The organism is Streptomyces syringium (genome assembly GCF_017876625.1).
Lineage (GTDB): Bacteria > Actinomycetota > Actinomycetes > Streptomycetales > Streptomycetaceae > Streptomyces > Streptomyces syringius.
The window spans coordinates 6,937,474-6,995,144 of the sequence record NZ_JAGIOH010000001.1 but is presented as its reverse complement, the minus strand read 5'-3'; the positions used below and the strand labels follow the sequence as shown (position 1 = coordinate 6,995,144).

Sequence of the window (57,671 nt, the reverse complement as noted above, 5' to 3'; positions counted from 1 at the left end):
GTTCTGGCATTCCAGCCACTACTGGGCCGTCCGGACGGTGACTAGCGTCGGTGAACAACGCCCCCTGGGGCACCACTCGCACAGAACTCCCCGCAGAACTCCCCACCGAAGGGACTCGCCCCGATGCTGTGTCAGATCGTGCTGTTCGACGGCTTCGACCCGCTGGACGTCATCGCCCCCTACGAGGTGCTGTTCGCCGGCGGGATGGCCGTGCCGGGAGCGCTGACGGTCGAGCTGGTCTCGGCCGAGGGGGCGCGCGAAGTGCCCAGCGGCACGGGGCCGCTGACCCTGCGAGCCGTCGCCGCACTCGATCCGCGGCGCGCGGACCTGGTCCTCGTGCCGGGAGCGGCGGGCCGCCTCGGCACCCTTTCCGACCCCGGCGCCCCGGTGGACGAGGATTCCATCCCCGCCCGGCTCGGCCGTGCGCTGCGGACCGGACTGCCGGCTCTGCTGAAGGAGGCCCTCGACCGTGAGGGGCTGACCGTGGCGACGGTCTGCGGCGGCTCGGGGCTCCTCGCCATGGCCGGACTGATCGCCGGCCGGCATGCGACCACGCACCACCTGGGCGTCGGCCTGTTGGACGCCGGTGGAGTGGTCGCGATCGACGCCCGCGTCGTCGACGACGGCGACCTGGTGACCGGCGCGGGCGTCACCTCCGGCCTGGACCTCGCCCTGTATCTGCTGGAACGCGAACTGGGCCCCCGCGTCGCCCACGCCGTCGAGAAGCTCTTCGCCCACGAACGCCGGGGCACCGTCTGGCACGCCACCGGCCCGGTGCCCGCCGGGTTCTGAAACGCCGTGCGGGCCCGGGGAGGTTCTTCCCTCCACGGGCCCGCACAGGTGCGTGTGTCCCCTGTCGCTACTGGGGCTTGAAGGACCAGATCTGGTAGTTGCCCTGCAGATTGCCGCCCGCGCCGGCCGGGGTGGAGCCGATGCGGCCGCTCTTGTTGTGGTTGGTCTTCGTGTAGTACTGCACCCGGTGCCCGGTCCCGTTCCATACGGAGCGGACGTTCTGCCCCCGCCGGATGAAGGAACAGTCGTCGGCGGTGTTCGCCTTGTTGTCCTGGGACCACTGGCAGCGGGTTCCCCCGCCGTTCCAGTCGCTGTAGATGCAGAAGTGTCCGGGGGCGCAGTTGAAGGCCGCCAGGCGGATGGGGGCTGTGGGGGCCGTGGGGAGCGTGGAGGACGCGCTCGCGGTGGGTACGGCGCCGAAGGCGGCGACGACCAGGGCGACAGCGGCGGTGGCGAGCGAAGGAATGCGACGCATGACAGGGCTCCATTTCCTCGTCGGCTGAGACAGGTGGCGGGCGGGCAGGAAAAGCCACCAATCAGCCCAACGAGGCACCCAAGGCCAGGAAACGGGCTGAGCGACGGGCGGGGCGCCAGCGCGCGCGTGGGTCAGGACGCCGGCGCTCAGGGGACCGCCCCGCTCCTGCGCTCATTCCTCCGGCTCGGCCGCCACGATGCCCAGGAGTCCGGGAAACCGCTGCTCGATGTCGGCCCGGCGCAGGCTGGCCATGCGGCTGTTGCCCCGGTCGACCTGCCGGATCAGCCCGGCCTCGCGCAGTGCGCGGAAGTGGTGGGTGACGGTCGCCTTGGAGACCGGCAGCCCGAAGGAACTGCACGTCCGCGCTGCACCGTCGGGCTCGGCCGCCAGCTCGCGCACCACGCGGCGGCGCAGCGGATCCGCCAGCGCGGAGAGCACCGGGCCGAGCTCGATCTCCTCGACGCTCGGGTGACCTTCACCGTCGGGCATGCGGGACCCCCTCCTTGAGGTACGGATTGCATCGTACCTACGAGTCCGATAACGTCCGGCAGGTACGAGATCCATTGTACCTACCAGGGGGGAACCCTTCATGACTCAGCCCTTCACACTCGTCGGCACCGCGCGCCCCAAGCCGGAGCGCGCCGAGGAGTTGAAGCAGCTTCTGCTCTCGTTCGTCGAGCCGACCCGGCAGGAATCCGGCTGCCTGGAGTACCACTTCCACGAGGATCGCGACGAGCCCGGCGTCTTCGTCTTCTACGAGGCCTGGCGCTCCCGGGCCGACCTCGACGCCCACCTGGCGCTCCCCCGCATGCACGCCTTCTGGGAGCGGCGCATGGACTACCTGGAGACCGACCTCGACATCCGCTTCCTCACCATGCACAGCCCCTACCAGCGATGACGAGCGCGATGACGATCAGCGGCGCACCCTGGGCATGCCGAGCCCGATCCAGGAGATGATCTCCCGCTGGATCTCGTTGTTGCCGCCGCCGAACGTGAAGATGACGGCACTGCGGTAGCCGCGCTCCAGCTCCCCGTGGAGCACCGCGCCCGCCGAGCCCTCCTTCAGGGGGCCGGCCGCGCCGAGGATCTCCATCAGCCAGGCGTAGGCGTCCCGGCGGGCCTCGGATCCGTAGACCTTCACGGCCGAGGCGTCCTGCGGGGTGAGCGTGGCCCGTTGCAGGGCGTCCACCATGCGCCAGTTGAGCAGCTTCATGGCGTCGAGCCTGAGGTGCGTACGAGCGAGCCGGCCGCGGACCCAGCCGAGGTCGATGACGCGCCGGCCGTCGGCGAGCTTGGTGTCGGCGGCCCAGCGCTGGACCTGGCGCAGGGCGCTGATGGCGGTGGCGCCATGAGCGGCGAGGGTGACGCGCTCATGGTTGAGCTGGGTGGTGATCAGCCGCCAGCCCTGGTCCTCCTCGCCAACGCGGCGGCCGGCGGGCACCCGGACGTTGTCGTAATGGCTCGCGGTGGTGTCGTGCGAGGCGAGGGTGCGGATGAGGGTGCAGGAGTAGCCGGGGTCGGTGGTCGGCACGAGGAGGATGGTGATGCCCTTGTGCGGCGGCACCCCGTCCTCGACGGGCCGGGTGCGCACGGCCAGCCAGACCCAGTCGGCGGTGTCGCCGTTGGTGGTCCAGATCTTCTGCCCGTTCACCGTGTAGTGGCCGGTGGTCTCGTCGCCCTCGCGCACCGCGCGGGTCTTGAGGGAGGCGAGGTCGGTCCCGGCGTCGGGCTCGCTGTAGCCGATGGCGAAGTCCAGCTCACCGGAGAGGATCTTCGGGAGGAAGTACGCCTTCTGCTCGTCGGTGCCGAACTGCATGATCGTGGGGCCGACGGTGTTCAGGGCCATGAGCGGCAGCGGCACGCCCGCCTGCGCGGCCTCGTCGAAGAAGATGAACTGTTCCATCGGCGTCATGCCGCTGCCGCCGTACTCCTTCGGCCAGCCGGCCCCGAGGCGGCCGTCCGCGCCGAGGCGGCGGATCGTCCGGCGGTAGAAGCGCTTCTGCTCGGCGGGGTCGAAGTGCCGGGCGTAGGCGTTGTCGGGCACCAGCGCGGCGAAGTACTCCCGCAGTTCCGTGCGCAACCGCCGCTGTTCGGGGGTGTACTGGAGATCCACGGCCCCTCCAAGGTCCCGCTGGTCCCGGTGGCTGTTCCCTGGCACCGCGCGGGCGCCCCGCGACGACGGCGCACACAGTAGAACGCGTTACAGAAATACGGAAGGGGTGGCGGGACGCGAGCGGCCCCGGGGGCCGGTGGGCCCCCGGGGCCGGCCCGGGTGGGAATCAGAGGGAGCGGATGAGGAAGGCGGGGCTCAGCGCGCCGCGTGCTTGCGGTGGCGGCCGCCGCCGGACGGCGCGCCGGGCGCCCCGGCCCGCGTCTGCCCGGGCACATACGCGATGCCCTGGGCCGTGGCGGCCTCCCGCGCGAGGGCTTCCCGCTCCTGGGTCAGCCCGTAGCGCTCCATCAGCGGCACGCGGTGCAGCTGCGGCAGCAGCCAGGCGTGCCACACGCCCGTCACGAAGGTGATCGCGGAAGCGGCGATCAGCACCGAGCCGAAGGTGTCGGTCGGATAGTGGGCGCCGACGTACATCCGGGAGAAGGCGATGAGCAGCACCGCGAACGTACCGAGGACGAGGACGGTGCGCCGGTGCCGGGTCTCGCGCAGCAGGAAGTACGCGGCGATCACGGCCGAGACCGTGAAGGCGGTGTGACCGCTGGGGAAGCTGTTGGAGCCGATCTCCGGGTCCAGCATGAACTGCCGCGGCGGCCGGGGCCGGGCGACGAGGGCCTTCGCGATCTGCGTGCTGTTCCAGCCGACCGCCACCACGAGGAAGGTGGCGACCGCCTTCGTCGGCTTGCGCCGCACGAACAGCAGCCAGCCGCTCCAGACCGCGAGGATCAGCAGGCCCGCGACCGGCGAGGCGAGGGCGCTGACGCCCTCCATCGTGTGGTTCAGCCAGCCCGTGCGGGTGTTGGTCTGGATCGTGCGGTCCAGCTGCAGGTCGTGCGGCTGGATCAGCTTCGTGTGCGCGGCGACGAGGCCCAGCGCGATCGCGGTCGCGAACAGCAGGATGGAGTTGCGCAACCAGTGGCGCACGTAGGGCATGGGCAGGGCGTCCTTTGGATCTCTGTCGGTGGGTGCAGGCGGGGCGGTACCGAAGCGGCAGGGCACGCGGAGGTGACGACCACACGTCGCGCGGATGTCATCGGCACGGCTGTATGACAAAAGCTACACGCGATCACCGCGTGCCCGACCGGCGCGCCCGGCCCACGACGGGCCCCGCGCCGACACTCTGGGGTCGGCGCCGCGAAGCCGTGGCAAGGTTGTGACGTTTTGCCCCGCTGCGCGGTGCGGGATTTCAGCAGAACGACGGACCCGTCACCACCGGTTACGCGGTGTGGCACGCCTCGATCAGGGCGCGCAGCCCGGCGCGGGGCGGATCGGGCCGCACGGCGAGGTACGTGCGCATGGCCGGGGCGGGGTCGCGCAGCGGGCGGAAGACGACGCCGGGGACCGGGAGCTGGTCGGCGTGCGGGGCGTAGAACACCGTCCAGGACGGCTTGCCGAAGCCGATGCCGGCCAGGGTGTCCTGGGCGGTCGTGAACTCCGCGCCGAACCGCGGCTCGAATCCGGCCGCCCGGCAGGACCGTGTCACCAGGTCGTACAGCGCGGGATTGCGGGACCGCGAGGACAGCCGCAGGGGCAGGGCGGCGAGATCGGCCATGTCGATCACGCCGCGCACCGCGAGGTCGTGGCGGGCGGGCAGGGCGACCATGAGCGGGTCGTGCCACAGCGGCAGCATCTCCAGCTCCGGCTCCGTCCGCTCGCCGCGCAGCAGTGTCGCGTCCAGCTCGCCGGACCGCACCCGCTTCAGACGGTCGTCGGTGGTGCCGGTGACCAGCTCCAGCTGGGCGCCGGGGGCGAGCCGGGCGAACGCGGCGAGGACGGTGTCCAGCCGCACGCCCAGCCCGGAGCTCGAGCCGAGCCGCAGCGTTCCGGCCCGCTCCGCGCGCAGCTCGTCGATCGCCGCCAGGGCCCGCGACCGCGCGGCCAGTACCTCGCGGGCGTGCGGCAGCAGCCGTCGGCCCGCCTCGGTGAGCCGCACGGTCCGGGTGGTGCGGTCGAACAGCGGGACGTCCAGCTCCCGCTCCAGCCGGCGCACCTGCTGGCTGACCGCCGACTGCACGATGTGCAGCCGCTCGGCGGCCCGTCCGAAGTGCAGCTCCTCGGCCACGGTCAGGAAGTAGCGCAGCTGCCGGATCTCCATGCCCACCCCGTTGCCCGGCCGGCGCGGCAGCGGCCGCGATTGATCACTTGTCGTGATGAGTGTATGCGCGGTTCCCCCCTTGGTCGCCGGTCGTGATCGCGATGAGGTGGGGGCACGCCGGCGGACCACACACCGGCGCACGGCACACCAGCGACCGAAGGAGTCGGCATGACGTACGTGGATGTGAACGGCACCACGCTCCACTACGAGGACGAGGGCACCGGGCGGCCCCTGCTGTTGCTGCACGGCTGGGCGACCAGCGGCCGGGTGTGGGGCGCCCAGTTGCCCGACCTCGTCCGGGACCACCGGGTCGTCACCGTCGACTGGCGCGGCTGCGGCCGGTCGGCCCGGCCCGCCCGGGGCAACACCATCGACGGGGTGGTCGCCGATCTCGTCGCGCTCGTCGGCGCGCTGCGCCTGGACCGTCCGGTCGTCGTCGGCTCGTCGATCGCCGGCGTCTTCGCGACCGAGCTGGGCGCGCGCCACCCGGAGCTGGTCGCGGGCGTGGTCCCGGTGGACGGGCCCGCCTACTGGCCTTCGACGATGCCCGGTCTGCTCGGCGGTCCGGTCGAGGGGCTGCGTCGCGACCGGGCCGGCACGGTCGCCGGGTGGGTGCCCGAGTGGTACGCCCCGGGCACCCACCCGGCGCTGATCGACTGGACGGTCCGCCAGGTCCTCGACTCGGGCGTCTACGTCGACGACCAGCTCCCGGCCTTCGCCTCCTACGACCCGCGGCCGCTGCTGCCGGGTCTGAGGGTGCCGGTCCACTACATCCACGGCGAGCTCGACCCCCAGATCCCGCTGGACGTGGCGCGGACCTGCGCCGCGCTCACGCCGGGCGCCGGGGTGAGCGTGATCGCCGGGGCGGGCCACCTTCCGCACCAGGAACGGCCGGCCGAGTTCACCGCGGCGCTGCGGGCCGCGCTCGCCCAGATGCCGCCGGCTCCCGCCGTCGGCTGACGGCCACCACACGCATCACACACACCACAGCACAGGGGGATGGATCATGCCGAGAACAAGCGAGGGGCAGCGCCAGGCGGGGCCGCCGCCAGGTCCGGTGCCGGGGCCTGCTGCCGGCCGCCGGCGCCCGGTCGGAGCGCCGGTGGATCCGGCGCCACCACGGCGGGCGCGTCCGCCGTGGTGGCGCCGGGTAGTCGGCCGCGTCTGCTTCCGGGCCAAAGTCGAGCCCGCGGTCGGGGCCGCGCTCCGGGTGGTCGCCCGGACGTCCGGGGGCGGCCGGGGGTCAACCGGTCACGCATCGGACACCTTCACTCACGATGCATAACCATGGTCACCGTGACAGCGCGGCCTCACCGTGCTTGAGTTGAAGGTGAGGGCCGCGAGTGTCGCAGAGTTCGCCATGTGTCGCACCCTGCCGGGTCTCGGTGCCTCCCAGCTCGTGACCAGCACGAACGGGCCCCGGGCGGGCACGGCGGCGCCTCCACCAGGAGGGAGCCGTCATGGCTGCCACAGTCAACCGCGGCGAGATCGAAGCCGACATCAAGCAGACCCTGGGCCTCGTCCCGCACTTCTTCTCGACCATCCCGACCGAGCTGCTCGCACCCGAGTGGGAGATCTTCAAGAAGATGGAGCTCGGCGAGACGCTCATACCCAACAAGTACAAGGAACTGATCGGCGTCGGTCTGCACGCCGAGACCAAGTGCCGCTACTGCAGCCTGTTCCACACCGAGGCCGCCAAGCTCTTCGGCGCCACGGACGAGGAGATCCAGGAGGCCGTGCACTACGCGAAGGCGAGCCTGGGCTGGAGCGCGTACATCAACGGCATGCAGGAGGACTACGACGACTTCGCCGCCGAGCTGGCGCAGGTCGTCGACTACGTGCGGTCCCAGGGCTGACCGATGGAACTGGAGAGAGTCCGCCCGACGGTGCTCCGGGGGACTTTCCACGCGTACGAACTGGCGGCCCTGGCCGCGGCCGCCCGTTACGTCACGGAGTCCGAACCCCCGGAGCTGCCCGCCGAAGCCCTCGCCCAGCTGCGTCAGGTGCTGGAGGAGTACGACCGGCAGGTCCGCGACCTGTCGGCACCGTGACCGCCCGGGACGCCCATGGCTGCGTGACGAGCCGGCGCTCAGGGCCCGGCATCACCGCCCGGCGCCGCCCCGCCGGCCACCAGGCACTGCGCCTGGGCCATGGGCGTCGCGTCCTCGAAGAGCCTGTTGAGCAGTGCGCCCTCGAGCTCCACGGACGCGACCTCGTCGATGCCGTATTCCGCCAGCAGTCTGCCGATGGATTGCAGCGCGAGAAGCGAGTAGCCGCCGAGTTCGAAGAAATCGCTGTGATGAATGTCGATCGATTCGACTTCCACTTCCAGCACCTCGGCCCAGATCCTGCGAACCGCCTCCGCCACCGCTTCGACGGCGAGTGGCTTTCCCGATGGTGCTACGTGGGTCGGCACAGTAGAAGTCGCGGTATTTTGGAACACTGAATCGTCCGCCACAGATCCCCCAAATGGAATGTGCGCGCTTGACTGATTTCCTTTTCGCTTACCAGTAAGCGATGAAACCACATCAGGATCATTGCCGCAACCATCTTCTACGGAAACCCGATTTCGCGACGAGATCCCAACTCCCCTACTGCTGCCCACCGTTGATGTGTATTACTCTTCTGGTAGGGCGCTTGCCGGAACGATCCGAGCCGCGAACCCGGCCGGCCGACGACGGGCCTCTCACCGGAGAGACAGGCCCCGCGCGATATCGCCTCGCCCCTTTTCCCGTGCGTCCGTGTTCCGCACTCACCCATAAACCCGGGCCGTACCGCGTGCGCGTCACCCGCCCACGGCCCGAACCGACCCTGGAGGAGGGCCCGATGGGAAACGCCAGGCCGACCGTCACGATGACCGTCGACGGGCACGCAGTCGAAGGGGAGCCGACAGGGCTGCCCGTGGAGGACCCGGCGCTCGCCCGGCCCTTCGCACACGCTCCACGGTGCACTCCCGGCCTGCTCGCACGGGCCGTGCGTTCGTGCAACACCGCCTTCCCCGCCTGGGCCGACCTGCCGGGGAGCACCCGGCAGGAATACCTGCTCGCCTGCGGGGACGTCCTGTCCCCGTACACCGAGGAGCTGGCCCTGCTGCTCACCCGGGAGCAGGGCAAGCCGCTGCGGGACGCCCGGGCCGAGGTGCGGCGGGCCGTGGACTGGTTCCGCCACACCGCCGAACTGGTCCTCCCGGTGGAGTCCTTCACCGATGACCAGGGCTCCCACGTCACCCTGTCGCGCGCACCGCACGGCGTCGTGGCGGCCGTCTCCCCCTCCAACTTTCCCGTCATCCTCAGTGTCTGCAAAGTCGCTCCCGCGCTGCTGGCGGGCAACACGGTGGTGCTCAAGCCCTCTCCCGAGACACCGTTGACCGTCCTGCGGATGGGTGAGCTGCTCCGGGAGGTGCTGCCGGCCGGAGTGCTGAACGTCATCTCCGGGGACGGCTCCCTCGGCGCGGCCCTCACGGCGAGCCCGGGCGTCGGGATGATCTCCTTCACCGGCTCCCCGGCCACCGGCCGGGCCATCGCCCGGCAGGCCGCCGAGACCTTCACCCCCGTCGTCCTCGAACTCGGCGGCAACGACCCGGCGATCGTGCTGCCCGGCACCGACATCGCCGCTGTGGCCGGGCCCCTCTTCCACGCCGCGCTGGTGAACAACGGCCAGTTCTGCGCCGCCGTCAAACGCGTCTATGTGCCACGCGGGCTCCGGGAACAGCTGCTGGACGCACTGGGCGGGCTGGCCTCCTCGGCGGTCGTGGGGCCCGGGCTCACGGCGGGCACGGAGCTGGGGCCACTGGTCTCCCGTGCGCAGCGGGACTCCGTTGCGTCCATGGTGGAGGAGGCGGTGGCCGCGGGTGCCCGGGTGACCGCGCGCGGCAAGTGCCCCGAAGGAGAAGGGCACTTCTATCCCCCGACCGTGGTCACCGATCTGCCCGAGGGCAGCCGTCTGGAGGTGGAGGAGCAGTTCGGCCCGGTGATCCCGGTGATCGCCTACGACGAGGTGGCGCAGGCCGTGGAGCGCGCCAACGCGACGCCCTACGGCCTCGGGGCCTCCGTATGGGGGGCCGGTGAGGAACTCACCACCACGGCCGACGCCCTGCGATGCGGCACCGTCTGGCTCAACACCCACGGTGAACTGCGCCACGACGCTCCCTTCGGTGGGGTCGGCTGCTCGGGAACGGGGGTCGAGTACGGCTACTGGGGGCTGCTGGAGTACACGAGGATCACGGTCCGCAACGTCTCTCCCCGTACGGCGTAGGGCCTCCCCGTTCGCCGGACGGGCCGGTCGGCCCGTCCGGCGGTCGAGGACACCGCCGCGCAGCGGAGGTGCACCTTCACAGGAGCATGTCGGGGTCCTTCGCCAGAGATTCCAGCAAGGCCGCAAACGCGTCGGTGAGGCGCCGCGCGGTCGTGTCGTCGTAGCGCGCGAGGTCGTACTCGAAGAGGCCGTCGTAGCCGCCGTCGCCGTCTTCCTCCAGCATCACGGTGGCGTCGAACTTGGCGGACCGGGTGTCGGTCTTCCAGGGCGTCACGGTCAGCCCGGGGAGGTCGGGGCTGCGGACCGTCGTACTGCCGTAGGAGAACATCAGCTGGAAGACGGGGCTGTGGTGACGGCTGCGGGGCGGGCGGATTTCCTCGACGACGCGGTCGAAGGGGACGTCCTGATGGGCCATGGCCTCCTGGACCGTTTCCTTCACGCGGGGCAGGAACCGGCGGAACGTCGTCCCCTCGGGAAGCTCGGTGCGCAGGGCGAGGGTGCGGGTGAACAGGCCGATCAGATCGGCGGTCTCCGGGCGGTCACGGCCCGACAGGAGGGTGCCGACCACCATGTCGCGGGCGCCGCCGGCCCGGTGGACGAACGCCAGGAACCCGGCGAGCAGCACCATGAACGGGGTGACGCGTTCGGCGGCGGCCAGCTCCCGCAGTCTCGCCGCCACGTGCGGGCCGACGGAGAAGGGACGGACGATCGCGCCTTTGGGGCTGCCGCCGTCAGCGGCGTCGCGGGCCGGGGGCAGTCTGGTGACGGGCGGAGCGCCCGCCAAGGTGGCTTTCCAATAGTCGAGTTGCCGGTCCATGACGGGGCCCGTGTGCTGTCGGCTCTGGCTGATGGCGTGGTCCGCGTACTGCACCGGCAGGGGCGGCAGCGCCGCCGGTACTCCCGTACCGGCGACCTCCCGGTAGTGGTGCGCGAGCTCGCGGAACAGCACGTCCATCGACCAGCCGTCGAAGACGATGTGGTGGAAGACGAGTACCAGGACGTGGTCGTCGGGCCCTGAGCGCAGCAAGGTGGCCCGGAACAGCGGGCCGCGTGTGAGGTCGAAGGGGGCACCGGCCCGTTCGGCGACCGCGCGGCGCAGTGCGCTCTCGGGGTGGCCGGAGAGGTCGGTGCTGTCGAGGGTGAGCGCGTCGGCGGTGGCGGGCGGGGCGACGATCTGTACGGGGTGCCCGTCCTCATTGCCGATGGTGGTGCGGAGCGTGGCGTGCCGCCGTACGATCCGCCGCAGCGCCTCCAGCAGGGCCGCCGGGTCGAGCTCGCCTTCCAGCCGCAGGACCACCGGGTCGTTGTAGGCGGTGCCGGACGGTGCCATCTTGTGCAGGATCCACATACGGCGCTGGGAGGACGTCACCGGGGCACGTGTGGGCTCCGGTGCCTGCCGTGCGTCCTCGGCGGAGGCGCTCCGCTCCGCCGAGATCAGTGCCGCGAGTGCGCCGACGGTCGGTGCCTCGAAGACCGTCCGCTGGCGTACGTCGACGGCGAGCGCCTCGCGCAGGTGGGCCGCGAGCCGGGTGGCCGTCAAGGAGTCGCCGCCGAGGGCGAAGAAGTCGTCCTCGACGCCGACGTGGGGGACGCCGAGTGTCAACGCCCAGATCCCGGCGAGTGCGGCTTCCAGCGGGGTGCGCGGCGCGGTGCCGCCCGGGGCGGCGGGCTCCGCGTCGAGCGGCAGGTGCCGCAGGGCTCGGCGGTCCACCTTGCCGTTCGGGTTCAGCGGGAGGCCTGGGACGGGGACGACTCGGGAGGGGACGAGCGCGGGTGCGAGACGGGTGGCGAGGTACGCGCGCAGGCCCGCGTCGTCCTGCCCCGCCTCCCAGACCACGCAGGCGCAGAGCTGATCGGTCCCGGCGGCGGTCCTCCGGGCCAGGACCGCGCACTCGGTCACCCCCGGATAGCCTCTGATGACCGACTCGACCTCGCCCGGCTCGATACGTATGCCGCGGATCTTGATCTGGTGGTCGGTCCGGCCGAGGAAGGCGAGGTTGCCGTCGGCCAGGCGGCGTACGAGGTCGCCGGTGCGGTACATCCGGCTGCCCGGCCGGTCGCCGTAGGGGTCGGCGAGGAACCGCTCGGCCGTCATCCCGGGGCGCCCGAGATAGCCGCGGGAGACGCTGTCACCGGCGATGTAGAGCTCGCCGGGCCGCCCGTCCGGCACCGGGCGCAACCGCTCGTCGAGCACGTGCACCCGCACACCGCCCAGCGGCGTCCCGACGGGAACGCGCTGCCACGTGCTCACGTCGGCGGCCGGCCCGGTGGTCTCGTACAGCAACTGGGAGACGGTGCCCTCGGTGGCGCCGTACTCCTGCACCAGGCGGACGCCGGTGGGCAGCCAGGCCGCGACCTTGTCGACGGCGACCGCCTCGCTGCCGACGACCAGCAGCCGCAGCGAGGCGGGAGGCCGTGGCAGCCCGTCGCGTTCCAGCTCGCGCGACCACTCGTACCAGTAGGCGGGGGTGAGCTGCAGGACGGTGACGCCCTGCGTCTCGGTCACGGCCCGCAGGCGGGCGCTGTCGGCGAGCGAGTCCTCGGGGTCGAGCACCAGGCAGGCCCCGGTGACCCATGTGGAGAGGATCTCCTCGGCGGCCACCGAGAAGCCGATGGAGGCGAACTGCAGCACACGGTCGCCCGGCCCCAGTCCGAGCCGTCGGCCGACCTCCAGGGCGAGGTTGGCCAGGGGGCCGTGGGTGAGGCCGACGCCCTTGGGCCTGCCGGTCGAGCCGGACGTGTACGCCACCCAGGCCAGGTTCGCGGGGTGAAGCGGGCGGCTTTCCGCAGGCCTCGGCCCGCTCTCCGGCTCGTCCCACGGTCCGTCCGCCGGTGGGTCGTCCGGATGCACGACGGTGCCGGAGTAGTCCGCGACAGGCCCCCCGGGGGCCGGGTGGCGACGGGTCAGCAGGACCGGGGCGGCGACGTCGTCGAGGATGAAGGCGAGCCGGTCGCGGGGGTAGCCGGGGTCGAGCGGGACACAGACGCCGCCTGCCTTGAGGACGGCGAGGACCGCCACCGCCAGTTCGACGGAGCGGGCCAGGTGGATGCCCACCCGGACCTCCGGGCCCACCCCGTGGCGGCGCAGCCGGCGGGCGAGCCGGTCGGCCCGCCGGTCGAGCTCCGCGTAGCCGAGGCGCTGGTCACCGCAGAGCACCGCGTCGGCGTGCGGGGTACGGCGTGCCTGGTCCTCGACGAGCAGGTGCACCCCGGGGGTGGCGAACCGGTCCCCCCCGACGGCCGGCGACGGCGCTGTGGTGGGGGCGCTCATGGGATCAGCACCACCTTGCTCGCCTCCCCGGCGTCGAACAGCCGGAACCCCTCGGCCGCTTCGGACAGCGGAAGCCGGTGCGAGATGACGAAGGTGGGGTCGATCCGACCGCCGCGCACCAGCTTCATCAAGGGTTCCCGTGCGCTGATGGGGTCGCCGACGGCGAACCGCAGGGTGATCTCCTTGGCGAAGGCCAGGCGCGTCGGCATGGGCATCGCCTCGGAGGCGTGGGAGCCCACGGCGCACACGACGCCCCTGGGCCGTACGATCTCCAGCGCGCTCAGCAGGGCGGCATCGGTGCCGACCGCTTCCAGGACGACGTCCGCGCCACGCCCGTCCGTCAGGTCCCGGACCCGTGCGGGGAGGTCCGTGCCGGTGGGGACCGGGTGGGCGCCGTGGTGGGCGGCCAGTGCCCGCCGGCTCTCCAGCGGGTCGACGGCCAGCACCGCGGCGGCGCCGAGGACGCGGGCGGCCTGCATGGCCAGCAGGCCCACGGGGCCGCAGCCCACCACGGCGACGGTATCCCCGGGGCGCACCTCGCCGCCCACCGCGCCGGCGTAGCCGGTGGCGAGGACGTCCCCGATGAGCAGGGCCTGTTCGTCGCCGACGGCGTCCGGGACGGGGAACAGCACCACGTCCGCGAACGGCACGCGCACGTACTCGGCGTGGCCGCCCGCGAACGCCGTCGTGCCAACCACGGTGTCGTAGCCGAAGAGGCCCACCCGGTCGCACTGGTAGTGCCACCCGCGACGGCACGCCCCGCAGTCCCCGCACGCGATGATGTCCGAGGCGACGACCCGGTCACCGGGGACGAAACCGCGCACCCCGGGCCCGACGGTCTCGACCACGCCGGTGAACTCGTGTCCGGTGACCGTGCCCGGCGTGAACGACGCGATCTCGCCCCGGTAGGGGTGCAGATCGGTTCCGCAGATGGCGCTCCTGACCACCCGGACGATCGCGTCCCCGGGGTCCTCGACGCGGGGCGTGGCGGCATCGTCGGTGAGCTTCACCTGGTACGCCCCGTGCCACTGCAAAGCCTTCATGCGTCCTCCTTCTCCTGGTTCCCCTGCATCCCCTGCATCCCCTGCATCTGAGGGGACGGCAGTTCCTGGGCCGCGGCCAGGAGTGCCCGGTGCAGGTCGTCGAGCAGGCGTGCGGCGGCCGTGTCGTCGTACTGGGCGCGGCGGTGGGTCAGCAGGGCCCGCAGGGCTCCGTCCTCTTCGTAGAAGCCGAGGTCGATGTCGTATCCGGAGAAGGGGTCGTGGTGGTCGATCGGCGTGACGTCGAGGCCTTCGAGCGCGGGCGGCACCTCGGGGGTGGACTGGAAGGAGACGCACACATTGGTCACGGACCGGAAGCCCGGCCGTTTCAGGCCGAGCTCCGCCATCAGCCGCTCGTAGGGAACGTCCCGGTGCGCGTACACCCCGATCATGGTGCGCCGTACGTCGTGCAGCAGCGGCCGGAAACCGGTCGTCTCGGGTACGCGGGTGCGCAGCGGAAGGACGTTGACGAAGAACCCGACGGCCCGCTCGAACTCGACGCGGCTGCGGAATCCGCCGCGGGTGGCTACCAGGATGTCGTCACCCGGCACATAGCGGCGCAGTACCTGCTTGAAGGCAGTGAGCAGGAGCATGTACAGCGTGACGTGCTCGCGTCGGCTGATCTCCCGCAGCCGGTCGTAGAGGGGTTGCGGGAAGGTCAGCCAGCGGGTCACCGGGGGCTCTTGGGCCCGGCCGGCCGTCGGCCGGGCGAGGGACAGTTCGGGAAGCGGGGTCACACCGGCCAAGGCCTTTCGCCAGTAGGCGAGTTGCCTGGGGTACACGGGGCCTTCGAGCCAGTCCCGCTGCCATCGCACGAAGTCGGCGTAGTGGGTCGCGACGGGTGGCAGGGGTGAGGGCAGGCCGCGGACGTGCGCGGCGTAGAGCCGCTCCAGCTCGCGGAAGAGCACGGACCACCACGACCAGGCGTCCGACACCATGTGGTGGGTGGTGATGCGGATGATGTGCTCGCGCGGGGCGAGCCGGATCAGCGCGGCCCGGATCACCGGCCCCCGGGCCAGGTCGAAGGGCTGCCCGAGGTCCGCGTCGAGGAACCGGGCGGCTTCCGCCTCGCGCTCCTTCGGCGCGAGGGCCGTCAGGTCGGTCAGCGGCAGGGGTACGGCGGCGTCCCGGTCCACGCGCTGGACGGGCTGCCCGTCCACCACGGGGAACCGGGTGCGCAGTGCCTCATGCCTGCGGACGAGTTCCTCGATGCTCCGGTGCAGGGCCGCCTGGTCCAGCTCGCCGGCAAGGCGGAAGGTCATCGGGACGGCGTACAGCGTCGTACCCGCGAGCCTTTCCAGGAACCACATGCTCTGCTGCGCGTAGGACAGCGGCAGGCCTTCCCGCCGGTGCCCTCCCGGGTGGTCCGTCGCCCCGGCTTCGTCCCCCACCGGCCCTTCCCCCCTCTCACGTGTCACGTTTTACTTGACACCGCTCACGAACAGCCAGCTCCGGGGCACTTCGGTCAGCCCCAGCTCCTGGAAGGTCGTGCGCAGGGCGGCCTTCAGTGCCTCGGAGCCGAGGGCCATGTCCGTGAGGCCGGTGGCGCCTTCGATGAAGACCGAGTAGCCGCACAGCGCGTCCCAGTCCTCCAGCGTCCACGCGTACGTCTCCTCCTCGGACTTCACCGCGGAGAATCCGGCCCGCTCGAAGAGTTCCTCGTGCTGCTGGGGCGTCAGTGTCTCCATGGCGACCGGCTTGTCGCGCTCGAGGACCAGATCGCTGCCGCGGCTCTTCAGCCAGGCGCGCGTGGCCTGCAGCCAGCGGGCATAGAAGGGGCGGGTGTCGGGCAGCACGGCACCTTCGTAGAACAAGGTGTTGAGGGCACACCGGCCACCGGGTTTCAGCATCCGATAGCACCCGCCGACCACCGAACCCCGTTCGCTTTCCGGGATTTGGTGCATCACATTGCTGAGCACCGCGACATCCACCGGGTCGACCAGGGACTCGACGTCCTGGGCGCGGCCGGTGAGAAAGCGGACCTTGGGGTCGCGGAGCCTTTTCCTGGCGATGGCGAGTTCGTGCTCCGACGGATCGACGCCCACGATGGAGCCCACGTGCGCGAAGCGTTCGAGGAGTAACCGGGTGGCGAGCCCGGAGCCGCAGCCGACGTCCACGACGACGCTTCCGGGAGCGGCCTCGCAGATGTCGACGAGGCGCTGGGTCACCTCCCCGTACAGGCCGCGGCGCGACATTTCATCGAATTCGTATCCATGGATGAAAGCCATTGTTTCCTCGTCTTCCTCTTACGGGGTGAACATTCCTGCGGGGCGACCAGATCGGGTCAGCCGGCCAGTCGTGCCGCCGTGCCGCCCATGACGGCCCGGAATTCGTCCGGGGTCAGCGGATCGCTGCCGTCCGGCCAGGGTTCGGTGTCCTTGGCCAGCCGCGCCATGCGGTCCATGGAGTCGGTCATGGTCGCGAAGGGGAAGTCGGTCCCCCACAGCACGCGGTCCAGTACGCCGCGTTCGCGGGCGTGGGCCAGTGCGCCGGCCACGGCCGCGGGCGGCCGGTACGAGCCGAAGATCGACAGGTCGGCGTACAGATTCGGGTGGCGGGCCAGCAGCTCGACGCACGGGGCGGTCCACGGGGTGCCGAGGTGGGCCAGGATGATCTTCAGGTCCGGGAAGTCCCGCGCCACCGGCTCCAGCAGCAGCGGGGAGAAAAAGCGGCCGTCCGCGTTCTTGGCGGGGGTGTAGCCGGTGTGGACCAGCACCGGGATGCCGAGTTCGCCCGCGGTCTCGTACACGTCGTACCAGCGCCGGTCGGCGGGTGACATCCGCAGATAGCAGGGGGCGGTCTTCAAACCGCGCAGCCCCAGTTCCGTGATGGCGTGCCGCAGTCGGGCGGCGGCGCTGGGGGTGCCCGCGTCGACGGAGGCGAAGCCGGTGAACCGGTCGGGGTGACGGGCACACAGCTCGGCGACGAACTCGTTCGGCACCGAGAAGCCCTCGACGCGTCGCACGTCGAAGGCGAGCAGGAACGCCCGGTCGACGCCGGCCGTGTCCATCTCGGTGATCAGTTTCGTCTCCGGTACGGAGAGTGCCTCGGGCGGCATTCCGGTCGTGGCCATCATCTGGTCGGCGAAGGCGGCGGTGAAGTGCCGGTAGTACTCCCCGGCGTGCACATGGGAATCGATGATCAACTAAGGGCCTTTTTCACCGGTGCCGGGTGCGCGGCGGTCCGGGGCACCTGTGGAGGGGGCCCGGCACGCCAGAACGTGAGATGGACGCCTTTCGCCTGCAGGACGAGGTGTTCGGTGGTCTCCGGGCCGGTGGCCGTGGCCGCCCGCCGTACGGTCGTCCGCGCTTCGGCGGGGGCGTGGTTGATCACGACGCCGCACCGTTCGTCCCCGCGGCCCAGCACGGTGGTCTCCACCAGCGGATCGTCGGCGGAGAGCTCGGGCCGTATCCCCGCCGCCTCGGCGACGGCGGCGTACAGCCGGTGCCAGGGTGCCTCCTGGAGGCGGTAGGGCGCATTGAGCCGGTCCTCCAGCGGGGCGTTGAGGTAGTAGGCGGTGCCGTGACCGTAGGAGTTGCGGGTCAGGGCGGGTGCACCGTTGGGGAAGGCGGCGAGCACCTCGGCACCGGCCGTGTCGATCACCGGGATCTGCCCGGGCGGCCAGTCGACGGGGAACCGGTGGCCGGCCCAGGTGAAGGCCTCCTGCTCGGCGGCGCGCAAGGTGAAGTCCTTCGTCCGCACCCCGAACAACTCCTCGCCGCCGGCGCCGTGCAGCAGATCGCCGGTGGAGTAGAGGACGGTCCCGCCGGACGCCGCGTACCGCTCCAGGCGGCGCTGGTCGTGCAGCGAGAGATGACGGACCGAGGGGCAGACGACCATCGCGTAGCGCTCCAGCTCCGCCCGGCCGGTGAACTCATACGTCAGGTGTGCTTGTTGGAGCAGGAGATGGGCGTAGAAGGCGGCGGGTGCGTCGGAGCCCGGGGCCGACAGGTAGCCGCCGTCGTCACCGTCGCCCTCGGGCAGGAAGACCCCGACCGCGGCGGGCACGGGAGCGAAGCCCGCGAGTTCGGTGGTGACGCGGCGGGCGAAGATCCGGTACTCGGTCATGGCGGGCTTCTCGCGGCCGTCCGCGTCCAGCAGCCCCACGAAGCGTTCGCCCGGGCGCAGGGCGTACGGCTTGCGCCCGGTGGTGAAGTCCTGCCAGCACCATACGGCGGTGCCGGCCGCGCCCGCGGCGAAGGCACTGTGGGCGGCCGCCCGCAGATACCCCGCCGCGGTGGCCTCGTCGCAGCCGTAGCTGCCCATCTCGTCGACGTAGACAGGGGTGTGGGCCCGGCCGCGCCGCACCAGATAGGACAGGAAGGAGGTGGCCTTCGGCGCGGAGACGGACTCGATGTGGAACGGGGTCCACACCGGGAATCCGTGCAGTCCGACGAGGTCGAGCGGCTGGGCGTGCTCGGGGCGGAAGGCGTGGTCGCCGACCACGGCGGACGCCTCGTTGGCCTGGAGGACCAGCGCGCCGGGGTCCGCCGCGCGGACGGCCCCGGCGAGCAGCCCCCACCACGCGCGGGCCCCGTCGGCGTCGAGCTCGGCCGAGGCGGCCCGGTCCACGTGGATGATCTCGTCGCCGAGGTCGTAGGCCAGGACGTTGGGCGCGTCCCGCAGGGCACCGGCGATGTGGTGGACGAAGTCCCGCTGCCGTTCGACCATGTCCGGGTCGTGCCACAGGTCGCGGCCGGCGCGCCAGGGCGGGTCGAAGCGCTGTCCGTTCATCCAGATGGTCAGCAGCGAGGGAAGGCAGAGCAGGCCGTACCGTCCCGCGATCTCCACCAGCTCGCGCAGCCGGGCCGTCATCACCGGGTCGTACACGCCTTCCTCGGGCTCGAAGTCGGCCCAGAAGACGAAGAACCGCACGGTGTTGAATCCGAGGTCCGCCATGCGGCCGAAGTCGGCGTCGAGGGTTTTGGCGTCCCACTCCCGCCAGTAGTCGCACCCGGCCCGCGAGGGGTGGTAGTCGCAGCCCACGCTGAAGAAGGGCCGTCCGTCGCGGTGCAGAGCGCCGCCGACGAGGGTGACCCGCCCCGGCTTCAGGGTGCCGGCTGCCATGCCGCCCTCACCGCCTCGACGACGAGTTGGACCTCCCGGTCACCGATGCCCGCGTAGAGCGGCAGCGACAGCTGGCGCCCCGTGACGTTCTCGGTGACGGGCAGACTGCCGGGACCCAGTCCGCAGCGTTCGCGGTAGGCCGTGAACAGATGGGTGGGCGGATAGTGCACGCCGCTCTGGATCCCCGCGGCCTTCAGCCGGTCCTGCACCACGTCGCGGTCGAGCCCTTCGGGCAGCACCACGGGGAACAGGTGGTGCGCGCTCTCCTCCACCGGCCGGTCGGCGAACGGCAGGGTGATGCCGGGCAGGTCGGCGAGCCGCTCCCGGTACTGCCGCACCGCTTCCTGGCGGCGTTTCCCCTTGGCCGCGAGGGCGTCGAGCTGGACGCGGCCGAGCGCACAGGCGATCTCGGTCGGCCGGTAGTTGAGCCCCAAGGTGTCGACGTCGTAGGTGGAGGGCCCGCCGCGGTGCCGGTCCTGGGCGCTCACGGTGAGGGCGTGCGAGCGCAGCCGCCTGATCCTCGCGCGGACGTCGGGGTCGCGGGCGACGACCATGCCGCCCTCCCCCACGGCGAGGTTCTTCGTGGCGAAGAAGCTGTAGCAGCCGATGTCGCCGACGGTGCCCAGGACGCCCTGGGCGGTGGTGGTGGCCGGGGCGTGGGCCGCGTCCTCGATCAGGACGAGTCCATGGGCGCGGGCCAGCTCGCTCAGGGCCGCCAGGTCCGCCGCGTAGCCGCCGTAGTGCATCGCGACGACGGCACGCGTGCGCGACGTGATGCGGGCGGCCACGTCCGCCGGGTCGAGGCAGAGGTCGTGTGCGCCGCCCACTTCGGCGAACACCGGGGTCGCCCCGGACAGGGCGACCACCGCGGCCGCGGAGACGAAGTTCAGCGACGGCAGGACGACCTCGTCACCGGGGCCGAGCCCCAGGGCGAGCACCGCCAGATGCAGGGCGGCGGTGCCGTTGGCGACCGCGACGGCGTCGTCGACGCCGAGGGCGGCGGCGTAGCGGGCTTCGAAGTCCTGGGTCACGGGCCCGGCGGACAGCCAGCCCGAGCGGAGCACGTCGGCCACCGCCTCCCGCTCGGCCGCCCCGATCTCCGGACGGTACAGGGAGACCTTCCAGTCGCTCATCCGCCCACCATCTCCTCCGCCGGGCCGGTGCCGGCCCACAGTTCGCTCTGTTCCTTCGGGCTGAGGTAGCGGGAGCGGTCCGCGCGGAACGCCGCGGTGGCGCGCTCCAGTTGCTCGGGTGTGCCGATGTCGCACCATTCGCCGTCGAAGACGTAGCCCTCGACGCGTTCGCCCTGCTCGCGTGCGGCGGCCAGGAGGGCGGGCATGTCGCGCCGCCCGCCGGGTGACAGGAGAGTGAGCAGGGACGGCTCCAGTACGTAGATGCCGCCGCTGACCAGGAAGCTCATCCGGGGTTTCTCCCGGAAGTCGGTCACCTGCTGCTCTTCGTCGACCTCCACCACCCCGTGCGCGATGTCGATGTTCTGCTGGGCGAGGGCGATGGTCGCGACCGCCTGGGACTTCTTGTGGCGTGAGAAGAGGTCGGCGAAGTCGATGTCGGTGAGCAGGTCCGCGTTCATCACGAGGGTGGAGTCCTCGAACGGCGGCAGCAGGGTGAGCGGGCCGGCGGTGCCCAGGGGCTCCTCCTCCAGGGAGAAGTCCAGGTCGAGGCCGGCCCACCGGTTCCCGCCGAAGCTGGCCTTGATCATGTGTGCGCGGTATCCGAGCGACAGGGTGACGTGGGTGAAGCCCGCGCTCCTGAGCTGCAGAAGGATGATGTGCAGGATGGGTATCCCGTCCACCGGCATCAACGGCTTCGGGACGGTGTGGGTGGCGGGCCGCAGTCGGCGTCCCTCGCCTCCCGCCAGTATGACTGCCCTCATCGGACCCCCTCCGTCTGCCGGGCGGCCGTCAGTGTGGTGTAGACCGTGTGCACCCGGTCGGCGACCGCCTCCCAGGTGAGTTCGCGGCGTACCCGGTCGTAGCCGCTGCGTCCCATCGCCGCCCGTTCGGCGGGATCGTCCAGGAGGCGGTTCACCGCCTCGGCCACGGGGCGCGCGGCCGGGCTCACGAGCAAACCGTCGCGGCCGTGGGCGACGACCTCCTCGCTGCCCATGAACGCGGAGCCGATGACCGGCTTGCGGCAGGACCAGGCCTCCACATAGACGAGCGGGAACAGATCGGCGGTGGACGGCAGACACACCAGATCGCAGGCCGCGAGGGCGCTGTGCTTGGTGTCCTCGTCCGCCATGTCCAGCTCGATGATGCGGGGATCGGCGTGTGCCGCGAACCGGCTCACGCAGTCGTCGTCCCAGCGGGGCCCGAGGAAGACGAAGCGGGTGTCCGGGTGGCGTGCCCAGACGTGCCGGGCCGCCTCCAGGACGACGGTGTAGCCCTTGGAGCGCATCTTCCTGCCCAGGAAGAGCACCATGGGCCCGGTGATGCCGTGGTCACGGCGGAAGCCGTCGGGGTCGGCGACGCCGGGCAGGTGCGGGCCCTGCCCGATGAGGTGCAGAACGGAGTCGTCGACCCCCTCGCCGCGCAGCATGGCGCGTTCGGCCTGGGAGAGCACGAAGACGGCGTCCGCCTGCCGGCAGCAGTCGAGCACCGTCTCCCGGTCCGGCCACACCTCGGGGGCGGAGGCGGGGGTGATGGTGAAGGGGACGTCCCAGGCGCGGGCGAGCTCCAGGCCCGCCCGCATGTCCGCCGGGTGGAACGCGTCGAAGGCGTGGAGGATGTCCGCCGCGCGGGGAGGGTCGTCGGCGGGGTCGGGGATCGCCTCGACGCCGAGCCCCGCGGCCGCCATGAAGCGGGCGGAGTCCTCGTCCACCGCCCCGGAGTACACGCCCACCTCCAGCCCGCGCCGGCTCATGCATTCGGCGAGGTACTGCGCCATCAGTTCGGCCCCCGCGCGGGCCGGGAAGTAGCCGCGGTGCACATAGCGGACACGCATGGCGCTCACCGCCCCTCGCGGGCCGCGATGTCCCGCGCGTACCACTCGTACGTACGCCGCAGTCCCTCACTCAGGTCCACCTTCGGGGCGTAGCCGGTGAGTTCGCGCAGCCGGGTGAGGTCGGGGAGCCGCCGGCCCGGGGACAGCGGCGGGGCGGGGTGGAGGTCGAGGGCCGGCCGGCGGCCCACCGTCTCGAAGACCTTGGTCGCGAGGTCCTCGATGAGGACCTCCTCCAGGTCGTTGCCGATGTTGACGAGCAGCGTCTCCTTGGTGGGGAGGGCGGTCAGCGCGGTGATCGCGTCGACCGCGTCGTCGACGTAGCAGAAGGCGCGGCTCTGGTCGGCGCCGTAGACCGGGAAGGGGTCCGCCCCGCCGAGCAGTCGCTCGATGAACTGCGGGATGACGTGTTCGTATCCCATGCGGGGGCCGTAGATGTTGTGGAAACGCACCATGCGCAGCGGGAAGCCGTACGTCCGGGCGTAGTTGCGGCAGAGCAGCTCGCCGGCGATCTTGCTGAAGCCGTAGCTGGAGCGGGCCACCGTGGGATCGGAGACCACCAGCGGGACGTCCTCGGTGGTGGGTACCTCCGCGACTCCGGCCTCGACGCTGCCGGCGTACGCCTCGCTGGAGGAGGCGAAGCAGAGCGTGGCCCCGGTCAGGGTGGTGAACCAGTCGAGGAGGTGGACGGTGGCGAGGAGATTGGTGCGCAGGACGCGCTGCGGTTCCTCGTTGGAGTGCACGACGCCGACGACGGCGGCCAGGTGGTAGACCTCGGTGAAGTCGTCGGCGAGCAGACCGTCGGGGACGGGGGTGGTCAGGTCGTGTTCCACGAGGGTGACCCGGCCGAGCAGCGCGGCGAGCCGTTCGTCGGAGCGGCCCCTGCTGAAGTCGTCCAGGAGGGTGACGTCGCAGGTGGCGGCGAGCTTGCCGGCCAGGTGCAGGCCGATGAAGCCCGCACCGCCGGTGATCAGGATCTTCTTACGCACTGCCGAGCCTCATTACCTTCGTCGTGGGCGGGAGGACCCGCCAGGTGTCGTACACCAGCGCCGGTGCGCACATCCGTGGGATCAGGTCGTCGGCGTCCAGCTCCGCGTAGCGGGCGTGGTCGTTGAGGAGGATCGCGGCATGGGCGTCGGTGAATCCCTCGGTGACCGTCACCGGGCGCACGCCCAGGGCCTCGATCCGGTCCGGCGGGACGACGAAGTCATGACCGACGATCTCTTTGACGCGGCCGTGCAGGAAGGCCAGCAGCGGCTCGTAGGGGGCGCCGCGCAGGTCGTCCGTCTCGGGGCGGCCCTTGTACGCGAAGCCGGAGATCAGGATCCTGGCCTCGCCCGGGTCCAGTCCCGCGTCGCGCAGTGCGGCGAGGACGCGTTCGCCGACCCTGCGCGGCATGGACTCGTTCAGGGTGCGGGCGGCCGTGACCAGCTGGGGTGTGTGGCCGTGGGGGGCGAGTGAGTACCGCAGCAGGTAGGGGTCCTTCGTCAGGCAACTGCCGCCGACGAAGCCGGGCTTGTTGATGTCGGGCCTCGGGTAGTCGAGGTTGGCGGAGCTGATGATCTCCAGCGCGTCCAGGCCGAGCTTCTCCGCGATCAGCCCGATCTCGTTGCCGAATCCGTAGATGAGGTCGGTGTGGCAGTTGCAGGTCAGCTTGATCAGCTCGGCGGCCTCCAGGGAGGAGACCGGCACGACCTGCTCGGTGACGGTGGCGAAGAGTCCCGCGGCGAGTTTCACGGCCTCGTCGGTCAGGCCGCCGACGATCTGCGGGAGGGACAGCAGCTCCGCGAGGGCCTGCCCCTGGATGGTCCGCTCGGGGCAGAAGGCCAGCAGGGGGTCGGCGGTGCGGCGGCGCAGTACGGGCAGCACCAGGCCGCGCGAGGTGCCCACCGGTACCGTGCTGCGGACGATCACCAGGGTGTTCTCGTCCATGCGGTCCGCTATCGAGGCGGTCGCCGCCGCCAGATGGCTGAGGTCGGGGGTGGTCCCGCCGGCCTCGATCGGCGTTCCGACGCAGATGATGACGACGGGTGGCAGTCGCAGCCCGCCGATGTCCGAGGTGACCGCGAACGATCCCCTCGCGGAGCCGTCCTTGATCTGCTTCTCGACTCCCGGCTCCGACAGTTGCAGCTTCCCGCGGGCGAGGTCGCCCGCCACCGCCGGATTGGCCTCGTAGCCCAGTACCTGCTTGCCGGTGGACAGGAGCGCCGCGGTCAGTGTGACCCCGACGTATCCCAGCCCGACGACGCAGACGTCGAAGTCCTTGTACGACGTGCGCGGTTCCATGTGAACGTACCCCCTGGATGCGACTCGGTAAGGTGCGGATCGCCGACGGGTCAGCCGACGACCCAGTGGGTCTTTTCGGGCCTGCCGCCCAACTGCCGCTTCTGGTCGTCGAGTCCCTTCACTTCGGAACCGCCCGCGTCGACTTCACGGATGCCTTGGTCCCACATTTTTTTGAAGACGTTCAGCCAGACGTACTGGGGGATCGCGGTGAATCCCGTCGGGTCCTTGAATATCCCGGTCAGCCGCTCCGGGAAGCGCATCGACATGGTGCAGTACAGCGATGCCCGGTGCGGTGCGGTGCGCTCTCCGGCGAAGAACATCACGGGGACCTCTTCGCCGTCCTCGATGGACAGGCTGCCGAGGTAGGCGAAGTAGTCGCGCTCGTTCTCGCCGCCGGGGCGCTGGGTGATGAGCGCCCGGTAGTCCTCGGGTGTGGAGCCGACCACCGTGCCCTGCTCGCTGCGGGCCTCGAAATACCCTTCGACGATGCCCCGGGCCTTGCTCTGCTCGCTCTCGCCGTAGCCGTACGGAACGATGCGGAAGTCCAGGTGGTCGTTGCGGCGCAGGAAGTTCTCGAACCTGCGGAAGGCCAGCCTGTTCTTGCTCTTGTACTTCCCCGTCTCCGCACCCACCAGGTTCTTCACCTCGAGGCCGCCGTCGGCCCCTTCCGTGAAGAGTTCGTCGAGGCGGTAGACGCGGTTGGGATACGTTTCGTCCTCTTCGGGGGCCACCGGGTGCCAGGGGTCCTTCGTCACCGGGGCGAACCCCGCCGCGAGGAAGGCGACGTGGTCCTCCGGTGACAGATGGCGCACATAGATCGACGTCCGGGTGAGGCCGGCTTCGCGGACGGCGGCGATGAAGGACTTCACCACGGCGATCCTGTCGGGTCCCTTCGGCGCGACGATGTGGAGATGCTTCTCGGGGTGCTCCTCCTTGCTGAAGTAGCCGACGCCGAAAAGGTTTTCCCCGTCGTGGAAGACCAGGCCGTTCGGATGCTGGGTGCTGGTGCCTCGGATGTTGTATCCGTTCGTGTAGAGCATCAATCCGAGATGCCCCATCGCGAACGACCCGTCCTTGAAGGTACCGATGGTGTCGAAGGATTCCTCTACGGGGCGGAGCTTGTCTCCGAAGAGGCTCTGCAGGCGCTCTTCGAACTCGTCGCGATCGGTTGCCGGCAGGCGCACGAATTCACCTCTGCTTGGAAGATTTCACGCGACTCGACCTCGCTCGGCGGCGTCAGGCCGGTGCCGGGTCGGCGGGACGGACGGGACCGGTGGAACTGTCGGAAAGCGTCCGGGTGATGCCGTCCAGCACGTGCCAGAAGAGCTTTTCGCCGAGCTCGGCGTCGGCACCCGTGGTGGAGGAGAGCACCCCTTGGTTGGACATCCGGTCCACGTCGACGGGGTGGCGGTAGATCCCCGGTGGCGGCGGGGTGTCATGGGTGGGCCTGGCCGCGCGGACCACGTCCGGGCGCAGATACATCATCAGGCTCGTCTCGGTCAGCCCCGCGTGCTCGGCGTGCCATCCGGGGAATTCCGGCACGTGCTTGCCGAGCCATTCGTCCTCCACCAGGCTCCACCAGCTGAAGGCCACGATCTCGGTGTGCGGGAAGGTCCTGGCCGGCTCGCATCCGTCGATGGCCTCGAAGAGCAGGCCCTCGTTCTCGTAGTGGCCGTTGATGACGACCAGCCGGGCGGGCTCGAGCCGTGCGAGGGCCCGCAGGCAGTGCGTGAGGTAGTCGACGAAGGTACCGCCGCCGATGTGGACGGTGCCGGGGAAGTGCAGTCCGCCGCCGCTCTGGGGCAGCGACCTGGCGGAGAACGGCTGGCCGGGGAGGAGCAGACCGCCGACCTCCGCGACCACCTGCCGCGCCAGCGCGTCGGGGATGTCGAAGTCCACCGACAGCGGCAGGTGCGGGCCGTGCTGTTCCAGCCCTCCCACCGGCCAGACCAGGGTGGCGCCGGACACCGCGCCCGGCACCTCCGGGCTGGTCAGGTCGCCGTACGCGGCCACGTTCGTGGTGCGCTGCCGCATGCCCGTCATCCCCTCACCTCTTTGATGCTCCGTCCGACCAGATCCGTGACCGTGCCGCCGTGGGCGCGCAGCCAGTCGTCGAAGCCCTCGCGGATGCCCACCAGCGAGCCGAGCATGTTCGTGTGCAGGGCGGTGTAGACCTGCACGGCGTCGGCGCCCACGCTCAGGTACTCCGCCACGTCGGTGGCGTCCCGGACGCCGCCGCCGCCCATCACGGGCACGTCGGTCCCCCGTCGGCGCAGTGCGAAGATCTCGGCGAGGACCAGGGGTTTGATGCCGGGCCCCGAGTAGCCGAAGACGCCTCCGAGGCGCACCTCACCGGTGTCGGGGTCGACGGCGAGCCCGGCGATGGTGTCGCTCAGGGTGATCGCGTCCGCGCCGCAGGCCACGGCCGCCTCCAGGCGCTCGCCCAGTCGCTCCCCCGCCGCCAGCTTGACGCTGAACGGCACGGGGGTGGCTCGCCGTACGGCGGTCGTATACGCGGCGACCCGCTCGGGGGTGTCCTCCAGGCCGCCCTCTTCGTTGAGACAGGAGATGCCCAGTTCGAGCGCCGGGCTGCCGGCGGCGGTCACGCGCTCGGCGAGCCCGGCGAGTTCCGTCGGGGAGTCCGCGTGCACGGAGGCGATCACCGGCAGTCGGTCGTCGGCGAAGCGGCGCAGCATCGCGCACCAGTCCCCGACGGCTCGGCGGGAGTACGTCGTGCTGTTGAGCATGCCGGTGGGGAGCCGCAGCAGCCGTTCGTCCCCCGAGGGTGCCGGGTTCGGGTGGATGGTCTTGGTGACGACGGCGCCTGCTCCGGCGGCGAGCAGTCTGCGGATGTTGCGTTCCTGGTCGGTGAGCAGGCCCGAGCCGACGACGACGGGTGAGGAGAGGGGCAGGCCGAGGATCTCGGTGGCCCCCGGGTGGTGGGTGCGGTCCGTCACTCCGACATCACGACCTCGCGGCCGACCTTGGAGAGCAGCAACAGCAGCCCGGCGGGGTCCTCGCGCGCTTCGGTCAGGTCGAAGACGCTCACGTCGGCCACCGAGGGCAGTCCGCGCAGCAGGTGGCTGGCGTTGGCGGCCATGGGGGTGGGGGTCACGACGACGATGGGCTTGCCCAGTGCGGAGGCCCAGCCGAGTTCGATGTGGGTGCCGTCGGTGCGCATCAGATCGCCGTCGGTGCCGACGGGCAGGACGGGGACGAACACGTCGCAGCGGCGCATCCAGCCGAAGTCCCGCACGCTGACCTGGTCCGGTGAGAACAGCGGGGTGTCCACCCCGAACTTCTCGGCGACGTGGGCGGAGAACACCGTGCCGTTCACCGCCGTCACCGTTTCGATGACGTCGTGTATCGCATGCCGTAACGGCTCGTGGAAGCCGTCCTGGTGGATCGCGTGCTGGATGGGTCCGCCGACGAAGACGCTGACTCCCGACAGGTCGACAAGGCCCGTGCCGTCGACGCCGTTGGCAGTGGTGTCACTCATGACTTCTCCTGATCTCCTTCGCGGAGCGCGAGGTGGGAGGGTGGTCCTTCGGTGCGTGAGGGCACCCGGCGGTCGTGCTCGGTCCCGGTCGCGCGGGGGCGGTGGCGACGGGGGGCGGCGGAGGCCGAGGACGACGTCACGGAAGAAGGTGGCCGCATGAAGGCGGCGGCTGCTCAAGGACACCGGCAGTCCGGCCCTGTCCGGCTCAGTCCCCCGTCCGGTGACACGGTGCCGTACCACCTGATCTGTTTTTCGGTCCTGTTACCTGCTGGATATGACGTGGGAACAGTCTCCCCGGGTGGTGGGGGAACGGGCACCCCCACTTTGGGGTATGGCCATCCGGCTAGGCCGAACGCCCGGTCATGCGCGTCTGCTGGGGTGCGTCCACGACGTGTTCCACGAGCAGCCGCTCGATGTCGCGGAGGAAGGTGTGGACCTCGGGCGGCGGAAACGCCCTGGTGTCGGCGTTGAGCACCAGCCGCAGCCAGCCGGGCTCCTCGTCGTCGGCGACGAGGAAGAAGTCCTCTCCTTCCGTGAAGGGGTGCCGGGTGACGACGGTGTCGGGCAGGGCGGCGCGCACCGCGTGGGCCGGCGCCGGGCGCCCGCCGCCGCGTGTCTCGTGTGCGGCCCGGATGTCGTTGAAGCAGCAGGACAGACTGATGCCGGTGCCGCGTTCCCGCTCGGCGGCGCGGAGGAGTTCCTCGGCGTGGTCGGGGTCGTACAGGCCGTTGGCGTAGGCGGTCGTGCAGGCGGCGAAGGCGCGCCGGGCGAGGGCGGGCACGCTGTCGCCCGTCAGGTCGATCGTCACCGGTACCTCTTGGTGCAAGTTGGCCACCGCGCAACGGAGTTCGGGGGTGAAGCGGTTGGCGGCCAGCAGCCGGAGGGTGCAGACGGGAAGTCCCGCGCGGCGGCCGAGCAGCGTCGCGACGGCGGTGAGCAGGACCGCGGAGGTGCTCACCCGCCACCGCTCGGCCAGTACCGGCAGGGCGAGGAAGGCGGCGCGGGAATCCATGACGGCGCTGTAGCGGTCCGGCACGCCGGGCTCGGCGGCACGGGCGGCACGGGCGGCACGGGCGGCGAGGGCGGGAAACATCGTGGCGGGCGCGGTGGCCAGTTGGTCCCGCCAGTACGCCCGGGAGCGGGCCAGCAGGGCCTGCCCGCGTGGGGACCGTTCGTACTCTGCCTGCTCGACCGGTTGGCGGAAGGCGGCGGGGGACGGCGCGGGCCGGCCGGTGGTCCGGGCGGCGAGCAGCCGGGTGAGTTCGGCGGCCAGATGGCGCAGGGACATGAGGTCGGCGGCGAGGTGCGAGACATGGAAGGCGGCGAGCACCGGTGCCCCGTCGGCGACGACGACCATGGCCCGGAGGAGCGGGGCCGTGGTGAGGTCGAAGGCGGTCTGCCGCATCCTCCGCCGCCAGGCGCGCAGCACGTCCCGGGGGTCCTCGCCGGGCTCGGTCGCGGCGATCTCGGTTTCGAAGGTTCCGGAGCGCAGCACCCGCTGTGTCAGTGTTCCTTCGGGGCCGGGGCCGAAAGCGGTGCGCAACGCCTCGTAGCGGCCCACGAGTTCACTCAGAACGGTGAGCACGTCCGGTACGGCGGCATGGGGTGGCAGGCCGGCCCAGTGGCTCACGTCGTAGAAGGAGGCGTCGGGTAATTGACGTTGGATCAGGTTCCACATGTGCCGTTGCGCACAGGTCGCGGGGGCGGTGACGGAACGCCGCCCGTAGAAGGGAGTTCGGCTCCGGACGATTTCTGCCACGGCTCGCTGCCTTTCCTTGCCCGGTGGATGAGGCGCTGCGATGCGCTGCGGGCAGGGAAATCCGGTGCGGCAGTCGTCGACGGGCCTCGGACGGATTCAACGTAGCGAAAGGGTTCCGGGAGCGTCACCCCGCACCTGTGGACCTAGCCCTTCGGGTAGCCCGACAGGGCGCCCACCCGGGCCTTTCCCTGCGGTTGAACGAGCGTCGAGCATGGGCTGCGGGCCGCGTCGTCCGCACCACCGCCGCGCGACGGTGCCCTCAGGCGCCGGACGGGCTCGATGTGGCCGGGCTCAGCCACATCAAGCCCGCTGGGTGCAGTCTTCAGCGGTACCTAGTGCATGATCAGTCCCAACTGGATGGCCGTGACCACGGCGGCCGTCCGGTTGGGCGCGCCGAGCTTGAGCAGCAGGCTGGCCACGATCCGTTTGGCGCCATGGCTGGAAATCTTCAGACGCCGGGCGATCTGCTTGTTGCTCAGGCCCTCGGCGAGCAGGAGCAGCACCTCGTTCTCCCGGTCGGTGAGGGCCGCGTCCCGCCGCTGGCGGATCCGGCCCGGTCCGCTGGCCCGCTCCAGGAGCACGCGGGCGAGCGAGGCGGGCATGGGCACCTCACCACCGGCCATCCGCTGGAGCGCGTCCTCCACGGCGGTCGCGGTCAGCTCGCCCTGCACCAGAAAACCGTCCGGCGGGAAGGGACCGGCCAGAATGTTTTCGTCGAGACCGGCATCACTCAGCAGTAGCAAAACCTTCGGGCGCAGGCCACGGACGTCGTCGGGCACGCCGCAGTCGGAGCTGTAGTCGGACTCGTGGAGAAAAAGTATGTCGACGGGACTGGAACGTAAGGCCACTTCGACCTCGTCCCAGTTTTCGCAGTGCGTCACTTCACTGACGACGGACGCCGTCGCCAGCACCGCCCTCAGTCCGAGCTGGAGAACACCGTCACGAACGAGGGTCGTGACGACCAGCTGTCCGCCCAGGGCGGGGGTACCACACGCTACACGGCTCATAGCACTCCTCCGAGCTGTCAGCACATGCCAACGGCATGGCGGTAGTCGCGGTGCTCACTGAACTTGCATCGGGGGCCGATCGGCCCAATTGGATCGTTACCCTCACTTCTTTCGCTGCAACCCATGCGCAACAGCACACTCTCGTCAGTCGGGGCGGGGCGTCGGGCATCGTCGCGTACCGCCCTTGACACCCCTTGACGGACTTTCCACCGCCAACCATGACGAACCAGTCATCTCTGCGGTTTATTTTTCTCCCGCAGGTCCGCAATTCACCCGCCGACCTGCGGGCTTTCGTTTTCCTGGAAAAACCAGTAACTTCCGTGCCACGGCGCGCCCTACCGTGAATTCCAAGACCCGTGGACGGCTCGATGACGAAAAATAGAACAGCGGCCACCGACGCACCCGACCTGCGCGTGGCACCGGGCGGGAAAAGCCCCGGAAATTTACCTCGCTTATGCGTGGCAGATGACATCGGCCGACGCCGATCCGGCGCGCCGGAAATTCCCGGAAGAAGGACCGCGCACAGCGGGACGCATTTCCGGGCGCGGCGGGAAATCATGAGTGAGGAGAGCCGATGACCGCCGATACCCTCCCGGGGACGCACGGCACGGCCGACAAGGCGGCGCCTGCCGCCGGGCCCGCCCCCGACAGCGTCGGCCGCTGGCTCCTGTCCCAGATGCGGCGCTTCCGCTGGTACATCGCCGTCCATCTGCTCGGCAGTGTGATCTGGCAATCGCTGACGGCGGCCATCCCGCTCGTCATCGGGCTGGCCTTCGACGCGATCCTCAAGGAGAACGGGGCTCCCGCCGACTTCGGCACCTTCCACGCCGTCGTCGCGGGCCTGCTGGCCCTGGTGCTGGTGCGCGGGATCTGCGGCATCGCGGCCACCTACTCCCTGGAGGCCTTCGCCAGCGGACTGGAACGGGACGCGCGGGCCGGGGTCTTCGCCAGTCTGCTGCGCAAGAGCCAGCGCTTCTTCAACCGGCACCGCACCGGAGATCTCTCCGCGCGGGCCACCGGCGACGCCGAATCACTGAACCTCATGGTGTCGCCCGGCTTCGACATGGCCGTCGACCTGGCGCTGAACATCGCGATCCCGGTCGTCTTCATCGGCCTGGTCGACCCACGGCTGCTGCTGTCCCCCGTCGTCTTCGTGCTGCTGTTCGTCCTGGCCATGGCCGAGCACGGCCGGCGGCTGGAGCCGGTCTCCGACCTCACGCGTGAGCACTTCGGGTCGATGACGGCCCAGGCCACCGAGAGCATCGCCGGCATCGAGGTGGTCCAGTCGACGAGCGGCACCGACCAGGAGCGTGAGCGCTTCGACCGGCTGGCCACCGCCTACCGCGACGCGGCCGTGCGCCAGGCCCACGCCCAGGCCCTCTCCTTCCCGCCGCTGCTGCTCGTCCTGGCCACGGCGGGCGCCCTGCTGCACTCCGTGTACCTGCTGCGCGCCGGCTCCTTGAGCATCGGTGAACTCGTCGCCGTGCTCGGTCTGATGGGGACCCTGCGCGCCCCCACCCAGCTGGCGTCGTTCAGCATCGGGCTCATCTACTTCGGGCTGTCCGGTGCGCAGCGCATCCTGGAAGTCATCAACGACCGGGACGGCGACGTCGAGTCGGGCGGCGGACACGCGGCGCCCATCGCCGGGGAAGTCGTGATGGAGAACGTCGGCTTCGGATACGACCGTGGCAAACCCGTGCTGCGGGGGATCTCCTTCCGGGTCGCACCGGGGTCGACGGTGGCCCTGGTCGGACCCACGGGCAGCGGCAAGTCCACCCTTCTGCACCTGCTCAATCACACCTACGCGCCCGACGAGGGGCGGGTCCTCATCGACGGTGTGGACGCCGCTGAGTGGGACCAGGCGTCGCTGCGCTCGCAGATCGCGGTGATCGAGCAGGACGTGGTGCTCTTCTCCCGGACCATCGCCGAGAACCTGAGCTTCGGCGCGGGCCCGGACGTCGACCGCGCCACGCTGGAGAAGGCGGCCCGCACGGCCCAGGCACACGACTTCATCATGGCGAGCGAGCACGGCTACGACACCGTCGTCGGCGAGCGCGGCGTCACCCTCTCCGGCGGGCAGCGCCAGCGGCTGGCCATCGGCCGGGCACTGGTGACCGATCCGCGCATCCTCGCCGTCGACGACGCGACCAGCGCCGTCGACAGCGCCACCGAGCACGAGCTGCAGCTGGCGATGCGGCGCGCCTCGGCGGGACGCACCACCTTCCTGATCACACCGAGGCTGTCCCGCATCCGCGCGGCCGACCACATCCTCGTGCTCGACAAGGGCCGGATCGTCAGCCAGGGCAGTCATGACCAACTCCTGCGCGACTGCGAGTTCTACCGCAGGATCTTCGCGCCCTATGCGAGCGGACCGACGGCAACCGGCGAGGCCGGGGCGCGGGCAGAGGAGGGATCCCCCTGATGGCGCACCTTCTGGACGGCATCGACCCGGACGGCTACGACCGCGCCTACGGCGACCGTGAACTGACGCGCCGCATCGTCCCGTACTTCCGGGGGTGGGGCCGGGTCGTGGCGTTCGTGACCGCGGCGGTGATCGTGGCGGCGGTCGCGGGCAGTGCCGCGCCCGTTCTGGTGGCCCGTACCGTGGACTCGGCAGCGGGCGAGGACGGCACGGGGACGGTGGCGCTGCTGGTGGCGGTCATCGTCGTCACGGGCGCCGCCGCCTGGCTGTTCACCTTCCTCCAACAGCGCCTCACCGGCACCCTGGTCGGTGATGTGGTGCTGAAACTGCGCGAGGACGCCTTCCGGGCGGCCACGCGGCAGGACATGGCGTTCTACGACAGCCACCCCACCGGGGCGCTCGTCAGCCGGGTCACCAACGACACCCAGTCGTTCGCCACCCTCATCACCATGGTGCTCGGCCTGCTCGGCCAGGTGCTGATGATCCTGCTGCTGATGGTGGCCCTGTTCGTGATCAATGTGCCGCTGGGGCTGCTGACCGCGGCCGTGGCCGGGGTCATCGTGGCCGTCAGCCTCGGCTTCCGGCGCGTGGCGCGCAGCGCGTCGCAGCAACAGCAGCGCGCCCTCGCCGAGGTCCACGGCTATGTGCAGGAGAGCCTGCGGGGCATCGCCGTGGCGCGCAACTACCGGGGTGAGGAGGCCGCCGAGGCGGGGCTCCGGGAGGTCAACGGGCGGTGGTTCAGGGCGAGTGTGCGGTTGAACCGGCTCTTCAGCGGGGTCTTCCCGCTGCTGATCTCCCTGACCGGGCTGGGGACCGTCGCGGTGGTCCTGGTGGGCGGGCACGCCGTGGAGGCGGGCGGCGTCTCGGCCGGTGAATGGGTGCTGTTCCTGGAGGCGTTGGCGCTCTTCTGGTCCCCGCTGACCAGCATCGCCTCCTTCTGGAACCAGCTGCAGCAGGGCCTCGCGGCCGGCGAGCGCATCTTCGCGCTGATCGACCGCGAGCCGGCGGTGCGGCAGCTTCAGCAGCTGCCCGTGCCCCACCTGCGCGGTGACCTGGAACTGCGCGACGTGACCTTCGGCTACAGCGCCGACCGGCCCGTACTGAAGGACGTCAGCCTGAAGATCGCCGCGGGTGAGACCGTCGCCCTCGTCGGGCACACCGGCGCGGGCAAGTCCAGCGTCGTACGCCTGCTCATGCGCGCCTACGAATTCCAAGGGGGGCAGGTGCTGGCCGACGGCCAGGACGTGCGGACCCTCGACCTCGACCAGTACCGGCGGTGTCTCGGCGTCGTCACCCAGACGCCGTTCCTCTTCTCCGGCACCGTCGCGGACAACATCGGCCTCGGCCGGCCGGGCGCGGACCGCCAGGAGATCGAGGCCGCGGCGCGCGCGGTGGCGGGCGGCGACTGGCTGGATCAGCTGCCCGAGGGGCTGGATACCCCCACCGACGAGGGCGGCCGGAACCTCTCGACGGGACAGCGGCAGATCATCGCACTGGCCCGGGTCTTCCTGCAGGACGCCTCGGTGCTCGTCCTCGACGAGGCGACCGCCAGCATCGACCCGCTGACCGAGGCACAGATCCAGGAGGGCCTCGACGTGCTCGCCGCCGACCGCACCACCATCGTCGTCGCGCACCGGCTGCCGACCGTCCGCAAGGCCGACCGGATCGTCGTCGTCGACGACGGGCGCGTGATCGAGCAGGGCGACCACACCACCCTGCTGCGGCGGAACGGCGCCTACAGCCGCCTCTACGAGAGGTACTTCCGCTACCAACAGCCGGACGTCGATCCGGCCGACGGCCCGGTGGGCGGGATCCCGGATCCGGCGGACGCGGGGCGCTCCCGGGGAACGGCACGGACGGCGGACAGCGAAGAGGCGGGTACGGTCGATGCGTTCAACAACTGAAGCCCCCGGCACGCTGGCCGACCTGGTGCGCGCCGCCGCAAAGGCCCGCCCCGGCGCCACGGCCCTGCGGTCCGGCGAGGAGACGCTCACCTTCGGCGCACTGGCGGAAGCGATCCTTGCCACCGCCCGGCGGCTGCGCCACCACGCCCCGCCCGCCGACGGCACGGCGGCACTGCTCTTCGAGAACACCCCGGGGTGCGCCGTGGCCTTCCTGGCCGCCGCCTGCACCGGGACGCGCCTGGTGCCGCTCGAACCCGACACGGGCGAGGACCGTCTGCTGGCGCTGCGGCGGGAGCTGGGGCCACTGACCGTCATCGGCCACGAGGCGAAGCTGCGCGCGCTGCGCCTGCCCGGTGCCGCGTCCGCCGACCGGTGGCAGGGCGGCGGTCTTCTCCCCGTCGAGGAACCGCCGGGCGGCACACCGGCGCCGCGTTCCGACGACGCGCCACTGCCCGCGGCCGGGCCCGATGCCCCCTTCCTGTACCAGTACACCTCCGGTTCGACCGGCGAGCCCAAGGCGGCCGTGCACTCCCAGCGCGACCTGGTGCACGGCGGGGAGATCTACGCGCACACCTACGGCATCACCGCGGCCGACCGCATACTGGCCGCGGTTCCCCTGCTGCACTCCTTCGGCATGGTCGCGGGTCTGGTCACCGCGCTGTGCACAGGGGCCGAGCTGGTGCTGCCGGGCCGTTTCGTGCCCGCCAAGCTGCTGCGGACGGTACGCGAGCAGGCCTGCACGGTACTGGTGACGACCCCGCTCGCCTGCGATCTGCTGGCCCGCTCGGCCGCCGCCGACCGTGGGCAGCCGCCGCCCGGCTCGTTGCGGCTCTGTCTGTCCTCGGGTGCCGCGCTGCCCGCCCCGGTGGCGGACCGCTTCCGCGAACACTGCGGGCCGGTCGTCCAGCAGATCTACGGCAGCACCGAGGCCGGCATCATCGCCGCGCAGCGCGTGGAGGACGAGGGCGCGGACCGCGGGGTGGGCAGCCCGGTGCGCGGCGTACGGATCCGGCTCGTCGACGAGCGGGGCCGGGACGTGCCCCCGGGTGCCACGGGCAGCCTGTGGGTGCGCACCCCCGCGATGTTCACGCACTACCTCGACCGCCCCGGACCCACCGGGCAGGCGTTCCGCGACGGCTGGTACGTGACGGGGGACATGGCCCGCACGGACAGCGAGGGGCGTCTGCATCTGGTCGGCCGCAAGGACTCGTTCATCAACGTGGGCGGCAAGAAGGTCAACCCCACCGAGGTCGAGGAGGTCCTGCTGGCCCATCCGGCCGTCGCCGAGGCGGTGGTGTGGGGCGAGCGGGGGGAACAGGCGGACGGCGCCGACGGTGTGAGCGAGCGGGTACGGGCCACCGTGGTGGCGCGGGCGCCGCTGAGCGCGGCCGACCTCGCGGCCCACTGCCGCGGCCGGCTGCTGCCGCACCAGGTGCCCGGCGGGGTCGAGTTCGTCGCCGCCCTGCCGAAGAGCGCGCTGGGCAAGATCCGGCGGGCGGCGGTGGCGGACGCCGCGGCCCGGAAGGAGGTCACGGGCGGGGCCGCCGGCGACTGAAGGCCAAAACGCACGCCGTGAGCACAACGGCCGCTTGCCGCTCCAGGGCGACCTGGAGCGGCAAGCGGCCGCGGGTGTCACCGGGGCCGGGGCCCCGTGCGGATCACCCCGTTTCCTCGGTCATCCGCTCGACCACGAGGTCCGTCAGCACACGCGGCGTCGGGCACTCGTAGAGCACGTCGGCCGCCCAGTCCAGGCCGGTCAACGTGGCGAGGTGATCCCGCAGTTCGAGCGCGGTGACCGAGGTCAGGCCGAGGTCGAAGAATTCGTCCTCGGCGCCGATCTCGGTCGCCGACTCATAGCCGAGCACGGCCGCGGCGAGTGTCTGCACGCCGCCCAGCACGGCCTCCGCCCAGCGCTCCGGCGGCAGCTTTGCCAGCGTCGCCCGCAGTTCGGAGTCCTGGCTGCCCGGGGCCTCCGACTGGCCGTCCGCCGACGCCACTTCGGCCGACGGCTCGGCCGACGGCTCCACAGGGGCCGGTTGCGCGGTGTCGGGCTCCGCGACGGGCGGTACCGTCTCCGGCGCTCCGGCGGCAACCGGTGTCGGGGTGTCCGTCGTGAGGGCCGGAGCGACGGTCGGCGCGAGGAGTCGTACGGCCGGCTCGTCGGTGGCGATGGCCCGGCACAGTCCGAGCACGGCGGCACGGGGATCGAGGCCGGGGCCGACCGCCACGACACGCACGGCGCTGCCGTCCCCGCCCGCTTCCCGCGCTGTCGCCGCCACGCGGTCGCCGACGGACACGACGGTCACCAGGGGCGCTGCCACGTCGTCGAATCCGGTGCCGGCGCGGACGATCGCCGCCGTGAGCCGCACCGGGCTCTCGGCGCCACCGAACTTGACGGCGCCGGGCGGGCAGGTCACCCCACCGGCCACCAGGCAGCGGGCGCCTGCCCTCAGCACGGCGTCGACGATCGCCTCGGTCAGCGCGTCCGAAGGGCCCGCCACTAGGACATCGCCCTGGGGCCGCCACTGACCGGCCGGAGTCACCGGCTCGTACTCGCGCACGAACCTGCCGTCCGCCTGGATCAGCGTCTCCCGGTGCCCGTCGGCGATGGCCGCGCAGAGCCGGGCCCTGACGCGGGCGTCGATGCCCTGCGGCAGGGTCACGACGTGGTCGCCCTCGGGCGCCGTGCCGCCGTCGGTGAGCACCCACCGGGGCACACCGGGCTCGGCGACCGGTTCGGCGCCGGGCAGCGCGACCACGAGGTCGGGCCGCTCACCGCCGCCCGACCGGACGCGGGCACCGTGCCGGACCAGGACACCGGCGATGGCGTCGGCCAGGTCGTCGTCTCCCCCGTCGGGGGCGAGCAGCAGCACATCGTGTGCGAGGACCGGCGCGGACGCGTCCGGCACCGGCGTCCACCGGGCCCTCTCCATGACCGGGGCACTCACGCCGAACCGCAGCCGGCCGAGGGCCGCGAGCACCTGAGCCGGTGTCTCGTCGCCCCGCAGGTCCAGCAGGCCGAGGGCGGTGGTGACGTCGGCGCCGTCGACGGCCGACCAGAACGGATCCAGCGTGGCGTCCGTCGTGACCGCGGGCGCCGCGGGTTCGGGCTGCTGCGCAACGGCCGGTTCGGGCCAGTAGCGACGGCCGTTGAAGGCGTACGTCGGCAGCGGCACCCGGTGCGCCGGCCTGCCCGCGTGGACGGCCGTCCAGTCGACGTCCACGCCGTGGGTGTGCAGGAGCGCCAGGGCTTCGGTGGCGGCACGGACGTCGTCGCGGCCGCGCCGCAGCAGGGCGACGGGTCGGACCACGGTGTCCGGCAGGCACACCTCCGCGGCCGGGGCGAGTACGGCGTCGGGGCCCACCTCCAGGAAGGCCGTGGCCCCCTTCTCGTGCGCCTGCTGGACGGCGTCGGCGAACCGGACCGAGCCACGCAGCTGGTCCACCCAGTACTCGGGGGTGTCCATGGCCCGGTCGGTCCGGACGGTGGAGACGACGGGGATCCGGGCCTGCCCGAACCGCATCGTCTCCGCGACCGCCCGGAAGCCGTCGAGCGCCGGCTCGACGTGGGGCGAGTGGAAGGCGACGTCCACGCGCAGGCGGCGGGTGCGATGGCCGCGGTCCGCCAGTTCCTTGGCAGCGGCCAGCACCGCTTCCTCGTCCCCGGACAGGACGACCGCCCGGGGGCCGTTGACGGCGGCGATCTCCACCTGGCCGGTGCGGCCGTCCAGCACGGCGAGCACGTCCTCCTCCGTCGCCCGCACCGACACCATCGCTCCCCCTGCGGGCAGCGCGCCCAGGGCGCGGCCGCGCGCGGCCACCAGCGTGGCGGCGTCGGCGAGGGGCAGCAGACCGGAGACGCAGGCCGCCGACAGCTCACCGATGGAGTGGCCGACGAGGGCCTCGGGCACGACGCCCCAGGACGACAGCAGCCTGAACTGGGCGATCTGGAGGGCGAACAGCGCCGGCTGGGTGTACTCGGTGCGGTCCAGCAGGTCCTCCCGCTCGAAGACCACCTCCCGCAGCCCCGTTTCCAGGTCGAAGTGCGCGGCCACCTCGTCGAAGGCTTCCGCGTACACAGGGAACGTCTCGTACAGTCCGCGTCCCATGCCCGGCAGTTGGCTGCCCTGGCCGGTGAACAGGAGGGTCAGCCGCTGCCTGCTCGCGGTCGACCGCCGCAGGCCGTCGGCCGCGCGGCCGGCCGCCAGGGCCGTCAGGGCCGCGCGCGTGCCCGGCTCGTCGGAACCGGTCACCAGGGCCCGGTGGCGGTGGGCGGAGCGGGTGGTGGACAGGGCCCGCGCCACCGCGGCGGGGTCGGACGTGTCCGCCTCCAGCAGTCGCCGCGCCTGTGCGCGCAGCGCCTCCTCGGAGCGCGCCGACAGCAGCCAGGGCACGCCTTCCAGGGCGGGCAGCGTCTCCGGGGCGTCCACCGGCGGCGCCTGCTCGATCACCACGTGCACATTGGTGCCGCTGATGCCGAACGAGGACACGCCCATGCGGCGCGGGCCGGGCTGCTCGGGCCAGGGCTCCGCCGAGGCGAGCAGGGCGACGTCGCCGGTGCTCCAGTCGACGTGCGGGGAGGGCTCGTCGATGTGCAGGCTGCGCGGCAGCAGTCCGTGCCGGATGGCCAGGACGGCCTTGATGACTCCCGCGATGCCGGCCGCCGCCTGGATGTGGCCGATGTTGGACTTCAGCGAGCCGAGCCGCAGCGGCTCCGGGCGGTCCTGGCCGTAGACCGCGAGGACGGCCTGTGCCTCGATCGGGTCGCCGAGCTCCGTGCCCGTGCCGTGTGCCTCGACGGCGGCCACGTCGGTGGGGCGCAGGCCGCCCGCGGCGAGGGCCGCGCGCATCACCTGTTCCTGGGCCCGGCCGTTGGGGGCCGTGAGGCCGTTGCTCGCGCCGTCGGAGTTCAGCGCGCTGGCGCGCAGCACGGCCAGCACCTCGTGTCCCAGGGCGCGGGCCCGTGACAGGCGTTCGACGAGCACCACGCCGACGCCCTCGCCCAGCGCGGTGCCGTCGGCGGCGGCCGCGAAGGGCTTGCACCGGCCGTCGACGGCCAGTCCGCGCTGGCGGCTGAACTCGACGAAGGGCACCGGTGTGGAGAGCACCGTGACACCGCCGGCGAGTGCGAGGTCGCACTCCCCCGCCCGTACCGCCTGGGCGGCGAGGTGCAGCGCGGTCAGCGAGGACGAGCAGGCGGTGTCGACGGTGACCGTCGGGCCCTCCAGCCCGAAGGTGTAGGCCACCCGGCCGGACAGCACACCGCCGCCGACACCGGGGGCGAGGAAGCCCTCGGCGGCGGCGTTCTCCAGGAGGCGGCCGTAGTCCTGGTACATGGCGCCCACGAACACACCGGTCCGGGTGCCCCGCAGGGTGGCGGGGTCGATGCCGGCGTCCTCGCACGCCTCCCAGACCGTCTCCAGCAGGAGCCGCTGCTGCGGGTCCATCGCGAGGGCCTCGCGCGGTGACACCCCGAAGAAGGCGGCGTCGAAGGCGGTGGCGTCGGTCATGAAGCCGCCGTGCCGGACGTAGGAGCTGCCCGCGGCCGCGGGGTCCGCGTCGTAGAGGCGCTCCAGCGGCCAGCCGCGGTCGTCGGGGAACGGGGAGATGCCGTCGCGTTCGGCGACCAGCATGTCCCAGAGGTCCTCCGGGGAGCGGACACCGCCGGGGATCCTGCATCCGATGCCGACGAGGACGATGGGGTCGTCCGCGTCGGCGGTGGTGCCGGGGGCCGTCACGGCCGCCGTCGCCGGGGCGGCCCCCGCGAGCAGCTCGTCCAGGTGGCGGGTCAGCGCGGCCGGGTTGGGGTGGCTGAACACCAGGGTGGCGGGCAGCCGCAGGCCGGTGGCGCCGGCGAGGCGGTTGCGCAGTTCGACGGCGCTGAGCGAGCCGAACCCCGCGTCCTTGAACGCCCGGTCGGGGTCGACCAGGTCCGGTGATGTGTGGCCGAGCACGGCGGCGGTGTGGCCGACCACCAGGTCGAGCAGGATGCGCCGCCGGTCGGCTCCGCTCTTCCCGGCGAGGCGGCCGGCGAGTTCGGAGTCGGCGACCGGTCCCCCGGGGGTGGCGGTGCGCCGCGCCGGCGCGCCGAGCAGGTCGCGGAGCGGGACGGGCACGGCCTCGCCCTGGGCCCGCAGGGCGGCCGTGTCGAGCCGGATCGGGGCGAGCACCGGCTCGTCGGAGGCCAGGGCGGCGTCCAGCGCGGCCAGCGCGTCGGCGGTCGGCAGCGGCAGGAAGCCGGAGCGGCCGAAGCGGGCGCGGTCGACGCCCTCCGTCATCTCGCTGGTGGCGTCCCACAGGCCCCAGGCCAGCGACACGCCGGGCAGTCCCCGGGCGTGGCGCAGCCGGGCCAGGGCGTCGAGTCCGGCGTTGGCCGCGGCGTAGTTGGCCTGTCCGAGTCCGCCGAGGACGCCCACGGCGGAGGAGAACAGCACCAGCCGTGCCTCGGGCAGCAGTTCGTGCAGGTGGCGTGCGGCGTCGAGCTTGGGCTCCAGCACGCGCGGGAGGCGCTGCGGTGTCAGGTCGGTCACCAGGCCGTCGTCGAGTGCGCCGGCGGCGTGCACGACCGTGGTGAAGGCGGCTGTCCCGACCAGTTCCGCCAGCGCGGCGCGGTCGGCGACGTCGCAGGCGACGACCCGGACGGTCGCACCGGCTTCGGTCAGCTCCTCGGCGAGTTCGGTCATGCCGGGTGCCTGTGTCCCGCGCCGGCTGGCCAGGACCAGCTCCCGTACGCCGCGGGTGTGCACGAGGTGCAGGGCGACGAGCCGGCCGAGCGTCCCGGACGCCCCGGTCACGAGGGTCGTGCCGAGGTCGGCCGCCTCGCCCGTGGCGGGGGCGGCGCGGACCAGTCGCGGCACGCTCGCCGCGCCCGACGCGAGGGTGATCTGCGGTTCGCCGGCGGCCAGTGCGGCGGGGACGGCGGCGAGGGTGGCGTCCTCGTCGTCGGCCAGGTCGAGCAGCAGGAAACGGTCGGGGTGTTCGAGCTGGGCGGACCGTACGAGGCCCGCGACGGCGGCTTCCGCCACGTCGTCGTGGACGCGGCGGGTGACCACGACGAGCGTCGGGGCCGGGTGCTGCGTGGTCTCGCTGTTGCCGTCGTCGGCCACCCAGTCGTGCACGAGGCGGAGCGCGTCGCGCACGGCGTCGGCGGGGTCGCCGGTGGGAGCCGGGACGAGCACGAAGCGGGCGGCGTCCTGGGAGGGTTGCTTCTTGAGCAGCCGGGCGAGGTCCGCGTCGCGGACGGCGTAGTCCTCGTCGTCTCCCGTCGCGTCGGGCAGGGTGCGGGCCACCTGCTCGGGGCGCAGGAGGTCGCCGCGGTCGGGCCGGTTGAGGGCGCCCGCCGGGAGCTCGCGGAGCACCAGGGTGTCCACCGACGCGACCGGTGCCCCGGAGGGGTCGGTGAGGGCGAGGCGGACGGCGTCGGGTCCGGCGGCGGAGAGCGTGACGCGGACGGTGTCCGCGCCGACGGCGTGCACGCGCAGGCCCTGCCACTCGAAGGGCAGCGAGGGACGGCCGTGTTCCTGGGTGAGGAAGCCGCCGAGCGCCACCGGGTGCAGGCACGCGTCGAGCAGGGCCGGGTGGAGGGTGAAGCCGTCGGCCCCGTCGGCGCCGGGCAGGGCGACCTCGGCGAACAGATCGCCGCCCTGGCCCCGCCACAGCGCCCGTACGCCGCGGAAGGCCGGGCCGTACGCCAGGCCCGCCTCCTCCAGCCGGGCGTACAGCGCCTCGACGTCGAGCGGTTCCGCGTCGGACGGCGGCCATACGGCGGGCGCCGCCGGCGGTTCGTCACCGGCGGGCAGCAGGACGGCGGTGGCGTGCGTGGTCCAGTGCCCGGCGCCGGTCCGGGCGTGCAGGGTCAGCCCGCGGGAGCCGTCCCGGTCCTGACCGGTGATGTCGATGCGCAGCCGGACGTCGGCGTCGTCGGGCAGGACGACGGGGGTGAGCAGGGTGAGCTGGTCGACGGCGGCACAGCCGACCTCGTCGCCCGCCCTGGACACCAGCTCCGCCAGCGCCGCGCCGGGCACGACGATGTGCCCTTCCACGGTGTGGTCGGCGAGCCAGGGCTGGGCGGCGAGGGTCAGCCGGCCGGTCAGCACCACGCCCTCGGCCCCGGACAGGGCGGCCCGCAGGACGGGGTGGTCGACGTTGTCGAGGCCCAGCGCGGTCGCGTCGCCGGTGCCGGCGGCGGTGCGCAGCCAGTACGGCTCGGTGACGAACGCGGTGGTGGGCAGCTCGACGCGGCGGGCGCCGGGCCAGACGGCGGACCAGTCGGGCCGCACGCCCTTGACGTGCAGCTGGGCGAGGGCGAGGAGCAGTTGTTCCGGTCCGCCCTCGTCCCGGCGCAGCGTGTGGGCGACGGCGGTGTCGGTGCCGAGGGAGTCGACGGTCTCCTGTGCGCCGTTGGTGACGACGGGGTGCGGGCTGACTTCCAGCAGGGTGCCGCAGCCGCGCTCGACGAGGGCGGTGACGGCTTCGTCGAAGCGCACCGTCTCGCGCAGGTTGCGGTACCAGTAGTCGGCGTCGAAGGCGTCGGCGCCGTCGATCCAGCGGCCTTCCACGGAGGAGAAGAAGGGGACCTCGGGGGCGCGCGGGCGCACCGGGGCGAGGGCTTCCAGCACCTGCTCGCGGACGGCTTCGACGTGGGCGCTGTGCGACGCGTAGTCGACGTCGACGCGCCGGGCGCGCACGCCGTCCGCCTCGCAGGCGGCGAGGAGTTCGTCGAGCGCGTCGGTGTCGCCCGAGACGACCACCGAGGCCGCGCCGTTGACGGCGGCCAGCGACAGCCGGCCCTCCCAGCGGCGCAGCCGTTCGCGGGCGTCCTCGGCCGGCAGGGCGAGGGACATCATGCCGCCACGGCCGGAGATCGCCGTCAGGGCCCGGCTGCGCAGGGCCACGACGCGGGCGGCGTCCTCGACGGTCAGGGCACCGGCCACGCAGGCGGCGGCTATCTCGCCCTGGCTGTGGCCGACGACGGCGGCGGGCCGGACGCCGAGCGAGCGCCACACCTCCGCGAGGGCGACCATGACGGCGAACAGGGCGGGCTGGACGACGTCGACGCGGTCGAGGTCGCCCTCGCCGCGCAGGACGGCCGTCAGCTCGAAGTCGACGTGCGGGGCGAGCGCCGCCTCGCACTCGGCTATCCGCGCGCGGAACACCTCGTTGGTGTCGAGCAGGCGCACGGCCATGTCCCGCCACTGCGAGCCCTGGCCGGGGAAGAGGAAGGCCACCGGGCCCGAGGGTCCGGTGGTGCCCTCCACCACGGCGGGCGACGGGCGGCCGGCGGCGAGCTCGGTCAGGGCCGCGAGGAGCTCGGAGGAGTCGGTGCCGAGGACGACCGCACGGTGTTCGTGCGCGGCGCGGGTGGTGGCCAGCGAGAAGGCCACGTCGCGGGGGTGGAGTTCAGGGCGGTCGGCCAGGAAGCCGGCGAGGGCCGCGGCCTGGGCGTGCAGCCCGGCGGCCGAACGGCCGGACAGCGGCCAGGCCCACGGGCCCGCCGCGGCGTCCTCGGCCCGGTCGTCGGCCTCGGTCCCGGCCTCGTGCTCGGCCCCGTCCTTGATGACGGGCGGCTCCTCCAGGACCACGTGGGCGTTGGTGCCGCTGACGCCGAACGAGGACACGGCCGCGCGCCGGAGGTCCTCGCCGGCGGGCCACGGCACGTCGTCGGTCAGGAGTTCCACGGCGCCCGCCGACCAGTCCACGTACGGGGTCGGGGCGTCGAGGTGCGGGGTGCGGGGCAGCACCCCGTGCCGCATGGCCATGACGGTCTTGATGATCCCGGCGACGCCCGCGGCGGCCTGGGTGTGCCCGAGGTTGCCCTTGACCGACCCCAGGCGCAGCGGCTTCTTCCGCTGCTTGCCGTACACGGCGAGCACGGCCTGGGCCTCGACGGGGTCGCCGAGCGGGGTGCCGGTGCCGTGCGCCTCCACCGCGTCGACCTGCTCGGGGGTGAGGCCGGCGTCGGCCAGGGCCTCCCGGAGGACGCGCTGTTGGGCGGGGCCGTTGGGCGCGGTGAGGCCGTTGCTGGCGCCGTCGGAGTTGACGGCGGTGCCGCGGACGACCGCCAGCACCCGGTGGCCGTTCGCCACCGCCGCCGAGAGCCGCTCGACGACGAGCACGCCCACGCCCTCGGACCAGGCGGTGCCGTCGGCGGCGGCGGCGAACGGCTTGCACCGGCCGTCGGGGGCGAGGCCCCGCTGGCGGCTGAACTCGATGAAGCCGGTGGGGGTGGCCATCACCGTGGCACCGCCGACGAGGGCCATCTCGCACTCGCCGCGGCGCAGGGACCGCACGGCCAGGTGCAGGGCGACCAGCGACGACGAACAGGCGGTGTCCACCGTGATGGCGGGGCCGCGCAGCCCGAGCTGGTAGGCCACCCGCCCGGAGACGACGCTGCCCGCGCCCTGGGCGCCGGGGTAGTCGTGGTGCATCACGCCGGTGAACACACCGGTGCGGCTCTCGCGCAGCACAGTCGGGTCCAGGCCCGCCCGCTCGACGGCCTCCCAGGAGGTCTGGAGGATCAGCCGCTGCTGGGGGTCGGTGTGGAGGGCTTCCTTCGGCGAGATGCCGAAGAACCCGGCGTCGAAGGAGGCGGCGCCGTGCAGGAAGCCGCCCTCGCGGACGGTGGTCGTGCCCGGGTGGTCGGGGTCGGGGTGGTAGAGCGCGTCCAGGTCCCAGCCGCGGTCGGCCGGGGACAGTGTGATCCCGTCGCGGCCCTCGGCGACCAGGGACCAGAGGTCCTCGGGCGATTCGACGCCGCCGGGGTAGTGGCAGGCCATGCCGACGATCGCGATGGGCTCGGCGGAGCGCTCCTCGACGTCGCGCAGCCTCTGCCGTGCCGTCTGGAGTTCCGCGGTGACCCGCCGCAGGTAGTCGCGGAGCTTGTCCTCGTTGGTCATCGGTTGCGGTCCTCCAGTCCCGGCAGCGGGGTGCCGAGCTCAGCGTCGATCAAAGCGAAGACCTCGTCGTCGGTCGCGGTCTCGTAGGTGGTGAGGGGGCCCGGCGCGGTGCGGGGCGCCAGGCGTTCGAGCAGGCCGCGGACCCGTTCCACGGCGCGGTCCCGGGCCGTGTCGTCCATGTCCTCCTCCGCCGCGGTGAGCGCGGTGGCGAGGCGGTCGAAGGCCTCGGACAGGGTCGGCAGGCCGTCCTCGCCCGACGCGCCGGCGAACCGCTCGTCGAGGTGGTCGACCAGGTCGGCCGGGGTGGGGTGGTCGAACACGAGCGTGGCCTCCAGGGACAGCCCCAGGGCCGCGCCGAGCCGGTTGCGGAACTCGATGGAGCTCAGCGAGTCGAACCCGAGCTCCTGGAACGACCGGTCGGATTCGATCGCGGCGGCGCCCGAGTAGCCGAGCACGGCCGCGGCCTGACCCCGGACCAGCGTGGACAGCCTGGCCCGCCGCTCGTCGGGGCGAAGGCCCGTGAGGCCCGGGTCGACGGCGGGCGCGTCGGCCGGCTCCGGCGCGACGAGGCCGCGCAGGAGGTGCGGCACGACGGCGGCCCGGCCGGAGCCGAGGCGCACGGCGGTGACCTCCGGGTGTCCTCCGGCGAGGGCTGCGTCGAGCAGCCGCAGGGCGGCGTCGGTCGGCAGCGGCTCCACGCCGCCGCGGGCCAGCCGGTCGCGGTCGGCGACCATGCCGTCCTCGGTCGCCCACGGTCCCCAGGCCACCGAGACGGCCCGCCGGCCGGTCCCGGCGCGGTGCCGGGCGAGGGCGTCGAGGAAGGCGTTGGCCGCGGCGTAGTTGCCCTGGCCGGGGCCGCCCAGAACGCCCGCCACCGAGGAGAACAGCACCAGTTCGGCGTCCGGCAGCAGTTCGTGGAGGTGTGTCGCGCCGTCGATCTTGGGGCGCAGCACGCGTTCGAGGCGCTCGGCGTCGAGGGCGGTGACGACCCCGTCGTCGAGGACGCCCGCGGCGTGCACCGCCATCGTCACCGTCCGGTCGGCCAGCAGGGCGGCGAGGGCCGTCCGGTCGGCCACGTCGCACGCGGCGGTCTCGATGCGGGCGTCCAGCCCGGCCAGGTCCGCCGGGCGCCGGCCGCTGCGGCTGACCAGCAGCACGTCGCGTACGCCGTGCCGTTCCACGAGGTGACGGACCACGGGCCCGGCGAGGGCACCGCTCGCGCCGGTGACGAGGACCGTGCCGGGCCGGCGCGGCTCGCCCGGGGACCCCGGGGACGCGGTGGCCGGGGTGCGGACCAGGCGGGCGCCGAGCACCCGCCCGTCGCGCAGCGCCAGCCCGGGTTCGTCGGAGCCCAGCGCGCGGGGCAGCGCGGAAAGGCCGTCCGCCTCGACGAGGGTGAAGCGTCCGGGGTGTTCGGACTGGGCGGAGCGCACCAGGCCCCACGCCGCGGCGGTGGCCGGGTCGGGGGCGGTGGTGAGCAGGACCAGCCGGGCGGCCGCGTACCGCTCGTCGGCCAGCCACTCCTGGAGCAGGCCGAGCACCCGGGTGGTGAGCGCGCGGGCGGCGGCGGCCGTCGGTCCGGCGGAGACGACGGGCAGGACGACGACCGGCGGCACGTCCGGCAGCGCGGACGGCTCCGGCGCCCGGAGCACCTCGGCCCCGGACGCGCCCAGCGCGGCGCCGATCCCGTCCGGGTCCGGGCCGAGCACCGCGTAGCGGGCGTGCGGGTCCGCCTCCGGGGTGTCGACGGGCACCCACTCGATGTGGTGGAGCGGGTCGGCGGGGGTGCCGGCCCGGCGCAGGACGACCGAGTCGACGGACGCCACGGGAGCGCCGGCGCGGTCCGTGAGCCGGACCTCGACCACGTCGTCGCGGAGGTGGACGACCCGTACCCGGGCGGCGGTCGCGCCGACGGTGTGGAGGCGCACCCCGGACCAGGCGAAGGGCAGGTAGGGGCGGTCGCCGTCGAGCTTCGAGGCGAGTGCCACGGTGTGCAGGGCGGCGTCGAGCAGCACCGGGTGCAGACCGTGCGGCCCGGCGTCCCCGTCGGGTACGACCACGTCGGCGTAGACCGCGTCGGCGGTGCGCCAGGCGCGGCGCAGGCCCTGGAAGGCGGGCCCGTATCCGGACAGGGTGTCGTAGAGCCGGGTGACGTCCACCTCCTCGGCGTCCTCCGGGAGGGGCGGGGTGCTCGGGGCCTCGTCGGGGGCGGGGGCGAGGGTGCCCGTCACATGGGCGGCCCAGTCGGCGTCCGCGGGGCGGGCGTGCAGCTCGAAGTCCCGCCGCCCGTCCGCCGAGGGCGGGCCGACGACGAGGCGTACGTCCGCGTCGCCCGACGGCAGCGTTGTGTGGGTCACGAGCTCGGCGATCCGGGGGCAGCCGAGTCGTGCTCCGGCGTGCAGGGCCAGGTCGACGAAGTACGTCCCGGGGACGAGCACGGTGCCGTCCACGGTGTGGTCGGCCAGCCAGGGCCGGTCGGCCGTGGAGATCCGGGTGCTGAAGACGTGCCGGTCGGGCAGCTCGACCAGGTCGGCCAGTGCGGCGGGCGCTGCGGGCTCGACCGGCGCGGTCCGCTCGACCGGCGCGGGCAGGCTGGTCCGGGGCGCCGGGGCGGTCTCGATCCAGTGCCGTTCGCGGGCGAACGGGTAGCCGGGCAGCGAGAGCCGGCGCGGGCGGCCGGGAGAGGGGACGGTGATGTCCGCTCCCTCGACCCAGGCCCGTGCCAGGGTCTCCAGGTCGTCCCCGGTGACCGGGGCGGCGGAGCGCCGCCGCCGGCCGCGGTGGCAGCCCGTCCCGGTGCGCAGGGCCTCGGCGAACTCGGCGGTGGTGGTGGCGACGACGGCGAGCCGCTCGTCGAGGTGGTCGCGTCCGGCCCAGAGCGTGAAGGCGAGGGCCGCCGGGTCCACGGGCGGGGCCGCCGCGGCGAGCCCGGCCGCCAGTCCGGCCGGGGTGGTGCCCCCGTCGACGGGCAGCCGGACGCCGAAGACCTCCTCGACACGGTGGGCGAGCTCGGCCAGCCGCGGGTAGTCCAGGCCGAGTTCGGCCAGCGGTTCGCGGGGGTCGGCCGGGAAGCCCACGACCTCGGTGAGGATCTCCTCCAGGGCGGCGGGAACACCGGCGGGGGCATCCGCGCCGGCGGCCCGCTCCAGGTGGGCGAGCAGGGCCGTGACCGTCTCGTCCAGCCGGGTGGCGTCCTTGGCCGAGAGCACGAACAGCCGGGGCCGTGCCGCCTCCGGGACGGCGTCGGAGGCGGGGTGCTCGGTCAGCACCACGTGCGCGTTGGCGCCGCCGGCACCGAAGGAGCTGATCGCCGCGGTGCGCGGCGCGCCGTCGGGCGCCGTCCAGGGTTCGGTGGCGCGCTGCACGCGGAACCGCGAGGCGGCCCAGTCGACACCGGGGTTGAGGGTCTCGGCGTGCAGGGACGGCACCAGTTCCCGGTGGCGCATCTGCAGCACGACCTTGGTGAGGGCGGCGATGCCCGCCGCCGACTCCAGGTGACCGATGTTCGACTTGACGGAGCCGATGGGCCACGGCCCGCGGCCGGCCCCGGCACCGTCGAAGGCCCGCTCCAGGGCCGCGATCTCGATCGGGTCGCCCAGGCTGGTGCCGGTGCCGTGCGCCTCGAGGTAGCCGAGGTCGGCCGGGTCGACGCCCGCCCCCGCCAGCGAGTTCTCCACGAGCGCGGCCTGCGAGGCCGGGTTGGGCACGGAGAAGCCACCGGTGTGGCCGCCGTGGTTGAGCACCGTGCCGCGGATGACGGCGTGCACGTGGTCGCCGTCGCGCAGCGCGTCGCGCAGCGGTCGCAGCAGCACCACGCCGACGCCCTCCCCGGGCACGTAGCCGTCCCCGCCCTCGCCGAAGGCCCGGCAGCGGCCGTCGGTGGAGAGGAAGGACGACTGGCTGAGCAGCAGGTACTTGTTGGGGTGGACGTGCAGGTTGACGCCTCCCGCCAGCGCCGCCTCGCACTCCCCGCGCCGGATCGCCTCGACGGCGAGGTGCAGCGCCGTCAGCGACGACGAGCACATGGTGTCCAGCGCGATGCTCGGTCCCTTCAGGTCGAGGAAGAAGGAGACACGGTTGGCTATGGACGCGGCGAACGAGGAGGGGACGAAGCCGGGTTCCTCGCGGACGCCGTACAGCTGGTACTGGTTGTACATCACGCCCGCGAACACCCCGACGGCGCGCCCGCGCCAGGCGGAGGGCGCGTGCCCCGCCTCCTCGAAGGCGTGCCACGCCTCCTGGAGGAACAGCCGCTCCTGGGGGTCCAGCACCGCGGCCTCGTTGGGCGAGATGTGGAAGAACGCGGCGTCGAACTCGTCGACGCCGTCGACGAATCCGCCCCACCGGCCGTAGGAACGGCCGGGGACACCCTTGGCGTCGGTGTGGATCGCGTCGTGGTCCCAGCGGTCGGCGGGCACCTCGGTGATGCAGTCGCGGCCGGCACGCAGGTTCGCCCAGAACTCGTCGACGCTGCGGGCCTGGGGGTAGCGCCCGCTGAGCCCCACGATGGCGATCGCGTCGTCGTCGCCGGAGGCATCGGCCGCCGGGGCGGCGGCGGTGGTCGGCGACGGAGCGGGAACAACAGCAGCGGGGACGGGTTCGGTGGCCGCGACGGGTTCGGCGGCCGCCGGGGCGAACCGGCTCGTGATCGTGTCCGCCGAGCCCACGAGGGCGACCAGGTGCGGCCGGCCGCTGCCCGCGGCGCGCAGCAGGATGTCCATCGCCGTCGGGGTGTCCATGGCCTTCAGGCCCATCGTGCGCAGGGCGGCGTCGTCGAGCGGCATGCCGCCGTCCGCCCACCCGGGCCACCCGACCGACACGACACCCGGCTTGCCCTCCGCGAAGCCGTCGAGGAAGGCGTTGGCGCAGGCGTAGTCGGCCTGGCCCCGGTTGCCCCAGGCGGCGGCCGTGGACGAGCAGAGGACGAGGAAGTCCATCCCGAGGTGCCGGGTGGCCTCGTACAGGTGGCGGGCCCCGGCGACCTTGGGCGCCAGCACCGCGCGGACGTCCTCGGCGCTCTTGCCCGCGATCAGCCCGTCGCGCAGCACACCGGCGGCGTGCACCACGCCGTGCAGCGCGCCGTACGTGGACAGCGCGTGGTCGACCGCGCGGCGTACGTCCTCGGGGCGGGTGACGTCCGTCGCGACGACGGTGACCTCGGCCCCGAGGGCGGTCAGTTCGGCGGTCACCGACGACGGGGCGGCCGTGCGCCCGCAGAGCACCAGCCGGGCCCTTACGGTCCGCGCCAGGTGCCGGGCCAGGGCGAGGCCCACCCCGCCGAGCCCGCCCGTGATCAGGTAGACGCCCCGCTCGCGCAGGCGCGTCGGGGTGTCCGGGGCGGGCGTCGGCCGGATGTCGCGCACCCGGCGCTCCCCCGCCTCGTACCGGACGTCCACGTCGGGTGCGCCCGCCGCGAGTTCCGCCAGGGCGTCGGCGGCGTGCGGCGAGCACACCACGGTGGCGCTGACGCCGGGCTGTTCCATGCGGAGGGTGCGGAACAGGCCCGCGACCGCCGCGGCCGGCGCGCCGGCCGGAAGGTGGCAGGCGATCCGGACCGGGCTGCGGCGGGCGCGCAGCAGGGCTGCCGCGAAGGCGGTCAGGTCGACCGCCTCCTTCTCCAGGTCCTGCGGGTCGGCCGGGGTCCAGAGGACGTCCGCGGCGTCCGTCGCCGCGAGCAGGGCCGGCCAGTCGCGCGGGGTCGACGCGTCGACGGTCAGCACGGAGGCCGGCGCGGGTGCCGGCGGCAGCGGTGCGGCCCGCCAGTGGGGCTCGAACCAGACGACCTCGGTGGGCAGTTCCTCCCGCGCCTCGCTTTCCGCCGGGGCCGGGGCGGGGGCCACGGCCGCGGCGGACGGGGCCGGGGTCACGGTCTGCGCGTCGTCGGGCAGCCGGTATTCCCCGAGGTGTTCGACCAGGGACGCGAAGGTGTTGTGCTCGAAGAGCAGGGTGGGCGAGAAGTCGGTGCCGTACGCCCGTTCCAGGTCGGCGGCGATGCCGAGCAGTCCCGTGGAGTCGAGGCCCAGCTCGTAGAACCCGGCCTCCTCGTCGAAGTCCGCTGTTTCGAGGCGCTCGGTGAGCAGCGCACGCACCACCGTCTCGGCCGACTGCCGCGGGCGCGGCGCCGCCTCCAGCCGGGTGATGGCGTCCTCGTCCCGTACCCGCTTCGAGGTGAGCCCCCGGAACCACAGCAGGACGCCGCCGTCCGTGTCGAGGAACCGGAAGTCACAGGTGGTCAGGTCGCCGTCCGGGCCGGTCGGCCGGGGCGGGGTGGCGTGCACCAGGGTGCGGGCCCCGATCGGCTGCCGGGCCCGGAAGGACTCGATGAGCATCGGGATGTACGGTCGCGCGGCCGCGCCGACCCCGGACTGGGCGAACTGCGTGGGCAGCAGCGTCGAGGAGTCCAGCGCGGCCGGGTGCAGATGGAAGTACTCGGCGTACGCCGCGGCCTGCGGGCCGAGCGACAGGTCAGCCAGCAGTTCCCCGTCACCGACGTGCAGGGTGCCGCGGGCCCGCATGAAGTCCCCGTGCTCGATGCCGGTCCGCCGCACGAGCGCGTACAGGTCCGCCATGTCCGCGGTGTGCGGCGTCCGTCCGCGCAGGGCGGGCAGGTCGACGGACTCCGCGGGGAAGGGCACGTCCAGCAGCAGTCGGCAGTCCAGCACCGGCTCGGTCTCGCCCGACGGGCGCCGGGTGCCCGTGACGGACACCCGGTAGCCGTCGCCGTCCGCGGTGAAGTTCACCCGCAGCTCGGTGTCGAACTCCGGCCCGGCGGCCACCGGGTTGCGGAACAGCACACGGCGCAACTCCACCCGGGCGGTGTCCACACCTTGCGCGCGCAGGATCCGGTAGATCATGTCGAGGAACGACACGCCGGGCAGGATGCGCGTGCCGTGCACCCGGTGGTCGCGCAGCACCGGGTCGGTCCCGCGCACCACCACGGTGCAGGTCAGGCCATCCAACGCTTTCATTTCTTTCCTTCCGGCACAGTCGAGAACTCGAGCTCGAAGAACGGCTCGGGCGGGTCCGTCACCACGGGAGGTCCGGCGTCGGGGGACGTCGGCGCGGGTACGGACGTCGGCGCGGGCGCCGGTGCGTCGAACCAGAACCGCCGCCGCCGGTAGCGGGGCGCCTCCAGCGGAACGCGGGACGGCACGTGGTCGCCGGGTGCCTGGCGCACCACCATGTGCGCGTTGGTGCCGCCGAACCCGAAGGAGCTGACGGCGCCCCGGCGCGTTCCGTCGCGGCCGGTGAACGGCCGCGCCTCCCGCACGGGGAACAACGGTGACTCCTCGAACCGGAAGCGCCGGTTGAGGGTCGAGCAGTGCAGGGTGGGCGGCAGCTGCGCGTGGTGGACCGACAGCACGACCTTGATCAGTCCGGCCATGCCGGCCGCGCTGAGGGTGTGCCCGATGTTGGTCTTCACACTGCCGACGCCGCAGAACCCGATCTCGTCGGTGGAGCCGCGGAACGCCTCCGTGAGCGCCTTCAGCTCCATCGGGTCACCGATCATGGTGCCGGTGCCGTGTGCTTCCACGTAGCCGATCTGCGCCGGGGTGATGCCGGCGTCCGCCCAGGCGGCCTCGATCACCTGCCGCTGCGCGCTCGGCTTCGGCGTCGTGATGCCCATGGTGCGGCCGTCGTTGTTGACGGCGCTGCCCTCGATGACCGCGTAGACCCGGTCGCCGTCGCGCACCGCGTCGGACAGGCGCTTGAGCATCAGCATGCCGGCGCCCTCGCCGAGGACGATGCCGTCGGCCCGCTCGTCGAAGGTGTGGCAGCGGCCGGTCGGCGACAGCGCGCCCGCCCCGCTCATGCCGACGAACGGCACCTCGTCGAGGAGGATGTCGACGCCGGCGGCGAACGCCAGGTCCGACTCTCCGGTCCGCAGGCTGTGCGTGGCCAGGTGCACCGCGACGAGCGCGCTGGAGCAGGCCGTGTCGACGACGACGGCCGGTCCGCGCAGGTCGAGGTAGTGGGACAGCTGCGCGGCAATGAAGTTCTGCGCCATCCCGCTGATCGAGTGCGGGCCCGCGGTGCCGTGATGGGCACCGAAGTTCGCCGCCCGGGCGCCCGCGAAGACGCCCACGCGCCGGCCCGCGACCTCCTCGGGGGTGAGCCCGGCGTCGGCCAGGCACTCCGCGCCGGTTTCGAGGACCTGGCGCACCAGGGGGTCGACGAACGGGGCGCCGGCCGGGTCGAGCCGGAAGTGGTCCGGGTCGAAGTCCTCGATGCCGTCGAGGAAGCCGCCCCACTTGCTGACGGTGGTGCCGGGCTGCGGGTCGGGCCGCCAGAAGCGGTCCGGGTCCCAGCGGGACGGCGGCACCTCGGTCACCGAGTCCGTCCCGGACACCAGGTTCCGCCAGAACGCCCGGTGGTCGGGCGCGCCGGGGAAGTGCGCGGCGATGCCGATGACGGCGATGCCGTCCTTCGGTCCGGCCGCTGCCGCCCCCGACTCCGCCGTCTTTGACGTGGTGCCGGCGGCGGCCCGTCCGGTGGATTCCGCAGCTGCCACGGGCGCGGACGGCACGGAGACCGGGTCAGGGGCCGGGGTGGGTGCCGACGGTGCGGCTTCCGGCACCTGGTCCCGCAGCGCCTTCGCGAGGAGCGTCACGGTCGGGTTCTCGAGGACGGCCGACGGCTCCGCGACGACGCCGAGCTCCCGCTCCAGCGCCGCGAGGATCTGGGCGACCATGATCGAGTCCACGCCCAGGTCGGCGAAGTCCTCGTCCGGTCCGACCTGCGCGGGGTCCAGCCGCAGCGTCGAGGCGATCACCTCGGTCACCCGCCGGACGAGGCCGTCCCCGGCCGGGGCGGCGCCGGGCGCCGCCCCGGGGGCGGCGGCGGCCGGCGCGTCGGCCGGACGGCCGGGCGCGGGGACCGCGAGCAGGGCGCCGGCGTCGAAGCGCCCGGCGTCCACGACGCACGGCAGGACCACGGGGTGGCTCCCGGTCATCGCCCGGTCCAGCAGGGCCAGTCCCGTCTCCGGGTCCAGGGTCCGCAGTCCGAGGTCCCGGTAGGCCGGGGTGTCGACCTCGGGCATGCCGGCCGAGCGCCAGCTCGGCCACTGCAGCGACCTGACGACGGGTCCGCCGGTGGCGGCCCGGTACTCGGCGACCCGGTCCAGCACGGAGTTGGCCAGCGCGTAGTCGCTCATGCCGACCGCCAGCGCGGGCACCTGGCCGGCGACGGAGGAGTACAGCACGATGAACTGCAGGGGGTCGTCCGCGCACCCGTCCAGGACGGCCTGGAGGCCTGCCGTCTTCGGTTCGAGGACCCGCTGGATGTCCTCGGTCCGCTTGCCGATGAAGGCCGGGTCGCGCATCACACCGAGCCCGGCGCAGTGCACGATGCCGGCGATCGGGCCCAGCTCGCGCCGTGCGCGGTCCAGGACTTCGGAGATCCTCTCCAGCGGGGCGGTCTCGACGGCCACCCGCACGCCCGGGCGGTCGAGCGCCGCGAGGTCGCGCAGCCGGGCCGCGAGGGCCGGGTCGGTGCCGGGGTCCGCGAGGAGCGCGGGCCACTCGTCCCGGGCGGGCAGCGGCGAGCGGCCGAGCAGGACGAGCCGGTCGGCTCCCCGTTCGATGAGCCGGGCCGCGACCAGGCGGCCCAGGGCGCCGGTGCCGCCGGTGATGACGACCGTACGGCCGGCCAGGTCCGCCGACCAGTCGGCGGACGGCGTGACCGGGTCGGCCGGGCGCAGCAGCGGCCGGTGCCGCTCCCCCGCCCGCACGCAGACCTCGGTGACCGGGTCGGTCGCGGCGAGTTCGGCGGCGACCGCCGCCCGCACCGCGGCCGGCTCCAGGGTGTCGAGGTCGAGGGTGCGGGCGAACACGCCGCGGTACTCCGCCGTGAGCATCCTGACGAGGCCGGCGAAGGCCGCGCCGCGCAGCGTCGGCTGCTCGGCCCGGAACGTCGTGAGGCCGTGGGTCAGGTGCAGGTAGGCGAAGCCGCGGGTGCGGTTCGCGGTGACCAGCTCGCGCAGCAGCGCGATCCGGGACCAGTCGGCCTCCGGTGCCGCGACCGGCGTGGCCGACACGTCCACCAGGTCGACGACGGCGGCCATCCGACGGGCCGACTCCGCGATCCGGGCGACGGCGGCCTCGTCACTGTCGTGGTCGAGCCGGACCACGGTGGCCGCGGGGCCGAACGCCGCCACGGCGACGGGTTCGGTCTCGGCGCTGACGAGCACCATGACGCCGTCCGGCAACTCGGCCTGCGGCAGCGGCGCGGGCTCCCAGTCCTTCACCAGCAGCAGGGAGGTCGTCGCCGAGTCCTGCGGGGCCTGCTGTCCGCCCGCGGCGGGGCCGGCGGTGAGCCAGTGCCGTTCGCGTGCGAAGGGGTAGGTGGGCATGGACGTCAGCGGGGGCCGGTCGGAACGCAGGGCGTTCCAGTCGAAGTCGGCGCCTGCCTGCCAGAGTTCCGCGAGCCGGTCGAGGTTTCCCTCACGGACCAGGCGCGCCAGGTAGCTCGCGCCCTCCGGCTCGGACAGCCACGCGTGGCCGCCGTCCGCACCACCACCGCCGGCACGGTCGCCGTCGAGGAAGGCGGCCAGCCGCGCGCGCAGTTCACCGGTCGAGCCGGCGACCACCGCGAGCCGCGCGGCCATGGGGATCCGCCCGGTCTGGGAGGTGTACGCGAGCGAGGACAGCGATGGTGTTTCGCCGTCGAGGAACGCGACCGTCGCCGCGGCGTAGCGGCGCAGCGCGTCCTCGTCGCGGGCCGAGAGCACGAACACCTCACGCGCCTCGCCCTCCGCCGGGGCCTGCGGCGTCGTGGCGGGGGCCTCCTCGAGGACGACGTGCGCGTTGACGCCGCCGAAGCCGAAGGAGCTGACGCCGGCGCGCAGCGGCAGGGGTGCGCCGCTGTCGTCCGTGGGCGCCCAGGGGGTCGTCTCCCGTACGGGCCGGAACGGGGTGCCGGTGAGGTCGATCAGCGGGTTGAGCGTCTGGAGGTGCAGCGTCGGCGGCAGTGTCCGGTGGCGCATGGCCTGCACCACCTTGATCACGCCCGCGACGCCCGCGGCGGGTTCCAGGTGACCGATGTTGCTCTTGACGGTCCCGATGCCGCACCCGGTCGCCGGTCCCTCGGCCAGGGACCGGTGGGCCCGGACGAGGCCGTCGATCTCGACGGGGTCGCCGAGCGCGGTGCCGGTGCCGTGCAGTTCGGTGTAGGAGACCGTCTCCACCGGCACGCCCGCGTCCCGGTAGGCGTCGACCAGCAGGTCGGCCTGCGCGAGCGGGTTCGGCGCGGTCAGCGAGGACGCGTGCCCGCCGTGGTTGACGGCGCTGCCGCGGATCACGGCGTGCACCCGGTCGCCGTCGGCGAGGGCGCGGGACAGCGGCTTGAGCACGAGCACGCCGACGCCTTCGCCCTTGACGTATCCGTCGGCCCGGGCGTCGAGCGCCTTGCAGCGGCCGTCCGGGGAGAGGACGCCGAGCTGGTTGCCGGCGACGACGGTCTGCGGCGACAGCACGAGGCTCACGCCGCCGGCGATGGCCAGCTCGCTCTCGCCGCTGCGCAGGGCGCGGACGGCGCGGTGCAGTGCCACCAGGGAGCTGGAGCAGGCGGTGTCGATGCTCTCGCTCGGGCCCCTGAGGTCCAGCAGGTAGGAGATGCGGTTGGCCAGGATGGTCCGCGCCAGTCCGGTGCCGGCGTGGGGGTTGACCTGTTCGCCGCGCAGGACCATCGACTCGTAGTCGTTGAACTGCACGCCCGCGAACACGCAGACCCGGCGGCCGGCGAGCCGGTCCGGCCGGCATCCGGCGTCCTCCAGC

The 57,671-nt window shown here is 72.9% G+C and carries 35 protein-coding genes (1 of these 35 running past the window's edge); 9 read left to right on the top strand and 26 right to left on the bottom strand.

Annotation, left to right across the window (positions count from 1 at the left end):
* Positions 1-123: 123 nt before the first annotated feature.
* On the top strand, positions 124-792 hold the full coding sequence (locus tag JO379_RS30400) for a DJ-1/PfpI family protein (RefSeq protein WP_130880979.1): 669 nt from the start codon (positions 124-126) through the stop codon (positions 790-792).
* 67 nt (positions 793-859) lie between these two features.
* Here JO379_RS30400 and JO379_RS30395 read toward each other — a convergent pair whose 3' ends face one another.
* On the bottom strand, positions 860-1,267 hold the full coding sequence (locus JO379_RS30395; RefSeq protein ID WP_209517953.1) for a peptidase inhibitor family I36 protein: 408 nt from the start codon (positions 1,265-1,267) through the stop codon (positions 860-862).
* 171 nt (positions 1,268-1,438) lie between these two features.
* Complete coding sequence (locus JO379_RS30390) at positions 1,439-1,756, bottom strand: ArsR/SmtB family transcription factor (protein WP_130880981.1); 318 nt, start codon at positions 1,754-1,756, stop codon at positions 1,439-1,441.
* A gap of 100 nt (positions 1,757-1,856) precedes the next feature.
* Between JO379_RS30390 and JO379_RS30385 the strand changes: the two genes are divergently transcribed.
* The gene (locus JO379_RS30385; RefSeq protein WP_209517951.1) at positions 1,857-2,165 is read left to right on the top strand and encodes a putative quinol monooxygenase; all 309 of its coding nucleotides are present in this window, start codon (positions 1,857-1,859) and stop codon (positions 2,163-2,165) included.
* A 15-nt stretch (positions 2,166-2,180) separates the two neighbouring features.
* Here the strand turns inward: JO379_RS30385 and JO379_RS30380 are convergent, their stop codons facing one another.
* From JO379_RS30380 to JO379_RS30370, 3 genes are all read right to left on the bottom strand, one after another.
* Positions 2,181-3,380 carry an acyl-CoA dehydrogenase family protein gene (locus tag JO379_RS30380; RefSeq protein WP_130880983.1) on the bottom strand — a complete coding sequence of 400 codons (1,200 nt, stop codon included), beginning with the start codon at positions 3,378-3,380 and terminating at the stop codon, positions 2,181-2,183.
* Positions 3,381-3,575: 195 nt separating this feature from the next.
* Positions 3,576-4,370, bottom strand: coding sequence for a phosphatase PAP2 family protein (locus JO379_RS30375; protein WP_130880984.1), 795 nt, complete (start codon positions 4,368-4,370; stop codon positions 3,576-3,578).
* A 283-nt stretch (positions 4,371-4,653) separates the two neighbouring features.
* Complete coding sequence (locus JO379_RS30370; protein WP_209517949.1) at positions 4,654-5,532, bottom strand: LysR family transcriptional regulator; 879 nt, start codon at positions 5,530-5,532, stop codon at positions 4,654-4,656.
* A 168-nt stretch (positions 5,533-5,700) separates the two neighbouring features.
* Between JO379_RS30370 and JO379_RS30365 the strand changes: the two genes are divergently transcribed.
* From JO379_RS30365 to JO379_RS30355, 3 genes are all read left to right on the top strand, one after another.
* A complete protein-coding gene (locus JO379_RS30365; protein WP_130880986.1) occupies positions 5,701-6,492 on the top strand; it encodes an alpha/beta fold hydrolase in 792 nt (263 codons plus the stop codon).
* 500 nt (positions 6,493-6,992) lie between these two features.
* Entirely contained in the window at positions 6,993-7,388 is a 396-nt protein-coding gene (locus tag JO379_RS30360) for a carboxymuconolactone decarboxylase family protein (protein WP_209517947.1), read from the top strand.
* Positions 7,389-7,391: 3 nt separating this feature from the next.
* Positions 7,392-7,583 carry a hypothetical protein gene (locus JO379_RS30355; RefSeq protein WP_130880988.1) on the top strand — a complete coding sequence of 64 codons (192 nt, stop codon included), beginning with the start codon at positions 7,392-7,394 and terminating at the stop codon, positions 7,581-7,583.
* A gap of 38 nt (positions 7,584-7,621) precedes the next feature.
* Here JO379_RS30355 and JO379_RS30350 read toward each other — a convergent pair whose 3' ends face one another.
* On the bottom strand, positions 7,622-7,900 hold the full coding sequence (locus JO379_RS30350; RefSeq protein ID WP_207304026.1) for a phosphopantetheine-binding protein: 279 nt from the start codon (positions 7,898-7,900) through the stop codon (positions 7,622-7,624).
* Positions 7,901-8,358: 458 nt separating this feature from the next.
* On the opposite strand from JO379_RS30350, the gene JO379_RS30345 reads away from it, so the two are divergent.
* Positions 8,359-9,786, top strand: a complete 1,428-nt coding sequence (locus tag JO379_RS30345) for an aldehyde dehydrogenase family protein (RefSeq protein ID WP_209517945.1) — start codon at positions 8,359-8,361, stop codon at positions 9,784-9,786.
* Between the two features lie 76 nt (positions 9,787-9,862).
* Here JO379_RS30345 and JO379_RS30340 read toward each other — a convergent pair whose 3' ends face one another.
* From JO379_RS30340 to JO379_RS30260, 17 genes are all read right to left on the bottom strand, one after another.
* Positions 9,863-13,057, bottom strand: a complete 3,195-nt coding sequence (locus JO379_RS30340; RefSeq protein WP_209517943.1) for a non-ribosomal peptide synthetase — start codon at positions 13,055-13,057, stop codon at positions 9,863-9,865.
* A complete protein-coding gene (locus JO379_RS30335) occupies positions 13,054-14,100 on the bottom strand; it encodes an alcohol dehydrogenase family protein (protein WP_209517939.1) in 1,047 nt (348 codons plus the stop codon). The genes JO379_RS30340 and JO379_RS30335 overlap by 4 nt, the downstream gene beginning before the upstream one ends.
* Complete coding sequence (locus JO379_RS30330; RefSeq protein ID WP_209517937.1) at positions 14,097-15,488, bottom strand: condensation domain-containing protein; 1,392 nt, start codon at positions 15,486-15,488, stop codon at positions 14,097-14,099. The genes JO379_RS30335 and JO379_RS30330 overlap by 4 nt, the downstream gene beginning before the upstream one ends.
* Positions 15,489-15,518: 30 nt before the next feature.
* The gene (locus tag JO379_RS30325) at positions 15,519-16,325 is read right to left on the bottom strand and encodes a class I SAM-dependent methyltransferase (RefSeq protein ID WP_209517935.1); all 807 of its coding nucleotides are present in this window, start codon (positions 16,323-16,325) and stop codon (positions 15,519-15,521) included.
* Positions 16,326-16,381: 56 nt separating this feature from the next.
* Complete coding sequence (locus JO379_RS30320; protein WP_209517933.1) at positions 16,382-17,242, bottom strand: amidohydrolase family protein; 861 nt, start codon at positions 17,240-17,242, stop codon at positions 16,382-16,384.
* Positions 17,239-19,164 (bottom strand): beta-galactosidase trimerization domain-containing protein, encoded by a 1,926-nt coding sequence (locus tag JO379_RS30315; protein WP_209517931.1) that lies wholly within the window; start codon positions 19,162-19,164, stop codon positions 17,239-17,241. Before JO379_RS30315 ends, JO379_RS30320 begins: the two co-directional genes overlap by 4 nt.
* Entirely contained in the window at positions 19,146-20,297 is a 1,152-nt protein-coding gene (locus tag JO379_RS30310) for a DegT/DnrJ/EryC1/StrS family aminotransferase (protein ID WP_209517929.1), read from the bottom strand. Before JO379_RS30310 ends, JO379_RS30315 begins: the two co-directional genes overlap by 19 nt.
* Positions 20,294-21,058, bottom strand: a complete 765-nt coding sequence (locus JO379_RS30305; protein WP_130880998.1) for a nucleotidyltransferase family protein — start codon at positions 21,056-21,058, stop codon at positions 20,294-20,296. Before JO379_RS30305 ends, JO379_RS30310 begins: the two co-directional genes overlap by 4 nt.
* Positions 21,055-22,128 (bottom strand): glycosyltransferase family 4 protein, encoded by a 1,074-nt coding sequence (locus tag JO379_RS30300; protein WP_242626448.1) that lies wholly within the window; start codon positions 22,126-22,128, stop codon positions 21,055-21,057. Before JO379_RS30300 ends, JO379_RS30305 begins: the two co-directional genes overlap by 4 nt.
* Before the next feature lie 5 nt (positions 22,129-22,133).
* The gene (locus JO379_RS30295) at positions 22,134-23,114 is read right to left on the bottom strand and encodes an NAD-dependent epimerase/dehydratase family protein (protein ID WP_130881000.1); all 981 of its coding nucleotides are present in this window, start codon (positions 23,112-23,114) and stop codon (positions 22,134-22,136) included.
* Entirely contained in the window at positions 23,107-24,411 is a 1,305-nt protein-coding gene (locus JO379_RS30290) for a nucleotide sugar dehydrogenase (RefSeq protein ID WP_130881001.1), read from the bottom strand. The genes JO379_RS30295 and JO379_RS30290 overlap by 8 nt, the downstream gene beginning before the upstream one ends.
* Before the next feature lie 50 nt (positions 24,412-24,461).
* Complete coding sequence (locus JO379_RS30285; RefSeq protein ID WP_130881002.1) at positions 24,462-25,595, bottom strand: hypothetical protein; 1,134 nt, start codon at positions 25,593-25,595, stop codon at positions 24,462-24,464.
* Positions 25,596-25,647: 52 nt separating this feature from the next.
* Entirely contained in the window at positions 25,648-26,454 is an 807-nt protein-coding gene (locus tag JO379_RS30280) for a creatininase family protein (protein ID WP_242626373.1), read from the bottom strand.
* Positions 26,451-27,368, bottom strand: coding sequence for a beta/alpha barrel domain-containing protein (locus JO379_RS30275; protein WP_130881003.1), 918 nt, complete (start codon positions 27,366-27,368; stop codon positions 26,451-26,453). The genes JO379_RS30280 and JO379_RS30275 overlap by 4 nt, the downstream gene beginning before the upstream one ends.
* Complete coding sequence (locus tag JO379_RS30270; RefSeq protein WP_130881004.1) at positions 27,365-27,910, bottom strand: TIR domain-containing protein; 546 nt, start codon at positions 27,908-27,910, stop codon at positions 27,365-27,367. Before JO379_RS30270 ends, JO379_RS30275 begins: the two co-directional genes overlap by 4 nt.
* Before the next feature lie 343 nt (positions 27,911-28,253).
* On the bottom strand, positions 28,254-29,669 hold the full coding sequence (locus JO379_RS30265) for a condensation domain-containing protein (protein ID WP_209517926.1): 1,416 nt from the start codon (positions 29,667-29,669) through the stop codon (positions 28,254-28,256).
* A 332-nt stretch (positions 29,670-30,001) separates the two neighbouring features.
* Positions 30,002-30,676 (bottom strand): response regulator transcription factor, encoded by a 675-nt coding sequence (locus JO379_RS30260; protein ID WP_130881006.1) that lies wholly within the window; start codon positions 30,674-30,676, stop codon positions 30,002-30,004.
* Positions 30,677-31,250: 574 nt separating this feature from the next.
* On the opposite strand from JO379_RS30260, the gene JO379_RS30255 reads away from it, so the two are divergent.
* The 3 genes from JO379_RS30255 to JO379_RS30245 are packed head-to-tail and all read left to right on the top strand — an operon-like array spanning position 31,251 to position 36,557.
* Positions 31,251-33,098 (top strand): ABC transporter ATP-binding protein, encoded by a 1,848-nt coding sequence (locus JO379_RS30255; RefSeq protein WP_130881007.1) that lies wholly within the window; start codon positions 31,251-31,253, stop codon positions 33,096-33,098.
* Positions 33,098-35,002 (top strand): ABC transporter ATP-binding protein, encoded by a 1,905-nt coding sequence (locus JO379_RS30250; RefSeq protein WP_209517924.1) that lies wholly within the window; start codon positions 33,098-33,100, stop codon positions 35,000-35,002. The genes JO379_RS30255 and JO379_RS30250 overlap by 1 nt, the downstream gene beginning before the upstream one ends.
* Positions 34,986-36,557, top strand: a complete 1,572-nt coding sequence (locus JO379_RS30245) for a class I adenylate-forming enzyme family protein (protein WP_209517921.1) — start codon at positions 34,986-34,988, stop codon at positions 36,555-36,557. The genes JO379_RS30250 and JO379_RS30245 overlap by 17 nt, the downstream gene beginning before the upstream one ends.
* Before the next feature lie 103 nt (positions 36,558-36,660).
* Here the strand turns inward: JO379_RS30245 and JO379_RS30240 are convergent, their stop codons facing one another.
* The 3 genes in view from JO379_RS30240 to JO379_RS30230 are tightly spaced (each overlapping or abutting the next) and all read right to left on the bottom strand, a layout consistent with a single transcriptional unit that may run on beyond the window.
* Entirely contained in the window at positions 36,661-45,897 is a 9,237-nt protein-coding gene (locus JO379_RS30240; protein WP_209517919.1) for a type I polyketide synthase, read from the bottom strand.
* Positions 45,894-52,865 carry an SDR family NAD(P)-dependent oxidoreductase gene (locus tag JO379_RS30235; RefSeq protein WP_209517917.1) on the bottom strand — a complete coding sequence of 2,324 codons (6,972 nt, stop codon included), beginning with the start codon at positions 52,863-52,865 and terminating at the stop codon, positions 45,894-45,896. Before JO379_RS30235 ends, JO379_RS30240 begins: the two co-directional genes overlap by 4 nt.
* A protein-coding gene (locus JO379_RS30230) for an L-histidine N(alpha)-methyltransferase (RefSeq protein WP_209517915.1) crosses the window boundary here: on the bottom strand, positions 52,862-57,671 show its 3' end. It continues 14,555 nt past the right edge of the window; the window shows 4,810 of its 19,365 coding nt (coding positions 14,556-19,365); the start codon falls outside the window, past its right edge; the stop codon is at positions 52,862-52,864. Before JO379_RS30230 ends, JO379_RS30235 begins: the two co-directional genes overlap by 4 nt.

Bases quoted from the DNA above. Each gene is read 5' to 3' on its own strand.
- JO379_RS30400 (WP_130880979.1), top strand. From the start codon at position 124: ATGCTGTGTCAGATCGTGCTGTTCGACGGCTTCGACCCGCTGGACGTC.
- JO379_RS30395 (WP_209517953.1), bottom strand. From the start codon at position 1,267: ATGCGTCGCATTCCTTCGCTCGCCACCGCCGCTGTCGCCCTGGTCGTC.
- JO379_RS30390 (WP_130880981.1), bottom strand. From the start codon at position 1,756: ATGCCCGACGGTGAAGGTCACCCGAGCGTCGAGGAGATCGAGCTCGGC.
- JO379_RS30385 (WP_209517951.1), top strand. From the start codon at position 1,857: ATGACTCAGCCCTTCACACTCGTCGGCACCGCGCGCCCCAAGCCGGAG.
- JO379_RS30375 (WP_130880984.1), bottom strand. From the start codon at position 4,370: ATGCCCTACGTGCGCCACTGGTTGCGCAACTCCATCCTGCTGTTCGCG.
- JO379_RS30370 (WP_209517949.1), bottom strand. From the start codon at position 5,532: ATGGAGATCCGGCAGCTGCGCTACTTCCTGACCGTGGCCGAGGAGCTG.
- JO379_RS30365 (WP_130880986.1), top strand. From the start codon at position 5,701: ATGACGTACGTGGATGTGAACGGCACCACGCTCCACTACGAGGACGAG.
- JO379_RS30360 (WP_209517947.1), top strand. From the start codon at position 6,993: ATGGCTGCCACAGTCAACCGCGGCGAGATCGAAGCCGACATCAAGCAG.
- JO379_RS30355 (WP_130880988.1), top strand. From the start codon at position 7,392: ATGGAACTGGAGAGAGTCCGCCCGACGGTGCTCCGGGGGACTTTCCAC.
- JO379_RS30345 (WP_209517945.1), top strand. From the start codon at position 8,359: ATGGGAAACGCCAGGCCGACCGTCACGATGACCGTCGACGGGCACGCA.
- JO379_RS30340 (WP_209517943.1), bottom strand. From the start codon at position 13,057: ATGAGCGCCCCCACCACAGCGCCGTCGCCGGCCGTCGGGGGGGACCGG.
- JO379_RS30335 (WP_209517939.1), bottom strand. From the start codon at position 14,100: ATGAAGGCTTTGCAGTGGCACGGGGCGTACCAGGTGAAGCTCACCGAC.
- JO379_RS30325 (WP_209517935.1), bottom strand. From the start codon at position 16,325: ATGGCTTTCATCCATGGATACGAATTCGATGAAATGTCGCGCCGCGGC.
- JO379_RS30315 (WP_209517931.1), bottom strand. From the start codon at position 19,164: ATGGCAGCCGGCACCCTGAAGCCGGGGCGGGTCACCCTCGTCGGCGGC.
- JO379_RS30310 (WP_209517929.1), bottom strand. From the start codon at position 20,297: ATGAGCGACTGGAAGGTCTCCCTGTACCGTCCGGAGATCGGGGCGGCC.
- JO379_RS30305 (WP_130880998.1), bottom strand. From the start codon at position 21,058: ATGAGGGCAGTCATACTGGCGGGAGGCGAGGGACGCCGACTGCGGCCC.
- JO379_RS30300 (WP_242626448.1), bottom strand. From the start codon at position 22,128: ATGCGTGTCCGCTATGTGCACCGCGGCTACTTCCCGGCCCGCGCGGGG.
- JO379_RS30290 (WP_130881001.1), bottom strand. From the start codon at position 24,411: ATGGAACCGCGCACGTCGTACAAGGACTTCGACGTCTGCGTCGTCGGG.
- JO379_RS30280 (WP_242626373.1), bottom strand. From the start codon at position 26,454: ATGACGGGCATGCGGCAGCGCACCACGAACGTGGCCGCGTACGGCGAC.
- JO379_RS30270 (WP_130881004.1), bottom strand. From the start codon at position 27,910: ATGAGTGACACCACTGCCAACGGCGTCGACGGCACGGGCCTTGTCGAC.
- JO379_RS30260 (WP_130881006.1), bottom strand. From the start codon at position 30,676: ATGAGCCGTGTAGCGTGTGGTACCCCCGCCCTGGGCGGACAGCTGGTC.
- JO379_RS30255 (WP_130881007.1), top strand. From the start codon at position 31,251: ATGACCGCCGATACCCTCCCGGGGACGCACGGCACGGCCGACAAGGCG.
- JO379_RS30250 (WP_209517924.1), top strand. From the start codon at position 33,098: ATGGCGCACCTTCTGGACGGCATCGACCCGGACGGCTACGACCGCGCC.
- JO379_RS30245 (WP_209517921.1), top strand. From the start codon at position 34,986: ATGCGTTCAACAACTGAAGCCCCCGGCACGCTGGCCGACCTGGTGCGC.
- JO379_RS30240 (WP_209517919.1), bottom strand. From the start codon at position 45,897: ATGACCAACGAGGACAAGCTCCGCGACTACCTGCGGCGGGTCACCGCG.
- JO379_RS30235 (WP_209517917.1), bottom strand. From the start codon at position 52,865: ATGAAAGCGTTGGATGGCCTGACCTGCACCGTGGTGGTGCGCGGGACC.